53 protein-coding genes (2 of these 53 running past the window's edge) are annotated in these 55,882 nt (G+C 72.1%); 17 read left to right on the forward strand and 36 right to left on the reverse strand.

The genetic code is table 11. The features are described from left to right. From AC6CQV_RS13530 to AC6CQV_RS13550, 5 genes are all read right to left on the reverse strand, one after another. On the reverse strand, positions 1-423 hold the 5' portion of the coding sequence (locus AC6CQV_RS13530; protein ID WP_060960747.1) for an acyl-CoA synthetase. 246 nt of this gene lie to the left of the window's left edge; the window shows 423 of its 669 coding nt (coding positions 1-423); its start codon is at positions 421-423; the stop codon falls past the left edge of the window. Positions 424-522: 99 nt separating this feature from the next. Next, positions 523-960, reverse strand: coding sequence for an iron chaperone (locus AC6CQV_RS13535; RefSeq protein WP_101305316.1), 438 nt, complete (start codon positions 958-960; stop codon positions 523-525). A 28-nt stretch (positions 961-988) separates the two neighbouring features. Next, positions 989-1,408, reverse strand: a complete 420-nt coding sequence (locus AC6CQV_RS13540) for a VOC family protein (RefSeq protein WP_060960749.1) — start codon at positions 1,406-1,408, stop codon at positions 989-991. Positions 1,409-1,413: 5 nt separating this feature from the next. Beyond that, on the reverse strand, positions 1,414-1,797 hold the full coding sequence (locus AC6CQV_RS13545) for a helix-turn-helix transcriptional regulator (protein ID WP_498259730.1): 384 nt from the start codon (positions 1,795-1,797) through the stop codon (positions 1,414-1,416). Positions 1,798-1,847: 50 nt separating this feature from the next. Continuing rightward, entirely contained in the window at positions 1,848-2,825 is a 978-nt protein-coding gene (locus tag AC6CQV_RS13550; protein WP_060960750.1) for a Gfo/Idh/MocA family protein, read from the reverse strand. Between the two features lie 68 nt (positions 2,826-2,893). Here AC6CQV_RS13550 and AC6CQV_RS13555 point away from each other — a divergent pair, with 68 nt between their 5' ends. Continuing rightward, positions 2,894-3,817 (forward strand): NADP-dependent oxidoreductase, encoded by a 924-nt coding sequence (locus tag AC6CQV_RS13555; RefSeq protein ID WP_498259731.1) that lies wholly within the window; start codon positions 2,894-2,896, stop codon positions 3,815-3,817. Positions 3,818-3,843: 26 nt separating this feature from the next. On the opposite strand, the gene AC6CQV_RS13560 is transcribed toward AC6CQV_RS13555, so the two are convergent. Beyond that, entirely contained in the window at positions 3,844-4,212 is a 369-nt protein-coding gene (locus AC6CQV_RS13560) for a sterol carrier family protein (RefSeq protein ID WP_101305313.1), read from the reverse strand. A 151-nt stretch (positions 4,213-4,363) separates the two neighbouring features. Between AC6CQV_RS13560 and purD the strand changes: the two genes are divergently transcribed. After that, positions 4,364-5,638, forward strand: a complete 1,275-nt coding sequence (purD, locus tag AC6CQV_RS13565; RefSeq protein ID WP_498259732.1) for a phosphoribosylamine--glycine ligase — start codon at positions 4,364-4,366, stop codon at positions 5,636-5,638. 37 nt (positions 5,639-5,675) lie between these two features. Here the strand turns inward: purD and AC6CQV_RS13570 are convergent, their stop codons facing one another. After that, on the reverse strand, positions 5,676-7,160 hold the full coding sequence (locus tag AC6CQV_RS13570; protein ID WP_498259733.1) for an MFS transporter: 1,485 nt from the start codon (positions 7,158-7,160) through the stop codon (positions 5,676-5,678). Continuing rightward, positions 7,157-7,780 (reverse strand): PadR family transcriptional regulator, encoded by a 624-nt coding sequence (locus AC6CQV_RS13575; protein ID WP_101305310.1) that lies wholly within the window; start codon positions 7,778-7,780, stop codon positions 7,157-7,159. The genes AC6CQV_RS13570 and AC6CQV_RS13575 overlap by 4 nt, the downstream gene beginning before the upstream one ends. Positions 7,781-7,871: 91 nt before the next feature. On the opposite strand from AC6CQV_RS13575, the gene AC6CQV_RS13580 reads away from it, so the two are divergent. Continuing rightward, a complete protein-coding gene (locus AC6CQV_RS13580; protein WP_492490974.1) occupies positions 7,872-8,198 on the forward strand; it encodes a hypothetical protein in 327 nt (108 codons plus the stop codon). Positions 8,199-8,237: 39 nt separating this feature from the next. Beyond that, positions 8,238-9,194, forward strand: a complete 957-nt coding sequence (locus tag AC6CQV_RS13585; RefSeq protein WP_498259734.1) for a phosphoribosylaminoimidazolesuccinocarboxamide synthase — start codon at positions 8,238-8,240, stop codon at positions 9,192-9,194. 59 nt (positions 9,195-9,253) lie between these two features. Here the strand turns inward: AC6CQV_RS13585 and AC6CQV_RS13590 are convergent, their stop codons facing one another. The 3 genes from AC6CQV_RS13590 to murQ are packed head-to-tail and all read right to left on the reverse strand — an operon-like array spanning position 9,254 to position 12,720. Continuing rightward, the gene (locus AC6CQV_RS13590) at positions 9,254-10,282 is read right to left on the reverse strand and encodes a MupG family TIM beta-alpha barrel fold protein (protein ID WP_498259735.1); all 1,029 of its coding nucleotides are present in this window, start codon (positions 10,280-10,282) and stop codon (positions 9,254-9,256) included. Beyond that, positions 10,282-11,766, reverse strand: a complete 1,485-nt coding sequence (locus AC6CQV_RS13595; RefSeq protein WP_498259736.1) for a PTS transporter subunit EIIC — start codon at positions 11,764-11,766, stop codon at positions 10,282-10,284. Before AC6CQV_RS13595 ends, AC6CQV_RS13590 begins: the two co-directional genes overlap by 1 nt. Before the next feature lie 30 nt (positions 11,767-11,796). Further along, on the reverse strand, positions 11,797-12,720 hold the full coding sequence (murQ, locus tag AC6CQV_RS13600; protein WP_498259737.1) for an N-acetylmuramic acid 6-phosphate etherase: 924 nt from the start codon (positions 12,718-12,720) through the stop codon (positions 11,797-11,799). A gap of 92 nt (positions 12,721-12,812) precedes the next feature. Between murQ and AC6CQV_RS13605 the strand changes: the two genes are divergently transcribed. Continuing rightward, entirely contained in the window at positions 12,813-13,733 is a 921-nt protein-coding gene (locus AC6CQV_RS13605; protein ID WP_498259738.1) for a MurR/RpiR family transcriptional regulator, read from the forward strand. 123 nt (positions 13,734-13,856) lie between these two features. Continuing rightward, positions 13,857-15,212, forward strand: a complete 1,356-nt coding sequence (locus tag AC6CQV_RS13610; RefSeq protein ID WP_498259739.1) for a uracil-xanthine permease family protein — start codon at positions 13,857-13,859, stop codon at positions 15,210-15,212. Positions 15,213-15,234: 22 nt separating this feature from the next. On the opposite strand, the gene AC6CQV_RS13615 is transcribed toward AC6CQV_RS13610, so the two are convergent. The 5 genes from AC6CQV_RS13615 to AC6CQV_RS13635 form a co-directional block, all read right to left on the reverse strand. Next, entirely contained in the window at positions 15,235-16,248 is a 1,014-nt protein-coding gene (locus tag AC6CQV_RS13615; protein WP_060960762.1) for a LacI family DNA-binding transcriptional regulator, read from the reverse strand. A 2-nt stretch (positions 16,249-16,250) separates the two neighbouring features. Beyond that, positions 16,251-17,762 (reverse strand): GH1 family beta-glucosidase, encoded by a 1,512-nt coding sequence (locus AC6CQV_RS13620; RefSeq protein WP_101305304.1) that lies wholly within the window; start codon positions 17,760-17,762, stop codon positions 16,251-16,253. A 29-nt stretch (positions 17,763-17,791) separates the two neighbouring features. After that, positions 17,792-18,709, reverse strand: a complete 918-nt coding sequence (locus AC6CQV_RS13625) for a carbohydrate ABC transporter permease (protein WP_060960764.1) — start codon at positions 18,707-18,709, stop codon at positions 17,792-17,794. Further along, positions 18,706-19,770, reverse strand: a complete 1,065-nt coding sequence (locus AC6CQV_RS13630; RefSeq protein WP_061782418.1) for a carbohydrate ABC transporter permease — start codon at positions 19,768-19,770, stop codon at positions 18,706-18,708. Before AC6CQV_RS13630 ends, AC6CQV_RS13625 begins: the two co-directional genes overlap by 4 nt. Before the next feature lie 126 nt (positions 19,771-19,896). After that, complete coding sequence (locus AC6CQV_RS13635; RefSeq protein WP_060960765.1) at positions 19,897-21,171, reverse strand: ABC transporter substrate-binding protein; 1,275 nt, start codon at positions 21,169-21,171, stop codon at positions 19,897-19,899. A gap of 342 nt (positions 21,172-21,513) precedes the next feature. On the opposite strand from AC6CQV_RS13635, the gene purS reads away from it, so the two are divergent. The 3 genes from purS (at position 21,514) to AC6CQV_RS13650 (ending at position 23,142) form a co-directional block, all read left to right on the forward strand. Beyond that, positions 21,514-21,759: a phosphoribosylformylglycinamidine synthase subunit PurS gene (purS, locus tag AC6CQV_RS13640; protein WP_060960766.1), complete on the forward strand. Its 246-nt coding sequence runs from the start codon at positions 21,514-21,516 to the stop codon at positions 21,757-21,759. Then, positions 21,756-22,463, forward strand: coding sequence for a phosphoribosylformylglycinamidine synthase subunit PurQ (purQ, locus tag AC6CQV_RS13645; protein WP_061782419.1), 708 nt, complete (start codon positions 21,756-21,758; stop codon positions 22,461-22,463). Before purS ends, purQ begins: the two co-directional genes overlap by 4 nt. Positions 22,464-22,545: 82 nt before the next feature. Then, entirely contained in the window at positions 22,546-23,142 is a 597-nt protein-coding gene (locus AC6CQV_RS13650; protein ID WP_240191153.1) for a nucleoside deaminase, read from the forward strand. Positions 23,143-23,153: 11 nt separating this feature from the next. Here AC6CQV_RS13650 and add read toward each other — a convergent pair whose 3' ends face one another. From add to AC6CQV_RS13685, 7 genes are all read right to left on the reverse strand, one after another. Then, positions 23,154-24,185 carry an adenosine deaminase gene (add, locus tag AC6CQV_RS13655; protein WP_498259740.1) on the reverse strand — a complete coding sequence of 344 codons (1,032 nt, stop codon included), beginning with the start codon at positions 24,183-24,185 and terminating at the stop codon, positions 23,154-23,156. 23 nt (positions 24,186-24,208) lie between these two features. Then, positions 24,209-25,009, reverse strand: a complete 801-nt coding sequence (locus AC6CQV_RS13660; protein WP_060960770.1) for an ABC transporter permease — start codon at positions 25,007-25,009, stop codon at positions 24,209-24,211. Then, on the reverse strand, positions 25,006-25,842 hold the full coding sequence (locus tag AC6CQV_RS13665) for an ABC transporter permease (RefSeq protein WP_498259741.1): 837 nt from the start codon (positions 25,840-25,842) through the stop codon (positions 25,006-25,008). Before AC6CQV_RS13665 ends, AC6CQV_RS13660 begins: the two co-directional genes overlap by 4 nt. Then, on the reverse strand, positions 25,832-26,620 hold the full coding sequence (locus AC6CQV_RS13670) for an ABC transporter ATP-binding protein (protein WP_060960779.1): 789 nt from the start codon (positions 26,618-26,620) through the stop codon (positions 25,832-25,834). The genes AC6CQV_RS13665 and AC6CQV_RS13670 overlap by 11 nt, the downstream gene beginning before the upstream one ends. Before the next feature lie 58 nt (positions 26,621-26,678). Continuing rightward, positions 26,679-27,752, reverse strand: coding sequence for an ABC transporter substrate-binding protein (locus tag AC6CQV_RS13675; RefSeq protein WP_101305302.1), 1,074 nt, complete (start codon positions 27,750-27,752; stop codon positions 26,679-26,681). A 125-nt stretch (positions 27,753-27,877) separates the two neighbouring features. Continuing rightward, positions 27,878-28,441: a nucleotidyltransferase family protein gene (locus AC6CQV_RS13680; protein ID WP_498259742.1), complete on the reverse strand. Its 564-nt coding sequence runs from the start codon at positions 28,439-28,441 to the stop codon at positions 27,878-27,880. Beyond that, on the reverse strand, positions 28,438-29,517 hold the full coding sequence (locus AC6CQV_RS13685) for an XdhC family protein (protein ID WP_498259743.1): 1,080 nt from the start codon (positions 29,515-29,517) through the stop codon (positions 28,438-28,440). Before AC6CQV_RS13685 ends, AC6CQV_RS13680 begins: the two co-directional genes overlap by 4 nt. Positions 29,518-29,663: 146 nt before the next feature. On the opposite strand from AC6CQV_RS13685, the gene AC6CQV_RS13690 reads away from it, so the two are divergent. Together AC6CQV_RS13690 and AC6CQV_RS13695 are read left to right on the forward strand one after the other, a co-directional pair. Continuing rightward, complete coding sequence (locus AC6CQV_RS13690; protein ID WP_498259744.1) at positions 29,664-30,467, forward strand: FAD binding domain-containing protein; 804 nt, start codon at positions 29,664-29,666, stop codon at positions 30,465-30,467. After that, the gene (locus AC6CQV_RS13695) at positions 30,464-33,184 is read left to right on the forward strand and encodes a molybdopterin-dependent oxidoreductase (RefSeq protein WP_498259745.1); all 2,721 of its coding nucleotides are present in this window, start codon (positions 30,464-30,466) and stop codon (positions 33,182-33,184) included. Before AC6CQV_RS13690 ends, AC6CQV_RS13695 begins: the two co-directional genes overlap by 4 nt. An 828-nt stretch (positions 33,185-34,012) precedes the next feature. Here the strand turns inward: AC6CQV_RS13695 and AC6CQV_RS13700 are convergent. Continuing rightward, on the reverse strand, positions 34,013-35,389 hold the full coding sequence (locus AC6CQV_RS13700) for an amidohydrolase family protein (protein WP_191009367.1): 1,377 nt from the start codon (positions 35,387-35,389) through the stop codon (positions 34,013-34,015). Between the two features lie 93 nt (positions 35,390-35,482). On the opposite strand from AC6CQV_RS13700, the gene AC6CQV_RS13705 reads away from it, so the two are divergent. Beyond that, positions 35,483-36,100, forward strand: a complete 618-nt coding sequence (locus tag AC6CQV_RS13705; RefSeq protein ID WP_498259746.1) for an LOG family protein — start codon at positions 35,483-35,485, stop codon at positions 36,098-36,100. 118 nt (positions 36,101-36,218) lie between these two features. Here the strand turns inward: AC6CQV_RS13705 and AC6CQV_RS13710 are convergent, their stop codons facing one another. The 5 genes from AC6CQV_RS13710 to allB form a co-directional block, all read right to left on the reverse strand. Beyond that, the gene (locus tag AC6CQV_RS13710; protein ID WP_498259747.1) at positions 36,219-37,511 is read right to left on the reverse strand and encodes an allantoate amidohydrolase; all 1,293 of its coding nucleotides are present in this window, start codon (positions 37,509-37,511) and stop codon (positions 36,219-36,221) included. Beyond that, positions 37,508-38,788: a pyridoxal-phosphate-dependent aminotransferase family protein gene (locus AC6CQV_RS13715; protein WP_498259748.1), complete on the reverse strand. Its 1,281-nt coding sequence runs from the start codon at positions 38,786-38,788 to the stop codon at positions 37,508-37,510. Before AC6CQV_RS13715 ends, AC6CQV_RS13710 begins: the two co-directional genes overlap by 4 nt. After that, positions 38,785-40,368 (reverse strand): AtzH-like domain-containing protein, encoded by a 1,584-nt coding sequence (locus tag AC6CQV_RS13720; protein ID WP_498259749.1) that lies wholly within the window; start codon positions 40,366-40,368, stop codon positions 38,785-38,787. Before AC6CQV_RS13720 ends, AC6CQV_RS13715 begins: the two co-directional genes overlap by 4 nt. 340 nt (positions 40,369-40,708) lie before the next feature. Beyond that, complete coding sequence (locus tag AC6CQV_RS13725) at positions 40,709-41,911, reverse strand: acetamidase/formamidase family protein (RefSeq protein WP_498259750.1); 1,203 nt, start codon at positions 41,909-41,911, stop codon at positions 40,709-40,711. Then, entirely contained in the window at positions 41,908-43,356 is a 1,449-nt protein-coding gene (gene allB, locus AC6CQV_RS13730) for an allantoinase AllB (RefSeq protein ID WP_498259751.1), read from the reverse strand. The genes AC6CQV_RS13725 and allB overlap by 4 nt, the downstream gene beginning before the upstream one ends. Before the next feature lie 224 nt (positions 43,357-43,580). Here allB and AC6CQV_RS13735 point away from each other — a divergent pair, with 224 nt between their 5' ends. From AC6CQV_RS13735 to hpxO, 4 genes are all read left to right on the forward strand, one after another. Continuing rightward, positions 43,581-44,225 (forward strand): helix-turn-helix domain-containing protein, encoded by a 645-nt coding sequence (locus tag AC6CQV_RS13735; protein WP_191009360.1) that lies wholly within the window; start codon positions 43,581-43,583, stop codon positions 44,223-44,225. Position 44,226: 1 nt separating this feature from the next. Then, positions 44,227-44,733 (forward strand): 2-oxo-4-hydroxy-4-carboxy-5-ureidoimidazoline decarboxylase, encoded by a 507-nt coding sequence (uraD, locus tag AC6CQV_RS13740; RefSeq protein WP_498259752.1) that lies wholly within the window; start codon positions 44,227-44,229, stop codon positions 44,731-44,733. Next, positions 44,730-45,050 carry a hydroxyisourate hydrolase gene (gene uraH, locus AC6CQV_RS13745; protein WP_498259753.1) on the forward strand — a complete coding sequence of 107 codons (321 nt, stop codon included), beginning with the start codon at positions 44,730-44,732 and terminating at the stop codon, positions 45,048-45,050. Before uraD ends, uraH begins: the two co-directional genes overlap by 4 nt. Before the next feature lie 97 nt (positions 45,051-45,147). Then, positions 45,148-46,338, forward strand: coding sequence for an FAD-dependent urate hydroxylase HpxO (hpxO, locus tag AC6CQV_RS13750; RefSeq protein WP_498259754.1), 1,191 nt, complete (start codon positions 45,148-45,150; stop codon positions 46,336-46,338). Between the two features lie 902 nt (positions 46,339-47,240). On the opposite strand, the gene AC6CQV_RS13755 is transcribed toward hpxO, so the two are convergent. The 6 genes from AC6CQV_RS13755 to AC6CQV_RS13780 are packed head-to-tail and all read right to left on the reverse strand — an operon-like array spanning position 47,241 to position 54,448. Then, a complete protein-coding gene (locus tag AC6CQV_RS13755) occupies positions 47,241-48,746 on the reverse strand; it encodes a MinD/ParA family ATP-binding protein (protein WP_498259755.1) in 1,506 nt (501 codons plus the stop codon). A 49-nt stretch (positions 48,747-48,795) separates the two neighbouring features. Continuing rightward, positions 48,796-50,277, reverse strand: coding sequence for a sucrose phosphorylase (gene gtfA, locus AC6CQV_RS13760; RefSeq protein ID WP_498259756.1), 1,482 nt, complete (start codon positions 50,275-50,277; stop codon positions 48,796-48,798). Between the two features lie 42 nt (positions 50,278-50,319). Beyond that, positions 50,320-51,294, reverse strand: coding sequence for an alpha/beta hydrolase (locus AC6CQV_RS13765; RefSeq protein ID WP_498259757.1), 975 nt, complete (start codon positions 51,292-51,294; stop codon positions 50,320-50,322). Beyond that, on the reverse strand, positions 51,291-52,115 hold the full coding sequence (locus tag AC6CQV_RS13770) for a carbohydrate ABC transporter permease (RefSeq protein ID WP_101305284.1): 825 nt from the start codon (positions 52,113-52,115) through the stop codon (positions 51,291-51,293). Before AC6CQV_RS13770 ends, AC6CQV_RS13765 begins: the two co-directional genes overlap by 4 nt. Then, positions 52,115-53,077 (reverse strand): carbohydrate ABC transporter permease, encoded by a 963-nt coding sequence (locus tag AC6CQV_RS13775; RefSeq protein ID WP_061782430.1) that lies wholly within the window; start codon positions 53,075-53,077, stop codon positions 52,115-52,117. Before AC6CQV_RS13775 ends, AC6CQV_RS13770 begins: the two co-directional genes overlap by 1 nt. 3 nt (positions 53,078-53,080) lie before the next feature. Then, complete coding sequence (locus tag AC6CQV_RS13780; protein ID WP_232783962.1) at positions 53,081-54,448, reverse strand: ABC transporter substrate-binding protein; 1,368 nt, start codon at positions 54,446-54,448, stop codon at positions 53,081-53,083. Between the two features lie 135 nt (positions 54,449-54,583). Between AC6CQV_RS13780 and AC6CQV_RS13785 the strand changes: the two genes are divergently transcribed. Continuing rightward, positions 54,584-55,651, forward strand: coding sequence for a LacI family DNA-binding transcriptional regulator (locus tag AC6CQV_RS13785; protein WP_498259758.1), 1,068 nt, complete (start codon positions 54,584-54,586; stop codon positions 55,649-55,651). Positions 55,652-55,661: 10 nt separating this feature from the next. On the opposite strand, the gene AC6CQV_RS13790 is transcribed toward AC6CQV_RS13785, so the two are convergent. After that, positions 55,662-55,882, reverse strand: partial view of an adenine phosphoribosyltransferase gene (locus AC6CQV_RS13790; RefSeq protein WP_498259759.1) — the end only. It continues 298 nt past the right edge of the window; the window shows 221 of its 519 coding nt (coding positions 299-519); the start codon falls outside the window, past its right edge; the stop codon is at positions 55,662-55,664.

The following is a 55,882-nucleotide window of genomic DNA, read 5'->3' on the forward strand; positions in this document are numbered from 1 at the left end:
GCGGCCCTCGTCGCGGTACTCGCCCCGCCGGAGGCGGATGCCGCCGACCAGCTCGGCGATCCCGGACGCCGCCGCCCAGACGATGACGACGACGAAGAAGAGCGCGGTCGAGCGCAGCCCCGGGATGCCGGTCGCCATCCCGGCCACGAGCGTCAGGACACCGAGAAGGACGGGCGCAGCGCGGCGCTCCCGCGGGTACACCAGCCAGGCGCCGATCAGCAGCACGAGGGCGGTCGCGATCGCCCAGCCGCTGAAGACCGCGAGGCCCACGGCGGCCGAATGGTCGGGCGAGAACGTGACCATGACCGCGGCGACGGCGGCCAGGAGCGCGCGGCCGAGCTGCACATGGCGCACGTCGAAGGCGCGCGTCGGGCGCTCACCGGCACCGGTGGTGCGGGAGGCAGCGGGGGCGTCGTCGGACACGTCGGACTCATCGGATCGGGGAAGGCGGAACCTCACCAGTCTAGGTCGTCCGCCGCCGGGATCCGCCTCCGACCGCCACGGCACCGCGCCGGCGCGGCCTCAGCCGGCGGCCGCCTCCACGAGGGCGCGGAGCTTCTTTTCCACGGCGGGAGTCACCGCGACCACGGCGAACGAGGTCGCCCACATGTCGCCGTCGTCGAGGAAGGCGTCCTCCTGGAAGCCGACCGTGCCGTAGCGCGTCGCGAACTTGCTCGCCGGCTGATAGAACACGACCACCTTGCCGTCGCGGGCGTACGACGGGAAGCCGTACCAGGTCTTGGGCTCGAGCTGGGGAGCGACCTCGGAGACCACGCGGTGCAGCAGCGTCGCCACCTCCCGGTCGGTGCCCTGCAGCCCCTCGATCGCCTCGACGCACGCCTCCAGCTCCTTCGCGAGCTTCGCGGCGCCCTTGAGGCCCTTCGTCGTGCGCAGTTCCTCGGCGCGCTGGCGCATCGCCGCGCGCTCGTCGTCGCTGAATCCGCCGGTGGTGTCGGCCATGTCGGTCCTCTTCTTTCCTGGTCGGCGCTCAGGCCGCGGGAGGGGTCTGCTGGATGCGGATGAGGTTGCCCGCGGGGTCGCGGATCGCGGCATCCCGCAGACCGTAGTCCTGATCGGTCGGCTCCTGCACCACGTCGGCGCCCGCGGCCGCGATGCGGGCGAATTCGGCGTCGAGGTCGTCCGAGGCGAGGTTCACGCCGAAGTAGCTCCCCTTGGCGACCAGCTCCTGCAGGGCGAGCCGCTCGTCGTCGCTGATGTCGGTGCCGACCGCGACCGGATGCAGGACGATCGCGGTGTCCGGCTGACCCACGGGACCCACGGTGATCCAGCGGAGGTCCTCGTAGCCGACGTCCAGACGCACCTCGAACCCGAGCACGTCGCGGTAGAACTCCAGCGACGCCTCGGCATCGACGTGGGGGAGGAAGGAGGAGTGGATGCTGATACCCATGCGGCTCACGATAGGCCCGGTCGCGGGCCCTCCGCTTCTCGATTCCTGATCGGTCTGGTCAGCCGGCGCGCGATGCACGGCAGCATCCCCGCGCGCACGGGAGCACCGCGCTCCCGGTAGCGCCCGGGCGAGACGCCGACGAGCTCGGTGAAACGCGTCGTGAACGTGCCCAGCGACGCGCACCCGACCGCGAGGCTCACCTCCGTGACGCTCAGCTCGGTGGTGCGCAGCAGCGTCATCGCGCGCTCGATCCGCCGGGTCATGAGGTAGGAGTACGGCGTCTCCCCGTACGCCCGCCGGAACTGGCGTGACAGGTGACCGGCCGAGACGTGCACGGCGCGCGCCAGGGCGGCGAGGTCGAGGGGGTGCGCGTAGTCGCGGTCCATCATGTCGCGGACCCTCCGCATCCGCACCAGCGTGTCGAGGTCGATCCCCGAGGTCACGGCCGTGCGGGCCCCCGGGCACCGTCGCCGGCGCGGATCGCCTCCACCGTCCGGAGCACCTCCAGGCTGCGGCGCTGGTCCGGGGCCGGGTCGGCGTCGCCGCGCACGAGCGCGGCGAAGCGGGCGACCTCGAACCGCATGTTGTTGTCGGGGCCGTCGATCTCGATCTCCTCGCGGATGCCGGAGAAGAGGTCGAGCACGAGACGGCGGGGCGCCGTGATCTCGTCGATCTCGATCGTGCCGAGCTCGCCCTGGATCTCGTTCGGTCGGCGCGAGGCCCCGATCTTCGAGAACGCGATCTGCGCGACGAAACCGTCGTAGTCGAGCACGGCGGCACCGGCGCCGTCCGCACCCGTCGCGATCGCGACCGTCGCCCCGAGCACGCGGGAGGGCGCCCCGAACAGCTCGATCGCGGCGCTGAGCGGATACACCCCGAGATCGAAGAGCGCTCCGCCGGCGAGCGCCGGATCGAAGATGTTGGGCGTCTCGCCGGCGAGCACGAGGTCGTACCGCGCCGAGCGCTGGCTCTGCCCGAACGACACGAGGCGCACCGCGCCCACCCGCGGCAGCAGTTCGCGCAGACGGCTCATCCCCGGGTCGTAGACGTTGCGCATCCCCTCGAACACGACGACCCCGCGATCGCGGGCGTCGTCCACGAGACGCGCGAACTCGTCCGCCGTCGGCGTCGCGGGCTTCTCCAGGAACACGTGGACCCCCGCCGCGATCGCCGCGGCGGCCTGCGCCGCGTGGGCCCCGTTCGGCGAGCCGACGTAGACGGCATCCACCTCGCCCGTCGCCAGCAGCGCGTCGAGATCCGTGCTCACCCGGTCGATCCCGAGCCGGTCGGCGAAGGCCCGCCCGCGGTCGGCGTCGCGCGAGAACACGACGTCGATGCGGATGCCGGGCGTCTGCGCGACGGCATCCGCGAACTTCTCGGTGATGGTGCTGGTGCCGATCGTGGCGAGTCTGATCACGCCCCCAGGATAGGCGCGCGGGCCTCGCCTCCGGAATGGATGCCGCGCGCCGAGGGTTGGGCCTGAGCATGAAGGCACTCGTCTACTCAGATTTCGGCGGAAACGATCGTTTCGAGCTCACCGAGCGGGAGGAGCCCCACGTCGGGCCCGACACGCTGGTCGTGCGGGTCGTCGCCGCGGGCATCAACCCCGTCGACTACAAGATCCGCGAGGGCTACCTGCGCGGCCTCATCGACACCCAGCTGCCGGCCGTGCCCGGTTGGGACGTCGCGGGCATCGTCGAGAAGGCCGGACTGGACACGCCCGAGTTCGCCGTCGGCGACCCGGTGCTCGCCTACGCCCGCGCCGATGTCGTCGGCCACGGGTCGGTCGCCGAGCTGATGCCGGTGCCGGTGCGCGCCGCCACCCGCAAGCCCGACGGGCTCTCCTTCGAAGCGGCCGCCGCGCTCCCGCTTGCGGGGCTGACGGCGCTGCAGACGCTCGAGCGCGCCGCGGTCGGCGCGGGGCAGAACGTGCTCATCCACGGCGCCGCGGGCGGCGTCGGGTCGTTCGGCGTGCAGCTCGCGCGGCTGCGCGGCGCGCGCGTGGTGGGGACCGCCTCGGAGCGCAACCACGCGTACCTGCGAGAGCTCGGCGCCGAACCGGTCGTCTACGGGGACGGGCTGGTGGACGCGGCCCGGGCGCTCGTGCCGTCGGGGTTCGACGTCATCGTGGACTTCGTCGGCGGGTCGACCCTCGACACCACGCGCGAGCTCCTCGTCCCGGGCGGCGTGGTCGCCTCCATCGCCGACAGCCGGGCACGCACCGAGTTCGGCGGGCACTACATCTGGGTGCGACCGGATGCCGCCCAGCTCGGCGAGCTCGCGCAGCTGGCCGCGGCCGGCGACCTGCGCGTGGAGATCGCGTCGACCTACCCGCTCGACGAGGCGGCCGCCGCCTACGCGGAACTCGAGGAGGGCCACACCCGCGGCAAGATCGTCGTCACCGTCTGATCCCGCCGGGCGGGGCCGGCTGAGGCTCAGGGGCGCAGCGGCAGCAGGGCTGCGAGGTCGGCACGCGTGCCCGACGCGTGGATCCGGCCGGCGGCCACCGCATCCGCCCACCGCTCGGCGCCGGTCGCGAGAGCGATCCACGTCGCCGCATCCGTCTCGACGACGTTCGGCGGCGTGCCGCGCGTGTGCCGCGGGCCCTCGACGACCTGCACCGCGCCGAAGGGCGGCACCCGGACCTCGACCGTGTTGCCGGGCGCCTTCTCGGCGAGCAGCTGCAGGAGGTAGCGCACCGCGGTGGCGAGGGCGGTGCGCGCCGGCGGCGTCCCGGCATCCGCGGCCTGGGCCACCGCGGCAAGCGCGTCGCGGCCGTCGCCGGTGGAGATCTTGCGGACCATCCCTCCACGCTAGCCCGTGACGATCGTCGGATCTGCGGGCCCGGCGACGGCGCGACCCGCGCCCTGGCGCGGCGTGCGGCGCCGGGCGGCCGGGAGTTCCGACGATCGTCACGCAGCCGCGGCGCGACGGGCCCGTCGGTAGGCTGGCCGGGTGCGCATTCTCGTCCTCGGTTCCGGTGCCCGCGAGCACGCCATCCTCCTCGCACTGAAGGGAGAGGGCGCCGGGCACGAGCTGTTCGCCGCCCCCGGCAACGCCGGCATCGCCGCCGACGCGACGATCGTCGCCGACCTCGACGCGAACGCGCCCGCCGCGGTCACGGAGTACGCGAACGACCACGACATCGACCTCGTCATCATCGGCCCCGAAGCGCCCTTGGTCGCGGGCGTCGCCGATGCCCTGCGCGAGCACGGCATCCCTGTGTTCGGGCCCGGCAAGGCGGCGGCCCAGCTGGAGGGCTCGAAGGCCTTCGCGAAGCGCATCATGGATGCCGCCGGGGTGCCGACCGGGCGCGCGACGCGGGCGACGACCCGCGCCGAGGTCGAGGCGGCCCTCGCCGCCTACGGCGCACCGCACGTCGTCAAGGCCGACGGTCTGGCCGCCGGCAAGGGCGTCGTCGTGACCGACGACCGCGACGCCGCCCTCGCGCACGCCGACACCTACCTGCCCACTGGACCGGTGCTCGTCGAGGAGTTCCTCTCGGGCCCCGAGGTCTCCCTGTTCTTCGTGAGCGACGGCGACACGGTGCGGGCGCTCAGCCCCGCCCAGGACTTCAAACGCGCCTTCGACGGCGACGCCGGCCCGAACACCGGCGGCATGGGCGCCTACTCTCCCCTGCCGTGGCTGGCCGACGGCTTCGGCGGCGAGGAGGCCTTCGTCGCCGAGGTGACCCGCACGGTGGCCGAGCCGGTCATCCGCACCCTGGATGCCGAGGGCACCCCGTTCATCGGGCTGCTGTACGCGGGGCTCATCCTGACGGCCGACGGCATCAAGGTCATCGAGTTCAACGCGCGCTTCGGCGACCCCGAGACCCAGGTGGTCCTCGCACGTCTGACGAGCCCGCTCTCCCGGCTGCTCATGGCGGCCGCGTCCGGGACGCTCGAGGACGAGCCCGCGCCCACGTTCGCCGACACCGCTGCCATCACGGTCGTGCTCGCGAGCGAGGGCTATCCCGAGGCGCCGCAGACCGGCCGGGTCATCACGGGCACGGATGCGGCGGCATCCGTCGCCGGCGTGCACCTGGCGCACGCCGCCACCGCCGACCGGGACGGCGCACTGGTCGCCACCGGCGGCCGGGTGCTGAACGTCGTCGCGACGGGCGGCACGTTCGCCGAGGCTCGCGAGCGCGCCTACGCCGCTCTCGGCGAGATCGCGCTCGACGGCGCGCACTTCCGACGCGACATCGCCGCCCGGGTCGCCGTCGACTGACGGCCCGGACGGCGATGGCGTGCGCGGCGGCGCGCGATCAGCGCTTGTCGAGGTGCGGCGGGCGCTTCATGAACAGCACCGCCACGACGCCGATCAGCATCACGATCGCCGGCAGCAGGATGGTCTGCGCCATCGCGCTGGAGAACCCGTCGACGACGAACGAGGGCAGCTGCCCCGAACCGAAGTCGCCGCCGGCGTCGGATGCTCCGGGGAGGTTGGCCTCGAGCCGCGACTGCATGAAGGCGGCGATGGCGGCCGAGCCCAGCACCGAGCCGATGGTGCGCGTCGTGTTGTAGATGCCGGCGCCGGCGCCCGCCTGACGCGGCTCCAGGTTGCGGGTGGCCGTCGTCGCCAGCGGTCCCCACATGCCCGAGTTGCCGATGCCCATCATGAGCGACGGGAGCAGGAACATCCAGATCGGGGTGTCGGCGTGCATGAGCGACGCGTACCAGAACAACGATCCCGCGACCAGGAGCAGACCCGGCACCAACAGCACGCGCGCGTCGACGCGGTCGAGCAGACGTCCCGTGAGCGGCGACAGCACACCGGCGGCCACGGCCATCGGCACGAGCAGCAGCGCGGACTCGGTGGGGGTGAGGCCGCGGGCCAGCTGCACGAAGAACATGAGCGGCAACGACATGCTCGTCACGGTGAAGCCGACCGTGGCGATCGTGATGTTGGCGACCGAGAAGTTGCGGTCGCGGAAGAGCCCGAGCGGCACGAGCGGTTCGCTGCGCGTCTTGGCCTGCTGCCAGATGAACACGGCCATCACGAGCACGCCGCCCGCGATCATCGTCCACACCCACGCGGCCCAGTCGAAGTGCTCGCCCTCCTGCAGCCCGAACACGATCAGGAAGAGACCGATCGCGCTGAGCACGACGCCGATCAGGTCGAAACGGTGCTCGTGGGTCGGGAGGTTCGGCACCAGCATCCACGCGAGCGCGAAGCCGATGACGCCGACGGGCAGGTTGACGAAGAAGATCCACTCCCATCCCAGGCCGTCGACGAGCAGGCCGCCGGCCAGCGGGCCGACGAGCATCGCGACGCCCGAGGTGGCACCCCACAGGCCCATGGCGGCGCCGCGGGCGTTCGGCGGGAAGGTGCGGGTGATGACGGCCATCGTCTGCGGCGTCATGAGTGCCGCGCCGAGGCCCTGCACCGCGCGGAACACGATGAGCATCTCGAGGGTCCCCGACAGGCCGCAGCCGAGGGAGGCGAGCGTGAAGATCGCGAGTCCGATGAGGTAGATGCGCTTCGGGCCGAACCGGTCGCCGAGGCGCCCGGTGATCAGCAGCGGCACGGCGTACGCGAGCAGGTAGGCCGAGGTGACCCACACGACGTTGTCGAGGTTGTTGGTGGACGGGTCGAGCGCCGCCTTGATGGCGGGGTTCGCCACCGAGACGATCGTGGTGTCGACCAGGATCATGAAGAACCCGATGACGAGCGCCCAGAGGGCCGGCCACGGGCTGCGTTCGGGGGTGGGCGCGGGCGCGGTCACGTCGCGCGTGCGTTGTTCGGTCATGAGCGTGCGGCTTCTCTCTGTGCCAGGTAGCGATCGGTTTTCTCGTGTGATCCCCACACGAAGTCGGGGTGGGCGAGCCGGCCCAGCAGGGCGGCGAGCCAGTCGTGGTCGGCGGCGAGCAGGGCCCGTTCGCGGTCGATCTCGAGGAGGTACTGCTCGACGACGGGCGCCCCGGCATCCCGCGCGCCGCGGATGCCGTCGGCCAGCTCGTCCCGCGCGGCGGCGAGCGCCGCCAGGCGTGCCGTCAGCAGCGCCACGGTCTCGTCACGGTCGAGGTTGTGGGCCTCAGCGAGGGCCACCCGGAACTCGACGGGCCGGTCGATCAGCGGGAGCTCGCGGCGCACCCACTCCTCGACGGCGCGATGCCCGGTGTCGGTGAGGGCGTAGGTCGTGCGCTCCGGGCGGTTCCCGTCGCGGTCGACGCCGACCTCGGCGACCAGCCCGTGCTTCTCGAGCCGTGCGACGGTGTGGTAGACCGTGCCGTTGGTGATCGCGACGATGCGGTCGTCGCGGCGGTGACGCAGGAGCCGGATCATCTCGTAGGGATGCATGTCGTCCTCCCGCAGCAGCGCGAGAACCATCACCCCCAGCGGTGTGAGCCGGTTCATGGCGGTCTTCACGGCGACTCCTTCGATGATCGTTCGACTACTCCATATCGACTAGTCCACGTGGACTATACCGGGATTTCTCCCGGCGCGCTAGCGTCTGCTCATGGGCCCCGACGCGCGCACCGTCTTCGACGACATCGCCGCGGAGTACATGATGCTCCCGGGCGTCGACATCGGTCCGATGTTCGGCAGCGAGGGCCTGCGCATCCGCGGAAAGGTCTTCGCCTTCCTGGGCTATCGGTCGGGACTGATCGCAAAGCTGCCCGAAGAGCGGGTCACCGCGCTCGAGCGGACCGGCAGAGCCGAACGCATGACCATGCGCGGCCGCGCGATGCGCGAGTGGGTCTTCGCGGGTCCGGACGCCCTCGACCTCTGGCCCGACATCGTCGCGGAGGGGTACGCGTTCGTCGACCGCATCACGCCGCGCTGAGCAGCCCGCCGCACCGCGCCACCCCGCGATAATGGACGCGTGACCGACGCCTCCTCGAACTCCGACGCGCCCTCCCCCGCCACCGACCTGCCCGGCTGGACCCACGTCTACTCCGGCAAGGTGCGCGACCTGTACCGGCCCGAGCCGGCGGCGGGCGCACGGGCCGACCGCATGCTGGTCGTCGCGAGCGACCGCGTGAGCGCGTTCGACCACGTCCTCAGCCCCGGCATCCCCGGCAAGGGCGAGCTGCTCACCACGCTCAGCCTGTGGTGGTTCGACCAGCTCGCGGGCGCGGACGGCGGCCGCCGCATCCCCAACCACCTCGCCGCCACGCATGCGCTCGCGCCCGCGTCGGACGACGCGGTCGACCTCGTCCCCGCCGCCGTCGCCGGACGGGCGATGGTGGTGCGCAGCCTCGACATGCTGCCGATCGAGTGCGTCGTGCGCGGCTACCTGACCGGCTCGGGCTGGAAGGAGTACGTCGCCGAGGGGACGGTCTGCGGCATCCCCCTGCCGGCGGGCCTGCAGGACGGCGACCGCCTCCCCGAGCCGCTGTTCACCCCGGCGTACAAGGCGCCGATGGGCGAGCACGACGAGAACATCTCGTTCGCCCGCACCGAGGAGCTCGTGGGCCCGGAGCGCGCGGCGCAGCTGCGCGACCTCTCGCTCGAGATCTACCGGCGCGCCGCCGCGACCGCCGAGGCGAAGGGCCTGATCCTCGCCGACACGAAGTTCGAGTTCGGCGTGGATGCCGACGGCGTGCTCACCCTGGCGGACGAGGTGCTCACGAGCGACTCGTCGCGGTACTGGGATGCCGCGGCCTGGGCGGCCGGTTCCACCCCCGCGGAGCGGATGGCGAGCTTCGACAAGCAGATCGTCCGCGACTGGCTCGCCGCCGCGTGGGACGGGCAGGCGACGCCGCCCGAGCTGCCCGCGGAGATCGTCGAGCGCACGGCGGACAAGTATCGCGAGCTGCTCGAGAAGCTCACCGGCTGACGGGGAAGCGCGTTTCGACTCGCTGCGCTCGCTCGACGATCGGAGAGGTGCCCGCGCCGTCAGACGAAGCGCACCACGTCACCCGGCCGCAGATCGTCGACCATGCCGCGGTACGGCGCCGCGATCTCCCCGACGTGCGCCTGCAGGCCGGTGAGCGGAAGGTCCTGCCGCATGAGGTGGATCTCGCCCCGGTAGCGGCCGAGCTCGTCGAGATCCATCTGCAGCGACCCCGCCGCCCGCCGGTCGGCGTTGCGCGCACCGGCCGGGGTCTCGACTCCGCGCGTGCCTTCCAGGCGGAAGGACGCGGCGGCGTCCTCGACGCGCAGCCGCCACACGGCATCCGCGAGGAACGTCGCCGCCGGGTCGACGCCCGACAGCGGCAGCGTGATCTCGCCGCTGCGCTCGTACGCGGCGATCCAGCGCAGGTGCTCGGGCCGCAGCACGCCCTCCGCGCAGACGACCTCGACGTCGGGACCGAGGCGGCGAAGGTGCAGGTACGTGCGCCACGCCGTGCGGTGGCGATGCTCCTCGAGCGTCGGCAGCCCGAGGTGCAGCGGCGCGCGGAACGTGCTCTCCCCCGGCAGGAACGCGTACAGCGGCAGCCCGCGCTCGGTGAACAGCGCGTTCTGGGCACGATAGAACGCGGCCGTGATGCCGGTCTCGGGTCGCGGGTAGAAGTTGTGCCAGCCGACGGGTCGCACATCGGCGAGCTCATCGAGGAACGAGGCCGTGACGGTGCTGGCGTTGACCGCGACGGGGCACCCGGACGCGGCGGCGATGCCGCGGATCTCCTCCGGCGTGAACCCGAAGTCGATCCGCAGCATCCGCACACCCCAGCTGCGCAGCACGGCCGCGCCGTCGAGTCCCCCGCCCAGGCGTTCGAGCGTCAGCGGCGAGACATCGGCGCAGAAGGTCACCCCCCGTTCGCGGTGCAGCGCCGTCAGGGTCGCGCCGTACCCGGTGAGATCGGCGCTCTCCGGCAGGTGGAGCGAGGTGAAGAGCATCGGTGCCGCGGCGAGCTCGCGGGCCTGCGCGACCACGGCATCGCGCACCTCTGGCGCATCGGTGGGGTGGACGGAGAACAGCATCAGCTCAGCCGCTCGACCATGTGCTCCTTGAAGCCGAAGAAGTACGTCAGCACGAAGCCCATGATGTACGCGATGACGAGCCCGCCGACGTACCAGAGCCACTGCCCGTTGGTGATCACGGCCGTCATCAGCACCCCCGACAGCCCCAGGGCACCGGCTCCGAATCCGCCCGTCGCCTGGATGCCGTAGGCCACGAAGGCGCCGCCGAAGCCGCCGCCGAGACAGGCGGTGATCAGCGGGTAGAACAGCGGCAGCGAGACGCCGTAGATGAGGGGCTCACCCACGCCGAGCACGCCGATCGGCAGCGCCGCCCGGATGATGCTCTTCAGTCGCGCGCTCTTCGTCTTCACATAGATCGCGATCGCCATGCCGACCTCGCCGGCACCGGCCATCGCCAGCACGGGCAGCAGCTGGGTGAAGCCGTGGTCGGCGATGAGCTGGGCGTGGATCGGGGTGAGCCCCTGATGGATGCCGAGCATCACCAGCGGCAGGAACAGCGACGACAGCAGGTATCCGCCGATCACACCCCCGCGTTCGAGAGCGAAGTCGATGAGCACCCAGTTGATGCCCTGCATGAGCAGGCCGGCGATCGGCATGATGACGAAGATGCAGACGGCCGCGCCGACGAGGAGGGTGACGACCGGCACGACGAACAGGTCGAGCCAGGCCGGAACGCGCTTGCGCACCCACTTCTCGATGACGGTGAACAGCCAAGCGGTCACGATCACGCCGATGATGCCGCCGAGGGCCGGCTTGAGGTCGCCGAACAGCGGGATCGTCAGCGGCTGCGCGGGGATCGCGGTGCCGTCGGCCGCCGTGGAGGCCGGGATGCCGGCGAGGGCGGGCATGTACGAGATGGCGCCGGCGATCAGCCCCAGCACGGGAGTGCCGCCGAACTCCTTCGCGGTGTTGTAGCCGACGAGGAGGTTGAGGGCGCCCACGACGATCGAGCCGAGCGCGGCGAACGCCAGGAACCACGGGTTCTGCGCGACGCCGGGGGCGATGAGCTTCCATACGTTCGCGATGGCCACGATGAGCCCGCAGGCGATAAAGCCCGGGATGATCGGGATGAAGATGTTGCCGATGTGGCGGAACAGCGAGTGCACGCCGGTCTTCTGCCGCGCCTTCACCTTCTGGGTGTTCTTGGTCTGGAGCGCACGCAGGTCGTCGGCGGCGCTCAGCGTCGCGCCCGAACCCAGGGGTCCGTCCCCGTCGGCATCCACCGGCGCGGAGCCCTCGCGCCCGCTCTCGACGGCGAAGGCGTCGCGCAGCCGCTGGGCGTGGCCGGGACCGACGACGACCTGCAGCTGGTCGCCGTCGACGACGCCCATGACGCCGTCGAGCTTCTTGATCGCGTCGACGTCCACGCGGGACGGGTCGACGATCTCGAGCCGCAGGCGGGTCATGCAGTTGGTGAAGGAGGAGATGTTCTCGCCGCCCCCGACGAGGGGGAGGATGTCACGACTGAGTTTCGGGTAATCCACGGTGATTCCTTTCGAGATGTCGGGGTCTGCTCAGAGCGCCGCGGGGGATGCCGGGGCGCCGTCGATCGCGCCGCGGACGAAGCCGTCGGCGGCGGCGAGGCGGGAGCGCGCGGTGTCGGCGTCGACGCCGCAGAGGATCGCCACGATCGCGGTCTTGGCGTGACCGTCGGCGGCGGCGAGCTCCCGCTCGGCGGTGTCGCGGTCGCAGTCGGTGGCCGCCTGCACGATGCGCGCCGCGCGATCGACGAGCTTCTCGTTGGTCGGCCGCACGTCGACCATGAGATTGCCGTACACCTTGCCCAGGCGCACCATCGCGGCCGTGGAGATCATGTTGAGGACGAGCTTCTGGCTCGTGCCCGCTTTGAGGCGGGTCGATCCGGTGAGCACTTCGGGGCCGTTGTCGACCTCGATCGCGACATCCGCATGACGGCTGGTCGGCGCGCCGGGATTGCACGCGAGGGACACGGTCGCGGCGCCGACGCGGCGCGCGTGGTCGAGGCCGCCGATGACGTAGGGGGTGCGTCCGGACGCGGCGATGCCGACGACCACGTCCCGCGCCGTGAGGCCGATGGCCTCCAGGTCGGCGACGGCGAGCTCCGCGGAGTCCTCCGCGTTCTCGACCGCTTCGAACATGGCGTCGCGTCCCCCGGCCAGAAGTCCGCGCACCTGCTCCGGGTCGGTCCCGAAGGTGGGCGGGCACTCCGCGGCATCCAGCACGCCGAGCCGGCCGCTCGTGCCGGCCCCCTGGTACACGAGCCGGCCGCCGGCGGCGAGGGCGGCCACGACGAGTTCGACCGCGCGAGCGATCTGCGGGATCTGCGCGGCGACGGCGACCGGGACACGCCGGTCCTCGTCGTTCATCGTGGTGAGGAACTCGTCGATCGTCATGGCGTCGAGCTCGCGCGTGCGCGGATTCTGCTGTTCCGTCGTGGAGACGGGGCTCGGATCGGGCATGCGGCCTCCTCGTCGATGGCGTCGGATGCCGGAGCATCCCGTGGGCGTGAATGACTATTTCACAACTTGAGCCGAATGTGAAGCATGATTTCATGAACCGTGCGAGACTGACATCGGTTCCGGGAGGCGAAATGGACGGCGACGTCATCGAGGCGATCCGCACCGCCGCTGCTCGACTGCGGCCCGCCGAGTCGACCGTCGCGGCGGTCGTGATGAGCGATCCCGATGCCGTGGTCAGCACCACCGTCGCCGAGCTCGCCGACCGGGCGGGCGTATCGCAGGCCTCCGTCGTGCGCTTCTCCAAGGCGCTCGGCTTCGCGGGCTTCCCCGCGTTCCGCATGCAGCTGGCCCAGGAGCTGTCGCGCAATGCGGCCGACCTCGAGAGGTCGGACATCGCCGAGGGGCAGCTGAACCCGTCGGACTCCCTCGCCGACCTGGTCTCGAAGGTCGCGTTCCACGAGGCCCGCACGATCGAGCAGACCGCGCGACTGCTCGACCTGACCGCCCTCGAGGACGTCGCGCGTCGGATCGCGGCCGGCTCCCGCGTGATCGCTTTCGGTGTCGGGGCGTCGGGACTCGCCGCCGCCGACCTGTCGCAGAAGCTCCAGCGCATCGGGCTCGCGTGCATGACCTCCCCCGACACCCACATGCAGCTGGTGCACGCCGCCCTCGCGGATGCCGAGGCCGTCGTCATCGCGTTCTCGTTCAGCGGCGGCACGCGCGACGTGCTGCACGCCGTGGAGGTCGCCGGGCGCACGGGAGCCCTCACCGTGGCGGTCACCGGCGACCCGGACTCCGCCCTCGCCGCGGAGTGCGACCTGCTGCTGCGCACTCCCGCACGCGAGGCCACACTGCGCGCGGCGGCCCTCGCGAGCCGCATGGCTCAGCTCGCCGTCGTCGACTTCCTGTTCCTGCGCGTCGGGCAGCTCCGCTTCGACGATCTCGGCGCCGCGCTCGACGCGACCCGCGATGCCGTGACCCCGCAGCACCTGCCGCGCGGGCGCCGCGACTGACCCGGCGGGACCTCGACCTTTCACGGCGCGCGTGCGCGGCTCACAGCCGGCTCCCAGGTAGCCTGACCTCGGCATCCCGCCACCCCGACGACCACCGGATCTCGACGACCGAGGAGCACGCGCATGCCCATCTGGACCCCGCACGGAGACGGCCGCACCGTCGAGCCCGGTGCCGTCGTCAAGCCGCACGAGCGGCTCGGATGGCCGGCCACGATCGCCATCGGCGCCCAGCACGTGGTCGCGATGTTCGGCGCCACGTTCCTCGTGCCGCTGCTGACGGGCTTCCCCGTTTCGACGACGCTGCTGTTCTCCGGCCTCGGCACCCTGCTGTTCCTGCTGCTGACGGGCAACCGTCTGCCGAGCTACCTCGGCAGCTCGTTCGCGTTCATCGCGCCGATCCTCGCGCTCGGCCCCGGCGACGGCAAGGCCCTGCAGACCGGTGAGCAGATCAGCCAGGCGCTGCTGGGCGTGTTCGTCGCGGGTGTGCTGCTGGCCGGCATCGGCTTGCTCGTGCAGGCGACCGGCACCGGCTGGATCGAGCGGCTCATGCCGCCCGTGGTCTCGGGCGCGATCGTCGCCCTGATCGGGTTGAACCTGGCGCCGGTGGCGTGGACCAACTTCCAGCAGGACGCACTGCTCGGCGCGATCACGCTGGCCGCCTGCATCCTGTTCGCGGTGTTCTTCCGCGGGTTCCTCGGGCGCATCTCGATCTTCCTCGGCGTCGTCGTCGGCTACGTCGTCGCCGCCCTCCTCGGCCGGGTGGACTGGTCCGGGGTGGCGGATGCCGCCTGGATCGGCCTCCCCCAGTTCCACCTGCCGGCCTTCGGCGACGCGCACGCCTGGGCGATGCTCCCGATGTTCCTGCCGGTGATCCTCGTGCTCATCGCCGAGAACGTCGGCCACGTCCGCGGTGTCGCGACGATGACCGGCGACCCCTCGATCAACAAGCGCACCGGGCGCGCGCTCATCGCCGACGGCCTCGCGACCACGATCGCCGGTCTCGGCGGCGGCTCGGGCACCACGACCTACGGCGAGAACATCGGCGTCATGGCCGCGACCCGCGTGTACTCGACCGCGGCCTACTGGGTCGCCGGCATCGTCGCGATCCTGCTCGCGTTCTCCCCCAAGGTGGGCGCGGTCATCTTCGCCATGCCGGCGGGCGTGCTCGGCGGTGTGACGACCGCCCTCTACGGGCTGATCGGCGTCATCGGGATCAAGATCTGGGTCGACAACCAGGTGGACTTCTCCCGCCCGGTCAACCAGTACACCGTGGCCGTCGCGTTCGTCATCGCGATCGCCGGGTTCACGATGAACCTCGGCACGCTGAGCTTCGGCGCGATCGTGCTCGGCACCGTCGCCGCGCTCGTGATCTACCACCTCGGCAACGCCATCGCGCGGGCGCGCAAGACCGGCGCCGACGACGGCGGCCCGATCGTGCCCATCGGCCCGCTGGGCGGCGATCCCGAGAACGTGGGCTGAGCCCGCGGCATCCGCCGCCGGATCAGGCGGAGGCGCGGACGACGAGCTCGGTGGGCAGGATGGTGACGTGCGGCGGCGTGCCGCCGGCGAGGATCGACAGCAGGACGTCGGCCATCTTCTCGCCCTGCTCGTGCGAGGGCTGGCGCATCGTGGTGAGCAGCGGGTTGACCGTGCGCGCGACGGGCGAGTCGTCGAAGCCGATGATCGCGATGTCCTCGGGCACGCGCACGCCCGCCCGCCCCAGCGCGGCGAGGGCGCCGCGCGCCATGAGGTCGCTCGCGACGAACAGGGCGTCGAACGGCACGCCGGAGTCCAGGATGCGCTGCATCGCGGCCGCCCCGCCGTCGGCGGTGAAGTTGCCGTCCTCGACGGCGGCCGCCTCCAGCCCCGCGTCCGACAGCGCCTCCTGGTAGCCCACGAGACGGTCGATGCCGGCCGGCATGGTGACCGGCCCCGCGATCGTGGCGATCCGGCGGAATCCGCGTCCGATCAGGTACGCGGTGGCCTCGCGGCCGCCCGCGACGTTGTCGACGTCGACGTAGAAGTCGCGCTCGCGCTCGCGCACCGGGCGACCGCCGTACACGACCGGCACGACGTGCGCGATGCGGTCGATGAACGTGTCGCTGGTGTGATGCGACACGACGATCGCGCCGTCGACGGCACCGCTGCGCACATACGCCGAGGTCTTGTCGCCCGGGTCGTCGCTCGCGATGATCAGGTTCAGCACGTACTCCGAGCGGCTGAGCCGGGCGTTGATGCCCGAGACGATCGAGGCGAAGAACGGGTCGCCGAAGAACCGCGTGGTGTCCTCCGGGACGACGAGGGCGATCGCCATCGTCGCGCGGCTGGCGAGCGAGCGCGCGGCCCGGTTGGGCACGTAGTTGAGCTCGGCGATGGCGCGCGTGACCGCCTCCAGCGCCGCCGGGCTCACGGCCGTGGAGCCGTTGACGACGCGGGAGACGGTCGACCGGGACACCCCCGCGGCGGCGGCGACCTCTTCGATGGTCGGTGCGACTCGCGGCGTGTCGATGGTCACGGCTACCTCTGAAGGCTGGAGATCTGAGTGGGGGTGATCTGGACGGCGGGTCGGGGCAGCGGCACCGCCGCGTCCTCGATCGCGCGAGCGTCGATGACCCGACGATACTCCAGCGCGCTGTCCTTCGCGGTGCGCACCTGGGTGGCGTAATCGACGTGCACGATCCCGAAGCGCTTGGCGTATCCCCAGGCCCACTCGAAGTTGTCCAGGAGCGACCAGTAGAAGTAGCCGCGCACGTCCACGCCGGCATCCGCCGCGTCGAGGATCGCCTCCAGATGACCGAGCAGGAAGCGGGTGCGCTCGACGTCGTGCACGCGCGCGACGCCGTCCTCCACGACGAGCTCGTCGTCGTACGACGCGCCGTTCTCGGTGACGTACAGGGCGGTGCCCGCGGGCGCGGCGTACTCGTCCCCCACGCGCTGCAGGAGGCGGGTGAGCCCCTCGGGCTGCACCTCCCAGTGCATGTTGGTGCGCGGCAGGCCGCGGTCGTGCCAGTAGATCCCCTCGTGCGACGGGAAGGGGGATGCCGCCGGGCGGTCGGTGGGCGCGTCGCCGGGAAGCGGCGGCTCGGGGTCGGGGGATCCTCCGACGAACTCGCCGTGGTAGTAGTTCACGCCCAGCGCGTCCAGCGGCTGGGAGATCGTGGCGAGGTCGCCCGGCCGGTTCGCCTGCACGAGGGCCTCGATCGCCTCCGGAGCGACCGCCCGGATGTCCTCGACCACGTCGGCCGGGTACTCCCCCCGGAAGATCGGGTCGAGGAACCAGCGGTTGAACTGGCCGTCGATGCGCCGGGCGGCGTCCGCGTCCGCGGCATCCGCCGGGTCGACCGCGTCGGCCACCGTGAGGTTGAGCGTGATGCCCAGGCTCAGGTCGGCGTCGCGCTCGCGCAGCTCGCGGACGACGGCGCCGTGGCCGAGCAGGAGGTGGTGCGCGGCGAGCACGCCGTCGGTCACGCTGTAGCGTCCCGGCGCGTGGATGCCGGCGGTGTAGCTGAGGAAGGACGAGCACCACGGCTCGTTGAGGGTCGTCCAGTTCTGCACCCGGTCGCCGAGGGCGTCGTGCACGCTCAGGGCGTACTCGACGAACTGCTCGCTGGTGGAGCGCACGGTCCAGCCGCCCTGCTCCTCGATGGCCTGCGGCATGTCCCAGTGGTACAGGGTGAGCCACGGCAGGATGTCCGCCGCCCGCAGCTCGTCCACGAGACGCTCGTAGAAGTCGAGGCCCTTGCGGTTGAGCGGTCCGCCGTCGGGGCGCACCCGCGACCACGAGACCGAGAAGCGGTAGGTGTCGAGTCCGAGGTCCTTCATGAGGGCCACGTCGTCGCGGAAGCGGTGATAGTGGTCGCACGCGACGTCGCCGTTGTCGGCGGCGATGACCGCTCCGGGCACCCGGCTGAACGCGTCCCAGATGGAGGCCGTGCGGCCGTCCTCGAAGGCCGCGCCCTCGATCTGGTAGGCGGCGGTGGCCGCACCGAAGAGGAAGCCCTTCGGGAACGGGCGCGAGAACTCTGTCATGAATCGACCTTTCTGAAGCGGTCCGGGCCTCAGCCCTTGACCGCGCCTTGCATGATGCCGCTGACCAACTGTTTGCCGGCGAAGACGAACAGGATCAGCAGAGGGATGGTCGCCAGGAGCACCCCCGCCAGCACGATCGAGTAGTCGATGAAGTAGTTGGACTGCAGCAACGATAGAGCCACCGGAAGCGTGGGGTTCTGCCGATCGAGCACGATGAACGGCCAGAAGAAGTTGTTCCACGCCGACACGAAGGTGAACAGGGCCAGCATCGCCGCCGCGGGACGCGCGGCGGGAAGGCCCACGGTCAGGAACGTGCGGAACGAGCTCGCCCCGTCGACCCGAGCCGCTTCGATGAGCTCATCGGGCACGGCCTGGCGGAGATACTGCGTCATCCAGAACACGCCGAAGGCGCTCACCAGCGCGGGCACGATGATCGCGCCGAGCTGGCCGGTCCAGCCGAGGTCGCTGAAGAGGATGTACAGCGGCACGACGCCGAGCTGCGTGGGAACGGCCATCGTCGCGATGACGAACACCAGCAGCCAGCTGGAGCCCTTGAACTTCAGCTTCGCGAACGCCCACCCGGCCAGGGTGGAGAAGAACACGACCGAGATCGCGATCAGGCCGGAGCTGATGATCGAATTCCACAGGGCGACCCAGAAGTTGACCGCCGGGTCGTTGACGACCTTCGCCGCGTTGGCGAGGAAGTTCCCGCCCGGGATCCACGACATGTTGGGGTCGCGGATCGTGTACGAGTCGCCCGAGCCGATCAGCAGCGACCAGTAGAACGGGAAGAGGCTGCCGACGAGCACGGCGGCGAGGCAGGCGTAGACGATCCAGCCCGGGCGGGTGCCCTTGACGTGGCGCGGACGGCGCGTCCTCGCACCCTTCTTGGGGGCGGGCAGCGCGTCGTCGACGACGGGGACGGCCTGTTCGTTGAGGACGCTCATCGCGTCACCTCCGCTGATTCGTTCGTGCGACGGGGTTCGGATGCCGCGGCGCGGTCGGCCGCCACCGCCGCGCGGGCGGCCCGCGCCGCGGCGCGCATCTGGGCGCGGGTGAGGCTGTTGCGACTGCCCTCGTCACGCACGAGGTTGCGGGTGATGAAGAGGTTGATGATGCCGATCACGAGGATGATGAGGAAGAGGATCCACGCCAGCGCCGCCGCGCGGCCGAGGTTCCACTGCCCCCACCCGATGTCGTACAGCCAGAGCGAGATCGTCAGCCACTGGTTGTTCGCACCGCCGGTGCCCGTCTGGTCGTACATGCGCGGCTCGTCGAAGATCTGCAGGCCGCCGATCGTGGACGTGATGATGACGAAGATCAGCGTGGGCCGGAGGCTGGGCAGGGTGATCGCGAAGAACTGACGCACCTTGCCGGCGCCGTCGACGGTCGCGGCCTCGTAGTAGTCGCGCGGGATGGCCTGCATCGCCGCGAGGAGGATGAGGGTGTTGTACCCGGTCCACCGGAAGTTCACCATCGTGGCGATGGCGATGTGGCTCGCGAAGGTGTCGGAGTGCCACATGACCGGGGGCAGGCCGATGCTGCTGAGCCAGGTGTTGATGATGCCGTACTGGTCGCCGAACATGTTGGAGAAGACCAGGGCGACGGCGACGGGCGCCATCACGTACGGGACGAGCACGCCCATCCGCCAGAAGGTCTTGGCGCGGATGTTCTGGTCCAGCAGCGCTGCGATGACCACGGCGGCGATGAGCTGCGGCACGGACGAGAGCAGGAAGATGCTGAAGGTGTTGCGCAGCGCCGCCCAGAACTTCGGGTCGGAGATCACCGTGGCGTACTGGTCGAACCCGACGAAGGTTCCCGAGTTGCGCACGAGGTCCCAGTCCATGAAGGAGATCACCGCGGTGTACCCGATCGGGAAGAGCCCGACGACGAGGAACAGGATGAAGAACGGGGAGATGTAGAGGTAGGGCGAGAGCTTGAGATCCCACGAGCTCAGCCGGCTGCCGAAGCCGATGCGCTTCGGGGCGCGGGAGGTGGTGGTGGTCACGGCATGTCCTTCGGGAGTCGATGGGCACCGGTCGTTGAGCGAGCGGGGCGAGTCGGAACGCCCGAGCGGGCGGGCGTTCCGACTCGGATGCCGACGGCATCCTCGCTCAACGACCGGTGAAGGGGATTACTTGATGGCGGCGACTTCCGTCTGCCACTGGGCCCACGAGGCCGCCTTGTCCTGCGTTCCCTCTTCGACGCGGGTCAGAGCCTTCTGCATCGCGTCGTTGATCTGGAAGTAGAACTGTCCCTTGAAGGGCGAGACCGTCACCGCGTTGGCACGGTCGGTGAGGATCTGGCCGACCGGAGCGTTGTTGAAGAACTCGTTCTTCGAGCTCAGCAGGGTGTCGGACTTCATCGCGTCGACCTGGCTCGGGAACGTGCCGGCCGCCTCGAACGCCTTGAGCTGCGTGTCGGGGCTGGTGAGCCAGTCGGCGAGCTGCTGCGCGGCCGCGACGTTCTTGCCGTTGGCGGGAACGGTCAGGTACGAGCCGCCCCAGTTGCCGCCGCCGCCGGGGAAGACGTTGGCGATGTCCCAGCCCTTGACGTCCTTGGCGTTGCCGGAGATGACGCCGAGCATCCAGCCCGGGCAGAGCATCGTGGCGAACGAGCCGTTGGACAGGCCGGCCATCCAGTCGTCGGACCACTGGCTGAGGTGCGCGGACTGCGTCGCGGAGGCGTCGAGCACCTGGTTGTAAATGGTCTCGACCTTCGGGTCGATGTCGATCTTGCCGTCCGAGGGGTTCTCGTACGCGGCCTCGATCTGGTTGACCATGCCCTGGTACGTGCCGCCGGCGGAGTCGAAGAACGCCTTGCCGGTCGCGGCGGTGTACTTCGCGCCGGTGTCGAAGTAGGTCTTCCAGTCGCCGGTCAGCAGCTTCGCGACCTCCTCGCGGTCGGTCGGCAGGCCGGCGGCGGCGAACAGGTCGGAGCGGTAGCAGACGCCCTCCGGCCCGATGTCGGTGCCGTAGCCGATGAGGTTGCCCTGCGCGTCGGTGGCGGCCTTGACCTTCCAGTCGAGCCAGCGGCTCTTCAGGTCGGTGGGGACCGGCGCGAGCAGGTCGGAGTACTTCATGACCTCGGGCAGCCAGTCGACCTCGATGGCCTCGATGTCGGCCAGGCCGGTCTTGCCGAGCTTCTGGAAGTAGTTGGCGCGTGCGTCGTTGCTCGTCGCTGCCTTGTTGTGGACGATCGTGACGTTCGGGTGCTCCTTCGTGTACTCGGCGAACAGGGCGTCCGAGTATCCGAAGTCGTTGAAGGTCGCCACGGTCAGCGTGACCTTCTCGTTGGGATCGGCCGTCGCCGCCGTGCCGCTGCCGCCGGCACAGCCGGCGAGCACGAGGGCGGAGGTGGTCAGGGCGCCGGCCACGAGGCCGATGCGCCGCAGTGCGCGTGTGTTCACGTGTCACTCCTTTGTGGATGTGTTGCAGGTGCGTGTTCGCGTTCCCGCCCTCCCGCGCCATCGCATCGATGTGGGAATGGGAGCGCTCTCACCGGACAGCGACGACGTTATGGGATCGCTCCCAGGAACACAAGGGAGCGCTCCCATGAGTGCATCACGGTTGTGTAACGGCAGCCGTGACAATCCGGCCGCGGCCGCCCTCCCGGTCGGCTCCGCGAAGGCCGCGCGCGCCCGTAGACTGGTGCCGACCCCTCCCTCGATCCGCGGTGCGCCGGCCCACCGGCATCCGCGATCGCGGGGCGACCGGAAGCCGCGGCCGTGCGCGGCCCACAGGAGGACCGAATGCCCACCATCGTCGTCGACGTCATGCCCAAGGCCGAGCTGCTGGACCCGCAGGGCAAGGCCGTGGCCGGCGCCCTGGACCGCCTCGGCGTCGAGGGCTTCTCGTCCGTCCGGATCGGCAAGCGCTTCGAGCTGACCGTCGACGTCGCCGACGAGAAGACCCTGGAGACCGTGCGCACCCTCGCCGCCGACATCCTGTCGAACGCGGTGATCGAGGACGTCGTGGGCATCGAGGTCGTCGAGTGACCGCCCGCATCGGGGTCATCACCTTCCCGGGCTCGCTCGACGACGGCGACGCGCACCGCGCGATCCGCCTCGCCGGCGCCGAGCCCGTCGCCCTGTGGCACGGCTCGCACGACCTCGAGGGCGTCGACGCCCTCGTGCTCCCGGGCGGCTTCAGCTACGGCGACTACCTGCGCGCGGGCGCGATCGCCGCACTCGCGCCGATCATGTCCGAGGTGAAGGATGCCGCGGCGCAGGGCATGCCCGTCCTCGGCATCTGCAACGGCTTCCAGATGCTCGTCGAGGCGCACCTGCTGCCCGGCGGGCTCATCCGCAACGCCCACCAGCAGTTCATCCGTCGCGACCAGCGCCTGCGCGTCGAGAACGCGACGACCGCCTGGACCTCGCAGTTCGAGGCCGGCCAGGAGATCACGATCCCGCTGAAGAACGCCGACGGCGGGTACATCTGCTCCACCGAGACGCTCGAGCGGATCGAGGGCGAGGGGCTCGTCGCCTTCCGCTACCTCGGAGTGAACCCCAACGGCTCGCTCGACGACATCGCCGGTCTCACCAACACGCGCGGCAACGTGGTGGGGCTCATGCCGCACCCCGAGCACGCGGTGGAGCCCGGCTTCGGCCCCGACACCCCCGAGGCCATGCGCTCCGGTGTGGACGGTCTGGCCTTCTTCACGTCGGCGATCGCCGCCGTGGTGGGCGCCGCCGCGTAAATCCGCGACGCGGGCGCCCCTGCGGTCGCGGTCCTCGCCGGGGCGTAGCCTGGCCGAAACATGGCGACGATATCGTCGCGGCATGACGGCACTCGCGACCTCCTACACGGCCTCCCTGCCCGGCTGGCTCATCGCCGACCTGGACGCCCTGCCGACGGCTCTGCCCTCGGCCGAGGAGCAGATGCGCCTGGTGAACGAGCTCGCCGACCGCAACTGGCGCGCGGGCAACGGCGGCCCCTTCGCCGCGATCGTGGTCGACGAGTCGACGGGCGCGCTGGTGTCCGTCGGCGTCAACGTCGTGCTCGAATCCGGCGTCACCTCGGCCCACGCCGAGGTCATGGCGCTCGCGCTCGCCCAGCGCGCCCTCGGACGGTGGGACCTCGGCGCGGGCGGCGCCCGCCTGACGCTCGTGGTCAACTGGCGCCCGTGCGTGCAGTGCTACGGGGCCACGATGTGGAGCGGTGTGCGCTCTCTCGTCGTCGCGGGCGAGGGCGACCTCCTGGAGGAGCTCACCGGCTTCGACGAGGGCCCGATGGTCGACGACTGGGCCGCGCAGTTCGAGCGGCGCGGCATCCGGGTGCGCACCGGCGTCGGCTACGACGACGCCGTCGCCGTCTACCGGGCCTACGGCGCGAGCGACGCGGTGGTCTACAACGCCCGCGGCGCCGTCGAGGTCTGACCCGCGCGCCGTCAGCGCGGCAGGCTCACACCGCGCTCGGCCGCGTACTCCTGGACCGCGGCCACGAACGCGGCGCGGCGCGCCGGGGTCAGCCAGGACGCCTCGAAGGAGTTGATCGCCAGCTGGGTGAGGTCGGCCTCGGTGAGCCCCGCCTGCTGCGCGAGCGCGACGTAGTTCTCCGCGACGTACGCGCCGAAGTAGGCCGGGTCGTCGGAGTTGATCGTCACGCGCACGCCCTCCCGCAGCAGCGTCACGATCTCGTCGGCCTTCATCTGGGCGGTCACGAACGAGTTCGACACGGGACAGCACGTGAAGCCGAGGCCGCGCTCCTTCGCGAGCGCGATGAGCTCCGGGTCCTCGACGATGTTGGTGCCGTGGTCGATGCGGTCGACGCGGATGTCGCGGAGCACCTCGCGGATGTTGTCGATCGAGCCGACCTGGTCGATGTCGCAGTGCATCGTCAGGAAGAAGCCCTCGGCCTTCGCCCGCGCGAAGACGGCGGCGAACTTCGACGGCGGGTTGTCGCGCTCGTCGGAGTCGAGCCCGACGCCCACGATCCACTGCTTGTAGGGGAGCGCCTCCATGAGGGTCGCCATGGCGAACTCGGCGGAGAAGTCGCGCAGGAAGCAGAGGATCAGCTCGGCGGAGATGCCCAGCTCGTCCTGAGCCCGCACGGCGGCGCGGCGGTAGCCGCCGATGACGGCGGAGAAGGGCACGCCGCGGCTGGTGTGCGCCTGCGGGTCGAAGAACATCTCGGCGTGGACGACGCCCTGCTCCTTCGCGCGCAGCAGGTACGCCCAGGCCAGGTCGTGGAAGTCGTCCGCCGTCTGCAGCACCTCCATCGCCGGGTAGTAGACGGCGAGGAAGCTCGTCAGGTCGGTGAAGTCGTAGGTGGCGCGCACCTCGGCGACGCTCGTCTCGGCGAGGCGGATGCCGTTGCGTTCGGCGAGCGCGAACTTCAGCTCGGGCTCGAGCGTGCCTTCGAGGTGGAGGTGGAGCTCTGCTTTGGGCAGGCCGAAGGCGAACTCGGCGAGGTCGGACATCGTGGACCTTTCGGGGCGGGGGATCAGGCGCGGTCGGACATGCCCATGCGGGCGAGGAGGACCGCCTCCAGGATATGGACGAGGTTGTACAGCAGCAGCGCCGCGACGGTGATCACCGCGACCGACGACCACAGGGCGGAGAACTGCGCGGCGGCGATGTAGCCGCCGAACGCGCCGCCGATGCCGCCGCCGACGGCGAGCCACTCGGCCAGCAGCGCCCCGGTGATGGCGCCGGGCACCGAGATGCGCACCGCCGCGAGCAGCGAGGGCAGCGCACTGGGCAGCGCGACCTTGCGCAGCGTCGTCCACGACGATCCGCCGTAGACCTCGACGAGGTCGTTCATGTGCGCCGGCGCGGACTTCAGGCCGAAGGCGATCGTGACGAGAGCGGGAAAGAGCACGACGATGCCGCCGAGCACCGCGATCGTCGCGAAGTCGCGGGCGAAGATCAAGATGATGACGGGGGCCATCGCGATCAGCGGCACCGATCGCAGCAGCATCGCGAGCGGCATCAGGGCGTGCTCGACGCCCGCGCTCAGCTGGAACAGCGCGGCGACCAGGATCGCCACGAGCAGCCCGGCGACGAAGCCGATCGCGGCGTGGCCGAGCGACACCCACAGCTGGCCGAAGACGGTGGCGCGGTTGGCCTCCGCGGCGGGAACGGTGAAGAGGTAGTTCCACACGTCGAGCGGTCCCTTGCCGACGTACGGGCTCACCCGGAACGCCCACAGCGCACCGGCCCACAGCACGAGCACGGTCACGACCGTCAGCACGAGGGTGAGCACGCTCGACCCCAGCGCGCGCAATGCGCCCGTGCCGCTCATCGGCGCGCTCCCTTCGCCCAGGGCGCCACGAGGCGGGCCACGAGGCCGAGCAGCGCGTAGCCGACCAGGGCGACGGCGCCCGAGACGAGGGCGAGCGCCCAGACGCGCGGGGCGTCGAGCGCCTGCTGCGCGGCGATCATCGCCGGCCCCACACCGAGCTCCACCTTGCCGAAGAACTCGCCGAGCACGGCGCCGAGGAAGGCCGCCGGCACGGCGATCTGCAAAGCGTTGAGCACGGACGGCAGCGCCGCGATCAGCCGGATCTTCCGCAGCTGCGTCAGCCGGGATCCGCCGTAGACGGCGACCACGTCGAGGCTGGCCCGGTCGGCGGCCTTGAGGCCGAGCAGCGCGCCGACGACGGTCGTGAAGAAGACCGCGAGGGCGGCGAGGAAGGATGCCGTCCCCGACGGCTCGCCCGGCTTGGGCACCGGGATGATGACCACGAGCAGCATGCCGATCGCGACGATCGGGATGCAGTAGGTGATGATCGCGAGCTGCATCACCACGCCCTCCAGGCGCGGCACCACGAGCACGAGGGCGGAGAGCAGCAGCGCGAGGCCGTTGCCCCACAGATACCCGGTTCCCGCCTCACTGATCGTGACGGAGAAGTTGCGGGCGAAGTACGACCATCCGCTGTCCACGATCTCGGCGACGACCTGCGGTGGGGTGGGGATGGCCTGGACCCCGCCCGGGCCGACGCGCGCGAACACGGTGGCGGCGAGCACCCACCACAGCAGGATGATCCCGACGCCGCCCAGCACGCCCGTGAGCCAGGCCGGGAGGCGGACGGGGCGGCGGGTGAGGCCGCGCGTCATCGCCTGGTCAGTGGTCATCGGCCGCGGCGCCTCCCGCGCCGAACAGCAGCTCGGATGCCCGGTCGACGTAGGCGTGGAACTCCGGCGTGCGCATCATCTCGGGCAGCCGCGGACGCGGCAGGTCGATCTCCATGACCTCCTTGACGCGACCCGGCCGCGGGCTCATCACCGCCACCTGATCGGAGAGGAAGATCGCCTCGGAGATGCCGTGCGTCACCATGAGGGTGGTCGCCGGCTTCTCGGTCCAGATGCGCAGGAGCTCGAGGTTCAGCTTCTGCCGCGTCATGTCGTCGAGGGCCCCGAAGGGCTCGTCGAACAGCAGCACCGACGGCTTCATGATGAGCGAGCGCGCGATCGACACGCGCTGACGCATGCCGCCCGACAGCTGCGCCGGCTTCGCCTTCTCGAAGCCCTTGAGCCCGACCAGCTCGATCATCTCGCGCACGTAGTCGCGGTCGACGGGACGGCCCGCCACCTCGAACGGGAGCTGGATGTTGGACTGCACGCTGCGCCAGGGCAGCAGCGCCGAGTCCTGGAACGCGATGCCCAGCTCCCCCGCCTTGCGCAGCTCCTTCGGGCTCTTGCCGTCGACGCGCGTCGTTCCGCTCGTGGGCTCCTCCAGCCCCGCGAGGATGCGCAGGATCGTGGACTTGCCGCAACCGGACGGCCCGAGCAGCGACAGGAACGATCCCTGATCGGTGTGCAGATCGGCATCCTGCAACGCCACCACCTGCGTGCGACCGACCGTGAAGGTCTTGTTGAGTGCGGTGATCTGCAGACCGGTGCCCGGGCTCATCGCCTGGGCACCGGTCCGGGTGGCCGTGTCGGTCACGAAAGCTCCGTCGTCCCCGGCCTCAGCCCGCGTACGCGACGAGGCTCGGGTCCTCGGCGTAGACCTCGGAGAGGAGGCTGAGGTCGAACAGGTCGGATGCCTTGAGCGTGATGCCGGCGCCGGCGAGGCTCTCGATCGTCATGCTCTGGAGCTTGTCGGAGATGGTGAACAGGCCGTTGGCAACGGTCTCGTCCGAGACGACGAGCTCGTTCTGCGCCTTCGATCCGGCGAGCGTCTTGGCGGGGTCGAGCCCGAGGTCGGCGCCGTACGTCGACATGGCCAGGTCGGCACCCTCCTGCGGGTCGGCGAGCGCATCCTTCCAGCCGCGGATCTCGGCCTTGAGGAACGCCTTGAGCATCTCGCGCTTGTTGGCGATGGTGTCGTCCGTCGCCGCGACGGTCTCCGCGACGAAGGGGAGGCCGTTCTCGGCGAACGGGAGGTTGGTGGTCGCGATGCCCTTCATCTCCAGCGTGATCGCCTCGTTCGTGAGGTACGCGACGAAGCCGTCGACCTCGCCGTTGACCAGCGGTGCCGGGTCGTACTGGACGGGGACGATCGTCAGCTCGGAGGGGTCGATGCCGTTCGCGCTCAGCAGCGCCTTGAACAGCGACGCGTTGGAGTCCTGCACGCCGATCTTCTTGCCCTTCAGGTCGGCGGGGGTCGAGATGTTGCCGCCGCTCTTGAGCGAGAGGATCGTGAAGGGGTTCTTCTGGAACGTCGCGCCGATGATCTTGACCGGCGCCCCCTCGTTCGCGACGGCTGCGCCGACCGACACCGAGTCGCTGAGGGCGACCGTGGCCGTGCCGCTGGCGAGCTCCGCCACACCGGTGGACGGACCGGGGACGAGGTTCACCGAGGAGAACCCGGCCTCCTTGTAGTACCCCTTGCTGTCGGCGATGTACTCGCCGGCGAACTCCTCGTTCTTGATCCAGCTCAGCTGCACCGTCAGGTCGCCGTAGTCGGCCGCGGCCGACGCGGACGGGTCGGACGACGACGCCGACGAGGAGGAGCAGCCGACGAGGGCGGCGACGGCGAGGGCGGTGCCCGCAAGGGCGGCGGCGGCGCGGCGAGCGCGTCGCGAGGAAAGGATGCTCATGTGCTGTGATCTCCGTGTTCTTGACGGTTCTCTTCGGGGCGAGGACCTCGTGCGCCACCGGCGCGACTGCAAGCGACGCTAGGAGATGCACGTTTCGCGGACATCGGGGGTCTGTTTCGGGGCGGTTACGCCTCCGTCGGACGACGGTCGACATCGCGCCCGTGCCAGAGGTCGGCGCACTCCACCGTCTCCGCGCCGTGCGCGCGCAGGTAGCCGCCGGCGCCGCGGTCGGCACGCAGCGACGCCCCCAGCGGGCCCCAGTGGTCACGGCCGATGAGCACGGGATGCCCGGGAGCGCCGGCGTAGCGCGCCCGGCGGAGACTGCTCGGCCCGGCATCCCGCATCACCCGACGGCAGGCGGATGCCGGGAGCTCCGGGACGTCGACCGGCACCAGCAGCGCGGCCGCGGCGGCGGTCCCGGCGGCCGCGTCGAGGCCGGCCCGGACGGAGGCCGACAGCCCCTCGCGCCACCGCGGGGCGCGGACGACGACGGCCTCGGAGGGCACGTGGACGGCGGCGTCGTCGGCCGCGGCGCCCAGCACCACGAGCACCGGGTCGCACCCGGCGGCCCGGAGCGTCCGCACCGCGCGGGCCAGCCACGGCTCGCCCGCGGCGTCGCGCGCGAGCGCCTTCGGCCCGCCGAAGCGGGTGCCCGCACCCGCCGCGAGCACGATGGCGCAGACGGTCACAGACGCGCCATCGGAGCCCGCGGCACCGCGCAGATCACCGTGCGCGGCGCTCCGGGCTGCTCGCGCGTCGGCGGCGCCGGGTCGGTGCCGCCGTGGATCGCACCGGCGAGGGTCGAGAGCGCAGCTCCCGACCCCCCGTGACGGTCGGCGACGATCTCGGCCAGGATCGACAGCGCCGTCTCGTCGGCCGAGACGGCGCCGAGGTCGAGGCCGATCGGAGAGCGCAGGCGCGCGAGATCGCGGTCGCCGACACCGGCCTCGCGCAGCCGCCGCATCCGGTCGTCGTGCGTGCGCCGGCTGCCCATCGCACCGACGTAGTCGGCACCGGAGGCGAGCGCGACGCGCAGCGCGGGAACGTCGAGGCGCGGGTCGTGGCTGAGCACGCAGATCGCGGTCGGGCCTTCGAGACTCTGCGTCGCGAGGTAGCGGTCGGGCCAGTCGACCACGACATCGGCTCCCGGGAAGCGGTCGACGCTCGCGAAGACCTCCCGCGGGTCGACGACCACGACGCGGTGGCCGAGGGCGGCGCCCAGCCGGGCGAGCGCGACGGCGAACTCGACGGCGCCGACCACGATGAGCCGTGGCCGCGCGCCGACCTCGACGACGACCGCGTCGGCATCCGTACCGGCGTCGCCGTCCTCGTCCCCGGCCTCGATGACGAATCCCGCGCCGGTGAGCGGCCCCGACGTGACGAGACGGAACCGGGTCGGGATGCCGCGGGCATCCCGTTCGGCCAGCAGCGCCAGCTGCGCCGCCGCCGCACCGGCCGGCGGAACCGGGCGCACGAGGACGTCCACCGCCCCGCCGCAGGTCAGGCCGATCGCGAGGCCCTCGCCGTCGCTGTAGCCGAAGGTCTCGACCGAGGCGTCACCGGTCGCGATCGCCTCCAGAGCGCGCTCGTAGACGGCGCCCTCGACGCAGCCGCCGGACACGTTGCCGAACACCCCGGCCGCCGAGACGATCATGCTCGAGCCGACCGGACGCGGCGCGCTGCCCGACGTGCCGACGACCGTGGCGATCGCGAACGCTCGCCCCTCGCGCACCCATCGGGCCGCCGGGGACAGGATCTCGCGCATGGCCGCCACGCTAACCACCGCTCGTTGCGGGCCTGTTGCGGGCGCGTGAAACACGGGCGAAACGGCGCTCTGTTTCACTCGATCACCATCGGGCCCGCGCAGGCGAACGCGCCGCGCACCCATCGAACGAGTAACGGAGCAGCACCATGGACATCACCACCGTCCGCGCGTTCCGCCTCGCGCACACCCGCGACGACCTCGTGCTCGCGCCCGGAGAGGTCGTCATCGCGGGCGGCACGTGGCTGATGAGCGAGCCGCAGCCGGGGGTGACCGGCTTCGTCGACCTGACCGGGATGGGCTGGCCCGACATCGAAGTCGCCGCGGACGGCCTGCGCATCGGAGCCACCTGCACGATTGCGCGTCTCGTGGCCTTCGCCGCGGAGGCACCGATCGAGTGGACCGCCGCGTCCCTGATCCCGGATGCCGCGAATGCCCTCCTCGCCTCGTTCAAGATCTGGAACACCGCCACCGTCGGCGGGAACGTCTGCCGGGCGTTCGCCGCCGGCGCGATGGTGTCGCTGTGCGTCGCCCTCGACGGTGTCGCCGAGATCTGGAGCGGGGCGGGCGATCGCGAGCTGCCGGTCGCGGAGCTGGTCACCGGCAACGGGACGACGGCGCTCGCTCCCGGTGAGGTGCTGCGCAGCATCCGCCTGCCGGCCGCCGCGCTGCGCTCGCGCGCCGCGCTGCGCAAGATCGCCCTCGCCGAGCACGGGCGCTCGGGTGCCGTCGTCACGGGCCGCGTCGACCCCGACGGCACGAGCGTCTTCACCGTCACGGCGGCCACGTGGCGCCCGACCGTGCTGCGCTTCCCCGCCGTGCCGGATGCCGCGGTCCTCGCCGCGGCGGTCCACGGCGCCGCGGGCTACTACACCGACCCCCTCGGGTCGGCGGACTGGCGCCGCGGCGTCAGCGCCGTGCTCGCCGAGGAGATCCGGAGGGAGCTGACATGAGGTGGACCGTCGACGGCGCCGAGAGGGATGCCGACCCCCGCCCCGGCCAGTGCCTGCGCACGCTGCTGCGCGAGACGGGGCACACGCAGGTCAAGAAGGGCTGCGACGCCGGCGACTGCGGCGCCTGCACGGTGCTGCTGGACGGCGAGCCGGTGCACTCCTGCCTCATCCCCGCGGTCCGGGTCGAGGGACGCGCCGTGACGACGGCGGCGGGGCTCGCACCCGGCGACGAGCTGCACCCCGTGCAGGAGGCGCTCGCCTCCGGTTTCGGCTTCCAGTGCGGGTTCTGCACGCCGGGCATGAGCGTGACGGCCTCCACCCTGTGCGCGTCGGATCTCGACGACCTCGACCGACGCATGAAGGGCAATCTCTGCCGCTGCACCGGCTACCGTCCGATCCGCGAGGCGATCATGACGGCCGTCCGCGAGACCGGACCGTCGCGCCGCGAGCGGGTCGTCGCTCCGCCGGAGGTGCCGCTCGTGGGGCGCTCGGTACCGCCGGAGGCCGGGCCGCGGCTGACGCAGGGACGCGAGCCCTTCACCTTCGACCTCGAGCCCGGTCATCCGGCGACCGACGCGCTGGTGCTGCGGCTGGTCACGAGCCCGCACGCGCACGCGCGGATCACCGGGATCGACGTCTCCGCGGCTCGCGCCGTTCCGGGCGTCGTGGCCGTCCTGACGCACCGGGACGTGCCCGACGTGCGCTACTCCACGGGTCGGCACGAGCACCGCACCGACGACCCCGACGACACGCGCATGCTCGACGACGTCGTCCGCCACATCGGCCAGCGGGTCGCCGCGGTGGTCGCCGAGACCGCCGAGGCCGCCGACGAGGCGTGCCGGCTCGTCCGCGTCGACTACGCGCCGCTGCCCGCCGTGTTCGATCCCGACGAGGCGCGACGACCCGGCGCCCCGCTGCTGCACCCCGAGCGCACGCCCGACGACCGCGTCGACGAGGCGGGACGCAACGTCATCGCGAGCGTGCACACCGGCCCCGACGTCACCGCGGCCCTCCGCGCGAGCGCCGTGACCGTCAGCGGCACCTGGCAGACCTCGCGCGTGAGCCACGCGCAGCTCGAGACCCACGGGTCGGTCGGCTGGATCGATGACGAGGGTCGCCTCGTCATCCGCTCCTCCACGCAGGTGCCGTTCCTCACGCGCGACGAGCTCGCCCGCATCCTCGGGCTCGACCGCGACCGCGTGCGGGTGCACGCCGCGCGCCTGGGCGGGGGCTTCGGCGGCAAGCAGGAGCTGTTCACCGAAGACCTCGTCGCCCTCGCGGTGCTGCGCACGGGCCGGCCGGTCGCGTTCGAGTTCACGCGCGCGGACGAGTTCCAACGCGCCGCCGTGCGGCATCCGATGCGGGTGAGCGTCACGCTGGGCGCCGACGACGAGGGCCTGCTCACAGCCATGGCGATCGACGTGCTGAGCGACACGGGCGCCTACGGCAACCATTCCCGCGGCGTGATGTTCCACTCGCTCGCCGAGTCCACGACGATCTACCGGGTGCCGCTCAAGCGACTGGACGCCGAGGTCGTCTACACGAACAACGTCCCCTCCGGCGCCTTCCGCGGCTACGGGCTCGGGCAGATCGTGCTCGGCGTGGAGTCGGCCATGGACATGCTGTCCGAGCGGCTCGGCATCGACCCGTTCGAGCTGCGGCGCCGCAATGCCGTGACGCCGGAGGACGATCCGGAGCACGACGACCTCGTCTGGGGCAGCTATGGGTTCGATCAGTGCCTCGACCTCGCCGAGTCGGCGCTGCGGCGCGGCAACGGGGCCGAGGCGCCCGCGGGCTGGCTCGTCGGCGAGGGCGTCGCCGCCGCGATGATCGCCACGATGGCGCCTTTCGGCCACATCGCGCACACGAGCGCGACGCTGCGCGCCGACGGCACCTACCTGGTGCGCGCCGGGACGGCGGAGTTCGGCAACGGCACGACGACCGTGCTGCGCCAGATCGCCGCGACCGACCTCGCCGCCGATCCCGCCCGGATCGCCCTGTGGCACGCCGACACCGACGCGGTCGCGCACGACACCGGCGCGTTCGCCTCCGCCGGCATCACCGTCGCCGGCAAGGCGCTGCACGCCGCGTGCCTCGCCCTGGCGGCGCGACTGCGCGACGACGCGGCGGCGCTGACCGGCACGGATGCCGCCCACGCCCGACTCATGCCCGACGGCGTATACACACCCGCACGAGTGGTGTCTTTCGCCGAGCTGACGGCGGACGGCGAGATCTCGGCCGACGGCAGCGAGGCCGGCGAGCAGCGCTCGCTCGCCTTCAACGTGCACGCCGTGCGCGTCGCGGTCGATCCGCGGACGGGCGTCGTCCGCATCCTCCAGTCGATCCAGTCGGCGGATGCCGGATTCGTGATGAACCCCGCGCAGTGCCGCGGCCAGATCGAGGGCGGCGTCGCGCAGGGGATCGGCAGTGCGCTCTACGAGGAGGTCATGGTCGACGAGGGCAAGGTCGTCACCCCGGTCTTCCGGCTCTACCGCGTGCCCCAGTTCGGCGACGTACCCGAGACCGAGGTCTACTTCGCCGACACCGCCGACGAGCTCGGACCCTTCGGGGCGAAGTCGATGAGCGAGTCGCCGTACAACCCGGTCGCGCCCGCGATCGGCAACGCGATCGCCCGCGCGCTCGGCGCCCGCCCGTACGTCCAGCCGTTCCGCCGCGACCGCGTCTGGCGCCTGGCGTCGCCGCACCGCGACGCCTGACCCGGCCGGGGTGGGGCGGGTCGGGGGTGGGGCTGGTCTGGGTCGGGGCGGGGCTGGGTGGGGCTGGGCGGCGACCCGAACTGCAAGGCCCCGCGACCGACACGCCGACCCCAGGACCACGGATGCGGCGTGTCGCCCAGCACCCCTTGCAGTTGGGTCGAGCTGAGTCGGGCATGGCGGCGGCCGCTAGGCGCACCTGAGCAGCGTCGCCGATCCCCTACTGCCGCGCACCCCCCTCGCAGCCCGAACTGCAAGTCCCCGCGACCGACACGCCGCCCTCAGGCCCGCGGATGCGGCGTGTCGCCCAGCATCCCTTGCAGTTGGGTTGACCTGAGTCGGGCATGGCGGCGGCCGCTAGGCGCACCTGAGCGGCGTCGCTGAATCCCCTACTGCCGCGCGCCCCCCTCGCAGCCCGAACTGCAACTCCCCGCGACCGACACGCCGCCCTCAGGCCCGCGGATGCGGCGTGTCGCCCAGCATCCCCTTGCAGTTGGGGTGGGCTGAGTGTGGCGAGGACCGCGGGCGGGCGAGTAGCGGGCGGGCAAACTCGGGGCCCTGTCCAGGCCCCGGCTCCCGCGGTCCGGCCGGCCCGCGCGCGCCTGTGCAATCCGAACTGCCCTGTGCAACCCGAACTGCAAGGCCCCGCGACCGACACGCCCGCCCCAGACTCATGGATGCGGCGTGTCGCCCAGCATCCCTTGCAATTGGGTCGAGCTGGGTCGAGCTGGGGCGAGCTGGGGCGGACTGGGTCGAGCTGGGGCGGGCAGCGGCAGCGGGCAGCGAGCAAGGGCCACGCCCGACGGGGCAGGGCGACCGCGCCCGGCGGGGTCAGTGCGGGTGGCCGCGCAGCGGGAGGACGGCCGCGGGCAGCTCGTGCACCTTCGCCGACGCCTCCTCGGCGAGCGGATTGGTCGAGACCCCGTCCGCGTTGACGAGACGCCCGCCGACGTAGACGGCCTTGAGGTTTCGCGGACTCATCGCCAGCACGTACGAGCGCACGGGATGCCAGAGCGGTCCGACGTCGGGGCGGCGCGGGTCGACCACCACGAAGTCGGCGAACTTGCCGACCTCGAGCGAACCGACCCGATCGGCGACGCCCATGATCTCCGCGGAGCCCAGGGTGTGCAGGCGCAGCATCCGCTCGGGCATCATCGACAGCGGGTCCTTCGTGCGCGCCCGTTGCGCGTAGATGCCGATGCGCATGTTCTGCCAGGGGTCGCTCACGTCGGTGCACGCCTGGTCGTCGAGGCCGACGCCGACCTTCATCCCCATCTCGAGCATTTCGGGTACGAGCGCGGTCCCCGACGCGAGGCGCCCGTTGGATGCCGGTTGCCACGACATCGCCGCACCTCCGGCGACCGACTCCGCGATGATCTCGGGGGTCGTCTGGATGAAGTGGCCGAACACGAGCCCGAGCTCGAGGGCGCCGGCATCCCGGTAGAGCGCGAACTTGGACTGCTGGTGCTCGACGGCCTCCGGCGACTCCAGGAAGTGGGCCTGGTTGGTGACCCCGAACCGGCGCATCGCCTCGACCTCGAACGCGGCCGCATCCGGATGCGGCGACCACTGCACCTGACCCATGATCGACGAGCCGAGGGCGAAGTCGGCATCGAACGTGCGGGTGTGGGCGACCTCCGCGGCGAAGCGGTCGAAGACCTCCTCGGGGGTGCCGGCGGTGACGTCCATGCCGGCGGCATCCACGAAACGGATGCCGGCGTCGCGGGTGCCGTCGGCCTGACGCCAGTGGTACTCGAGGCCCCGCAGGCCCGCGGTGCCGGTGCGCTTGCCGTCGACCATCGGCTCCCAGGCCTGCAGCGGGTCGGTGAAGTTGTACGCCGTCGTGACCCCGTTCGACAGGAAGTCGAGCGAGCCGTGCAGCGTCGCCCAGTAGAGCTGGTCGGCGGTCATGTGCGCGGTGGTGCCGAGCATCGCGTCGCACCAGCCGTAGAGGGTGTCGGCGACGCCGAGCCCGCGCAGGCCGCTCGTGAACAGATGCGAGTGGCTCGACACGAACCCCGGCGCGACGAAGGCTCCCGCGACGTCGAGCGTCTCGTCCGCGATCGTCCCGAGGGGCGGCGTGCCCGCACCGAGCGCGGCGATGCGGCCGTCGTCGCCCACCAGCATCCAGCCGTCCTCGATGTAGCCCGGGTCATCCGTGCCGGCGGGGACGGTGATCAGACGGGCGTGCGTGACGAGGAGCGACATGCTCTGCACGCTAATCAGGCCATGTTTCCGACCTGTCACGGCACGGAAACACCCGTGCACGGCCCGGAAACACGGGCGGATTAGCGTCTGTGCATGTCGCGATTCACGGTCACGGTCTTCTGCGGATCCTCCCCGGGCTTCGACCCGGTCTACGTCGAGGCGGCCCGCGCCGTCGGCACGGCGATCGGACGCTCCGGCATGGCGCTCGTCTACGGCGGCGGCCACGTCGGACTGATGGGCACGGTCGCGGATGCCGCCCTCGCGGCCGGCGCGGAGGTCACCGGGGTGATCCCGCGGTCGCTGCAGGCGCGCGAAGCCGTCAACGAGGACCTGACCGAGCTGATCCTCGTCGACACGATGCACGAGCGGAAGATGCTCATGGCCGACCGCGCCGATGCCTTCCTGGCGCTTCCCGGCGGACCGGGGACCCTCGAAGAGCTCACCGAGCAGTGGACGTGGGCGCAGCTCGGCATCCACGACAAGCCGGTGGGGCTGCTCAACGTCGACGGGTACTTCGACCCGCTGCTCGCGTTCGTCGCCAACATGCGCGACCGCGGCTTCACCCACCCCCGCTACACCGACATGCTCGTCGTCGCGACCGAGGCCACCGAGGCGCTCGCGCGCCTGCGCGACTACGTACCCCCGGCGCGCACCGCGGCCTCGCCTGGCGCCGAGATGACCGGTGCCCTGTCGCTGCCCGTGCGTCCCTAGCGCTTCCGGCGGCATCCGGCTCGGAGCGAGAAACCACTCTCGCGCCGAGACATCCCCGCAGCGCGGGTTTCTCGGGGCGGAAGGGGTTTCTCGGGGCGTCGGGCCGGCCCGCGGCGGGTCAGACGCGCTCGGTGCCGCGCAGCAGGACGGCTTCGGCGAGGGCGCGGATGCCGTGGGCCACATCGCCGGCGGAGACGGACTCGTCGGGGTGATGGCTGACCCCGTCGGGGTTGCGCAGGAACAGCATGCCGACGTCGGTCACGGCCCCCAGCGACATGCCGTCGTGCCCGGCACGGCTGAAGATCACGGGCGGGGCGTCCGACCGCGGCGGGAGGGTCGCGCGGATGCCGCCGGCCACCACGTCCTGCAGCAGGGGCGCGCAGAACACCGCCGGCGCGCTGTGCACCTCGCGTGAGCGCCAGCGCAGTCCGCGGCGACCCATGATGTCGTCCAGCTCGCGGGCCAGCGCGTCCCACACGCGGTCGCGTTCGCCGTCGAACTCGCCGCGCAGATCGAGCGAGAACTGCACCTCGCCCGGGATCACGTTGACCGCCCCCGGGAACGCCTCGAAGCGGCCCACGGTGCCGACGATGTGGTGCTCAGCGGAGCAGATCCGCTCCACGGCCAGGGCGGCCTCGCTTGCACCCAGCAGCGCGTCGCGACGCATGTCGTACGGCGTCCCGCCGGCGTGGCGGGCCTCGCCCTCCACCACCAGCTGGAACCGCCGCGCCGACGCGATCGACGAGACGACGGCGAGAGGCTCCCCGGCCCGGTCGAGCTCGGGCCCCTGCTCGATGTGCGCCTCGAGGTACCCCACCAGCTCGTCCGGTCGCCGCGCGGCCTCCCCGACACGGGCGGGGTCGAGCCCGAACTCGAGGAATGCCCGGCGCAGGCTCACGCCGTCGGCATCCGCCAGCTCCCACCACGCGTCGTTCCACGTGCCGGCCACGGCGGACGATCCGAGCAGCGCCTTGCCGAACCGGGTGCCCTCCTCGTCGGAGAAGGCGACCACCTCGATCGCGAACGGCAGCGGCACGGTCCAGCCCTCGCCCGCCGGCACGCGCAGCAGCCGCACGACCTCGAGCGCCATCAGCACCCCCGCGATGCCGTCGTAGCGTCCGGCATCGAGCACCGTGTCCAGGTGCGAGCCCAGCATCAGCGCGGGCGCCGCCGGGTCGCCGATCCGGCCGACCTGGTTGCCCGCGGCATCCTGCCACGTGCGCATGCCCAGCTCGCGCATCCATTCCGCCGCCAGGCGATTGACGCGGGCGTGCTCGGGCGAGAGGTAGACGCGCTCGATGGATGCCGCGTCCGCGCTCACCCGCGCGAGCTCCTCGCACCGGGCCATCACGCGTCGCGCGGCGGCGGCGATGTCATCGGGCGCGGCGCGCAGGAGGGATGCCGCGGTCACGGCGCCCCCGTGGGAGCGGGCGCGCCAGGGGCGTGCAGGGCGGCCGGGGCGGCGGCGAACACGTCGGCCGCGGCCTCGACGCCCCCACCCGCCGGCACCGCGGCGCCGAAGCGCCGCAGCACGCTCTCGAGGGCGGCGAGGGTGGAGAGCACGGCATCCTTGCGCGCGTTGTAGCCCATCGTGCCGATGCGCCAGACCTTGCCGTGGAGCGGCCCGAACGAGGTGCCGATCTCGATGCCGAAGTCCTCGAGCAGGGCCGACCGGGCGGCATCACCGGGAACGCCCTCCGGGATCTCGACCGCCACGACGTTGCTCATCTTGTGGCCGACGTCGCCGAACACGACGAGGCGGAGCGCCTCGACGCCGGCGAGCATCGCGCGTCCGGCGAGCTCATGGCGGGCGATCACGGCCTCGCGACCCTCGACCAGCAGCAGCCGGGCGCACTCGCGGGCGCCGTAGAGCATGCTCGTCGCCTCGGTGTGGTGGTTCAGGCGACGGGGGCCCCAGTAGTCGAGGATCTGGCCCAGGTCGAAGTAGTTCGAGCGGACGAAGTCGGCCGACGACTCGTCGCCGGGCTCGCGGATGCCCGCCTCGACCTTCTTGCGCGCCCGGATCACCTCCACCGCCCGCGGGCTCAGGGTGATCGGCGACGATCCGCTCGGACCCCCCAGGCACTTCTGCAGCCCGGCGGTCGCGGCATCCAGTCCCCAGGCGTCGGCCTCGAAGGCGTTCCCGCCCAGCGAGGCGGTGGCGTCGGAGTAGAACAGCACGCCATGGCGGCGGCAGAGCTCGCCGACATCCTCCAGCGGCTGGAGCATCGTGGTCGAGGTGTCGCCCTGCACGAGGGCGAGCAGCGCCGGCTTCACGCGCACGATCGCCTCCTCGATCACGGATGCCGGGAACACCTGACCCCAGTCGGTCTCGATCGTGTGCACCTCGGCGAGCGCCCGCTCGGCGATCTCGGCCAGCAGGTGCCCGAAGCGGCCGAACACCGGGACGAGCACCCGGTCGCCGGGCTTCACGAGCGAGACGATCGCGGCCTCGATGCCGGCACGGCTCGTGCCGTCGACGAGCAGGGTCGCGTCGTTGTGCGTGCTCCAGACGCCGCGGTACAGCTCCTGCGTCTCGGTCATCGTCGCCGTCATGAACGGGTCGTACTGGCCGACCAGCGGCGCCGACATCGCGGTGAGGACGCTCGGGTACGCCGAGATCGGCCCCGGGCCCATGAGCAGACGGGCGGGCGGGGCGATCGGGCCGGGAAGGGCGGTGGTGCTCATACGGATTCCGTTTCGGTGATGCGGGCGTGGAGGGCGCAGCCGAGGCGCACGAGGGCGATGTCGGTGCCGGCGCGCGAGACGAGGCTGACGCCGACCGGAGCGTCGCCGCGGTCGGTGGCGACCGTGAGCACCGGCACCGACAGCGCGGGGAGGCCGCCGACGGCGGCCGGCGTGGTCAGCCGCAGGGTGTTCTGGCGGACGGCATCCACCTGCGCGCCGGTGGCCGCGCGCGACGGCGCCGGTCCGGGCACCGTCGGCAGCAGCAGCACGGCGTCGCGGACGTGCGCGTGCAGTGCCTCGCGCAGCGGGGCGAGGGCGGCGCGGGCCGCGGCCTCGTCGGCGGCGGTCACGGCGGCGGCCGTCCGGAAGCGCTCGGCCACGGCGGGCCCGGTCGAGCCGGGGTGGGCGCGCAGCCAGTCGCCGTTGTTGCGCCAGGCTTCCGCACCCTGCACCGTCCGGAACGGCACGAGGTAATCGTCGAGGTCGCCCAGCGCGATCTCCTCGACCGGCAGACCGGAAGCCGCGAGCATCCCCTCGAACGCCGCGCGCGTGGCCGGGTCGGCCGCGGCTAGCGCTTCGACCGGCACGCGGAACCGCCACGGCAGGTCGTCGCCGGAGGCACCGAACACCGATGCGGTCGAGTCGGAGCCGTCGTAGCTCAGGCACCAGTCCGCGACGGCCTGCAGCGTCGCACCGTCGCGGGTGAGCCACCCGACGGTGTCGAACGACTGCGCGAGCGGGAGCAGGCCCTGGCGCGGCACGAGGTCGTGCGTCGTCCGCAGGCCCCAGAGTCCCTGGTACGACGCCGGCACCCGCACCGAGCCGGCGGTGTCGGTGGCGAGGGCGACGTCGGCGTGGCCGAGGGCGACGGCGGCGGCCGGACCGCTCGACGAGCCGCCCGGGAGCGCACCGGGCACCGCGGCGTTGGGCGGGGTGCCGTAGTGCGCGTTGTCGCCGGCGATCGAGTAGGCGAACTCGTCGGTGCGGGCGATGCCCCGCAGCGATGCCCCGCCGCGCAGCAGATCGCCCACCGCGGGCGCGCTCGTGGTCTCGGCGCGAGCCGAGGCGAGGTAGGCCGGGTTGCCGGCGCCGATGCGATAGCCCTTGATCGCGAAGAGGTCCTTGACGGCCACGGTGAGACCGGCGAGCGGCCCGTCCCACGCGCCCTGGTACAGCGGGTCGCCGACGGTACGCCAGATCGAGCGGTCGAACGCGACCGAGCGCGGCGTGACGTGTGCGGCGGTGATGAGCCACCGGCCGTCGATCAGCTCCCACACCTGCGTCTGCAGCCCGGCTCCGCCCGCGGCGAACCGCGACACCGCGACGATGAGCGCGACCCCGTCGGCGAGCGGCCGGTACTCGACGCGCTCGATGGTGCGGGCCGGCACACCGCCGCGAGAGCCGCGGAACGCGCTGATCGCGTCGTGCCCGACCAGCAGTCCGGCGCCGTCGCCGCGGAGCGTGCGGTCGCCGGGCGCGAACGCGGCATCCAGGGCGTCGAGGTCGTTCGCCAGGATCGCCCGCTCGTACGCCTCGAACGCCGCGCGCAGGTCGTCGGGCAGCGGCTGGTCGGCGGTCATCGGTGGCCTCCCCGCCGGTGTTGCTGTGGCGTGGGTGGCGGCGGCGGCGTCCCGAACTCCTCCACCGCAGGCCGCGCAGGCCGCGGGAGGTGCTCAGGGCCGGGCACTCCGGTCGAGATGGAGGAGTTCGGGGCGCACGCGGCACGCGAACCCGCCGCCGCGACCGCCGCGGAGTCGCTCGGGCAGCCGATGAACCGCCCGCGGGCTTCGCGCGCCGCGCGCGTGCCGGACTCCTCCACGCGCAGGGGCGCGGGCCGCGTCCGGGCGCCCCCACCCCGCAACCGCAGCGAGTTGGAGGAGTTCGGGACCCCGACCGCGGCGCCCGTCCCCGACACCCCGGTCACGCCGGGGCCCCCGACGGCGCCGACGCACCCGGCACCGACCCGGCGGCCGACCCGGCGGCCGACCCGGCAGCAGGGCCGACGGCGGGCCGGACGGCCGACCCGGCGGCGGGACCGGCGGCGGGGCGGACGGCGGCGAAGTCCGCCTCGCGGATGCGCGCGTGCACGCCGCAGACGATGTCGACGACCTGCGAGATGTCGAAGTCGGTCGCCGCCGACAGGTAGGCGTAGGCCAGGTGCTCGGCCATGCCGTACCGCGCCTGCAGCAGATCGAGGGCGGCGCGCACCGCCTTGCGCATCGCCTCGTCGAGATCGACGTCGAGTCCGGTCGGCACGAGGTACTCGTCGGTGCGGACGAGCGGTCCGGTCACCTCGCCGAACGCGGCGAGGGCCCCGGCCCGCGGCACCACGTCGAAGCGCAGCGTCGCGCGCAGCGACGCCTCCAGGGCGGTCAGCGCCACCTCCCCGTCGCCCTGCGCGAAGTGCGGGTCGCCGACGTAGGCGAGCGCGCCGGGCACCTGCACCGGCAGGTACAGCACCGCACCTTCGACGAGCAGGTTGATGTCGATGTTGCCGCCGTGCGCGCCGGGCGGCACCGAGTGCGGCCGCTCCTCGCCGGCGACGGCGACGCCCATCGTCCCGAGGAACGGCGCGAGCGGGAACCGCACGACGCGCTCGCCCCCGTCGACCAGGGGCAGGATGCCGCTGCCGTCCGACACCGGCGTGAACACGCTGACGTTCTCGGGCCCCCGCGGGAGCACACCGACCAGCGCGCCCTTGCCGTGCCGGTTGGAGATGACCCCGTAGGGCACCCGCGGGGCGAGGTCGACGACCGTGATCTTCAGCAGATCGCCCACCTCGGCGCCCGCGACGAAGACGGGTCCCGTCACCACGTGCGGGCCGTCGGCGAGCGCATCGCGCGGGACGGTGGCGGCGATCTCGATCGCGTCGGTGAGCACGTGCGCGGCCGGCACTCCGTGCCCCGTGAAGTAGCCGAGCGGATCCTGCCCCTGATCGGGGAGGATACCCTCGTGGCTCACGGTGTCGATGGTCACCGTCTCCCCCGCCGCGATCGTCAGCACCGGTGCGTCCGCGGCGCAGGGCAGTCGCCCCCACAGCACCGTCGCCGGGGATGCCGCGACGTAGTGGTCGCCGACGATCGCCCCTTCGCGGGGCTGCAGGATCTCGAGGGTCTCGGTCATGATGTCGCTCCTTCGCGCACGTCGTCACCGGCGAACGCACCGGCACCGGCCAGCAGTTCCACGCCGGGCCGGGCCCGCGCCTCGTCATCGCCGGCGCGGTACACGACGGTACCGCCGACGAGCGTCGCGACGACCCCGCCGCGCAGCTCGCGGCCGTCCCACGGCGACAGCTTGTGCCGGTACAGCAGCCGCTGTGCGTCGACCGTCCACGACCGCTCCGGGGCGAACACGGTGAGGTTCGCCCGCGCGCCCGGCGCGATGACGCCGAGTCCCGGCATCCCGGCGATGCGCGCCGGTCCGGTCGTGAACAGCGGCAGCAGGCGCTCCAGCGGGATGCCGCGGCGCGCCGCCGCGGTCCAGACGCTCGCGAAGCCCGTCTGCACGCCGGCGATGCCGCCCCAGGCGAGGCCGAAGTCGCCGCCGCCCGCGGTCTTGAGGGCGAGCGTCGCGGGCGAGTGGTCGCTGACGATCGCGTCGATCGTGCCGTCGACGACGCCTTCCCACAGCAAGTCCTGGTTGACGCGGTCGCGGATCGGCGGGCAGCACTTGAACGCGCTCGCCCCGTCGGGCACCTCTTCGGCCGACAGCGTGAGGTAGTGCGGGCACGTCTCGATCGTGAGGCGGATGCCCTCCGCCTTCGCGGCCCGGATGAGGTCGAGCGCGTGCCCGTCGGCGACGTGGACGATGTGCGCACGGCCGCCGGTGGCCCGGGCCGCGTCGATCACCGCCGCGATCGCGGCCTCCTCGCTGACGGGCGGACGGCTGCGCAGGAACGCGTCGTAGTGACGACCGAGCTCTCCGTCGGGTCCCGCCCCGACCTCGACGGCGGCCTCGTGCAGGTGGGCCTCGTCCTCCGCGTGGGCGATCAGCAGGCCGTCGAAGGCGGCGAGCTCGGTCAGCGCGGCGCGCAGGCCCGCGCCGTCGAGGTGTCCGAACTCGTCGATGCCGCTCGGCACGAGGAAGCACTTGAAGCCGACGACGCCGGCATCGGCCAGCTCACGCAGGCTGCCGAGGTTCTCGGGGACCGCGCCGCCCCAGTAGCCCACGTCCACGGCGAGCTTTCCGGCCGCGGCGGCACGCTTCGCGGCGAGCGCCGCGGGCGTGGTGGTCACCGGCACCGAGTTCAGCGGCATGTCGAACAGGGTCGTGATGCCGCCGGCGGCCGCGGCGGCGGTGCCCGTCGCGAAGCCCTCCCAGTCGGTGCGGCCCGGCTCGTCCAGGTGCACGTGCGAGTCGACGAGGCCCGGCAGCAGCACCTCGTCGGGAGCGAGCACCACGACCTCGGCGGATGCCGCGGCATCCGCGTCGTCGAGCCCGTCGAGACCGCCGAGCGCGTCGAGACCGGCCACCTCTGCGATCACCCCGTCGACGATGCGCACCTGCGCGGGGCGGAACCGTCCGTCGATCCACGCGCGCTCGGCCCGGATCACCCTCACCTCTGCCACGGCGCCGCCTCTCTCGGGAATGGGTCCGACGCTAGCGAGGCGTCGTTTCGCGGGTGTTTCCGCCCGGACGCGCCGGGCTCGAGTGTGAAGCTATAGCTTCATCTTCGCGACGGGATGTCTCCCGTGTAACGAGCATGTGAAGTCGCCCCTTCACAGATGACGAATCCGGGTCGAATCCCCGGCACCGGGCCGACGGGATGCCACCGCCCGCTACGCTCTCGACCATGAGCCGCCTGTCCGCCGTCGACGCGTCGCACACCGCCGCGCCCGCGGACGCCGCCGATCGCGCGGCCGCCGGAGACGGCGACGGCGTGGGCGAGCGCCTGCGCGCGCTGCGGATCGCCCGCGGCATGTCGGCGCGCGACCTCGCGAGACGGCTCGGCATCTCGCCCAGCGCCGTCTCGCAGATCGAGCGGGGCGTCATGCGGCCGAGCGTGTCGCGCCTGATCGCCATCACCGACGAGCTCGACGTGCCGCTGACGTCGGTGTTCGACCCCTCCGGCGCACCGGCCCAGACGGGCGCGACGAGCTTCGGGCTGCGCCGCGCCGCCCACGACACGGCGATCCTCCTCGACGACGGCGTCGCCTTCCGCCGCATCTCCCCGGTCGCGACGCCCGGGGTGGACTACTTCGAGTCGACCTATCCGCCGGGGGCGACGGCGCACGGCGAGGGCGGACTGTTCCGCCACGAGGGCTACGAGATCGGCACGGTCGTCTCGGGCGAGCTGACCGTCGACTTCGACGACGAGCGCGTGGTCCTGCGCGCCGGGGACGCGATCAGCTATCCGTGCTCGCGTCCGCATCGACTGCACAACACGTCCTCCGAGCCGGCCGTCGCCCGCTGGCTCATCGTCCACGGAGCCCACTGACATGACCGACCTCCTCGCCCTCCCCGACTTCGACGCCCTCGACCCGGATGCCGCGGCCTCCCTCGTGCGCGTCTGGGCCGCCGTGCCCGCGTGGATCGACGCGGTCGTCGCGGGACGCCCCTACGGCACGCGGGCGGCGCTGGCCGCGCGCGCGGACGAGCTCGCGCGCGCCTGGACGCGCGCCGACTTGGACGGCGCGCTCGCCCACCACCCGCGCATCGGCGACAGACCGCAGGGCGCGAGCGCCGAGGCGCACGCCTCGCGTCACGAGCAGGCCTCGATGTCGACCGCGGAGGCCGCGACGGCCGCCGCGATCGCGGCCGGCAACGCCGCGTACGAGGAGCGCTTCGGCCGGGTGTTCCTCATCCGCGCCGCGGGTCGCAGCCCCGAAGAGATGCGCGCGGAGCTCGAGCGACGGCTGCACAACGACGACGAGACCGAGACCGCGGAGGCGCTCGACCAGCTGCGCCAGATCGCGCTGCGACGACTGGAGGCGACGATCGCATGAGCCACGTGACCACGCATGTGCTGGACGGGGCCGCCGGGGCCGCGGCATCCGGCGTCGAGGTGACCCTCGTCGACGCGGACGGCGTCGCCCTCGCCGCCGGGAGCACGGATGTCGACGGCCGCCTCGCCCTCGGCCCGGAGGAGCTTCCCGCCGGCACCTACGCGCTCGTGTTCCATACCGGGGCGTACTTCGCGGCGCGCGACACCGCGACCTTCTACCCCTCGGTCACCGTGACCTTCGCGGTCGCCGACGGCCGGCACCACCACGTGCCGTTGCTGCTGAGCCCCTTCGCCTACTCCACGTACCGCGGCACCTGATCCGCTCCGGCTCCGGCGGGACCGCCCCGGGCGCGGGATGCCGCGCGGTTACCCGGGGGAAACGTCGCGGTGACACGGCATCCGTAGCGTGACGGACATGAAGGTGATCGTCGTCGGAGCCGGTGTCGGGGGAACGAGCGCGGGGATCGCGCTGCAGAGACTCGGGCACGAGGTCGTCATCTACGACCAGATGCGCGAGAACCGGCCCGTGGGCGCGGCGCTGTCGCTGTGGCCCAACGGCGTGAAGGTGCTCAACTGGCTCGGACTCGGCGAGGAGGTCGCAGCTCTCGGCGGCGACATGGCCGACATGGTCTACCTCGACGGGCACACCGGCGAGACGATGTGCGACTTCTCGCTCGCGCCCGTCACGGCCCAGACCGGGCAGAAGCCCTACCCCGTCGCGCGCGCCGACCTGCAGGCGCTGCTGATGGAGCGGTTCGGCCTCGACGGCATCCACCTCGGCAAGCGGCTGACCGACGTCTCCGACGACGGCACGACCGTGACCGCGACGTTCGCCGACGGCACCACCGACACGGCCGACATGCTCATCGGGGCCGACGGCGCGCGCTCGATCGTGCGCGACTACGTGCAGCCCGCCGGGGCGCCGCCGATCGAGCGGGAGTACTCGGGATACACGAACCTCAACGGGCTCGTGCCGGTGTCGGAGACCATCGGGCGCGCCACCGCCTGGACGACCTACGTCGCCGAGGGCAAGCGCGCCGCCGTCATGCCGATCGCGGGCGACCGCTTCTACTTCTGGTTCGACATCCCGCAGCCGTCGGGACTCCCCTACGAGCGGGGCGACCTCACCCCTCTGCTCGAGGCCTTCGGCGATTGGGCGCCCGGCGTGCAGGAGCTGCTCTCCGCGATCGACCCCGCGACCTCGCTCAACCGCGTGGAGATCTGGGACATCACCCCGTTCGACACCTGGACGAAGGGGCGGGTCGCCATCCTCGGGGATGCCGCGCACAACACCGCCCCCGACATCGGCCAGGGAGCGTGCTCGGCGCTCGAGGACGCCTTCGCCCTCGGCATCGCGTTCGCCACCAACACGCTCGACGTCGCCGACACCCTCCGCCGCTACGCCGCGATGCGGGTCGAGCGGGCGGGCGAGCTCGTGCTGCGGGCACGCAAGCGCGGGTGGGAGACGCACGCCTTCGACCCCGCCGTGACCGACGCCTGGTACGAGAGCCTGCGCGGCACCGACGGCGCCGGCATCATCCGCGGCATCGTCGGCAACATCGAGGACAGCCCCGTCAACCTCGGCGGCGGGTTGCTGCCCGGCTGAGCGGGTCGCTGGGGGCGGGTGGGCCGGCGCCCTCCCAACCGAACTGCAAGGGATGCCGCGCGACACGCCGCCGCGCAGGGGCACCCGCACGGGGTGGCGCCGCTGGGGCCTTGCAGTTGCGCATGCAGCGGGCGGCGGGGCGGGGCGGACCCAGTCTGAGTGGTTCGCAGGCGCCGAGGACGCGAACGAGTCACCGACCGGTCGTGCCGCGGCATCCGGGCTCACCCGCGGCATCCGCCTCGACCGAACTGCAAGGGATGCCGAGCGACACGCCGCTACACAGGGGCACCGGCGCGGGGTGTCGCCGCGGCGACCTTGCAGTTGCGCATGTTGGCGGGCGACGGAAGGGCGACGGCCGGCATCGAGGCCCGGTGACGAGCCCGGTCAGGGCAGGGGCGCGGGCGGCGGCATCCGCTCGATGCGGCGGCATCAGCCGTCGCCCCTCCCGACCGAACTGCAAGGGATGCCGCGCGACACGCGGCTGCACAGGGGCACCGGCGCGGGGTGTCGCGGCTGCGACCTTGCAGTTGCGCATGTTGGCGGGCGGCGGGGCAGGGCAGGGCGGACCCAGTCTGAGTGGTTCGCAGGCGCCGAGCACGCGCACGAGTTACCGACCGGTCGTGCGGCGGCATCCGGGGTGACCCACGGCATCCGCCTCGACCGAACTGCAAGGGATGCCGCGCGACACGCCGCTTCCCAGGGCCACCCGCGCGGGGTGTCGCCGTTGCGACCTTGCAGTTGCGCATGTTGGCGGGCGGCGGCATCCGCCATCACCCTCTCCCGACCGAACTGCAAGGGATGCCGCGCGACACGCCGCTGCACAGAGGCACCCGCGCGGGGTGTCGCGGCTGCGGCCTTGCAGTTGCGCGCGCAGCGGGCGGCGCAGCTAGTGCGCGGAGGGGTCAGAGGCGGCGGGCGATGGAGGCCGCGACGGTGAGCCACGCGTCGCGGCTCTCGGGCGAGAGCGCGTCGAAGTCGATCGGACCGCCGTCGACCAGCGCGGCGTCGAACGGCACGTGCACGACCTCGGCGGTCACCTGCGCGAAGTGGCGCTCGAGGCGGTCGGCGAGCTTGCGGTCGGGCTTCGCCGACGGGGCGGCGAGGATCGTCACCGCCTCGTCGATCTTGTGATCGAAGCCCTTCTCGCGCAGGCCGTCGAGGAGCCACGCGGCGCTGGCCGCCGTGTCCTCGCGCACGGTCGAGACGATGACGAGCTGATCGGCGGCGGCGACGGCCGCGACCCAGTTCGACGCGCGCATGTTGTTGCCGGTGTCGACGATCAGCAGGCGGTAGTAGCGCGACAGCACGTCGTGCAGACGATCGAATCCGGCGGCGTCGATGGTCGAGGATGCCGCGGCATCCTCGTCGGACGCCAGCACGTCGAACCGCGCGTCGACCTGCGTGCGCACGTAGGTGTCGAGGGCGGCGAGGCTGGCACGGTCGGGCGTCGTGAAGCGGTCGAGGTCGTCGAGCAGGTCGACGGCCGTGCGGTGGTGGGGGGCGTGCTGCGCGCGCCAGCCGAGCGTGCCCCGGGTCTCGTTGTTGTCCCACGCGAGGGTCGCACCGCCGCGCTGGGTGCCGAAGGTGGCGGCGAGCAGCAGCGTCGACGTCGTCTTGTGCGCACCGCCCTTGGGGTTGAGGACCACGATCGTGCGCGGCGCGTCGAGCCGGCGCTGCACGAGGCGCTCGCGATCCAGCCGCGATTGCTCCGCCTTTCCGGGCCGCGGGGAGATCGCACCGCCGGTCAGACGCCGGATCGCGCCGCGCCAGCCTTCGGTCGCACGCGGCCGCGCCCGGTCGGCTCGAGAGTTGAGCAGGTCGTCGACCGTCGGCGTCGCGCGCTGCGCGGGGCTGCGCTGAGCGCCCTCCCGCCGCGTCGCACCGCTGCGCAGCGGTCCGTCGACCGTCGCCGTCGCAACGGCGGTCGTCGCCGACGTCGCCGGGGCGGCGGCCACGGGCTCCGCGGCGGTCTCCGCCGGAACCGGCTCCGCGACCGCGGCAGCGGCGGCCGGCGACAGCGGCACCGCCGAGATGGGGGCGGCGACCGAGGATGCCGCGACGGAGGAGACGTCCTCGGCCCCGGGGGTCGCGGCCGGAGCGGAAACCGAAGCCGCCGGAGCGGAAACCGCGGCCGGAGCGGAAGCCACAGCCGGAGCGGAAGCCGCCGCCGGGGCCGTGGCCTCCGTGAAGCTGCCGTCGGGGCTGACGACGAGCGCCCACCGGGTGGCGCCGTCGACGACCGTGGCGGTCACCGGCTCGCCGGCCGACGCGGCCATCAGGCGGATGGACTCCACGATGCGACTGCGCAGCCCTTCCTGCGTCGAGGCGAAGACCTCGTCGACCTCACCGGCGAGATGGATCTCGGCGGCGGTCTGCGAGGTGACGAGGACGGTCGGTTCGTAGGTCACGCCTACGAGTATCCCATCGACGCCCGCACAACACCCGGGAAGGGGGCTCTCACGCCCCGGCGAGCAGCTCGTCGACGGTGCGTCGCCAGTCGGCATCCCCGTCGGTCGCCGTCAGCGTGAAGCTGCGCTGTGCGACGTCGAGCTCCACGGTCACACGATGCGCGCCCTGCTCCCACCGGAGCAGGCCACGGGTGTCGGCGAGGTCGGCAGTGAACGCGCCGTCGAAGGCGGGATGGGCCGCGCGCAGACGCAGCAGCTCCCCCAGCGCCCGCACGACGGGGCGTTCGAGCTCGAGGTCGATCTCGTCGGCGGTGTAGTGGTGGCGGTTCACGTCGCGGCCGACCCCCGTCGCACGCAGCAGCTCGACGTCGTTGCGGCCCGCGAACAGTCCCACGTAGTACACCTGCGGGATGCCGGGCACCATGAGCTGGACGAGTCGGGCGAGCAGGTAGGCGCGGTCGTCGGCGCCCACGGCGTCGTAGTAGGTGCAGTTCACCTGGTACAGGTCGAGGTTGGATGCCGCGGCTCCCGTCGCGAGGCGACTCGTGCCGCCGCTCGCGTCGTGGATCGCCTCGACGAGCGCGTCGATCTGCGCCGGCGCGAGCAGCCCCGGGACCCCCGGCTTCAGGTCGCTCTCGCCCACGTCGACGATGCCGATGCCGTCGTGCGTGTCGAGCACCGTGATCGTATTGGCGGGGCGCACGTCGAGCCACTGCGCGAGGGGACGCAGGTCGTGCGCGTGCAGAGCGTGCAGCAGCAGCGGCGGCAGCGCGAAGTCGTAGACGTAGTCCACGCTGCGGGCGATGTCGATCTGCTGCGTGAAGTGCCCGTGCACCTCGAGCAGCACCCGCATGCCCCGGTCGTGGGCGAGCTCGAGGATGCGTCGCGTGTACCGATCGGTGGATGCCGTCATGAAGCAGTCGGTGCCCGCTTCCTTGCCCGTGTAGCCCACGGCATCCAGGCGCAGCATCGTGACACCGGCGGCGCCGAGCGCGTCGAGCACCGAGGTGAGGTAGTCCCAGGCGACCTCGGTGCGCAGGTCGATGTCGACCTGGTCGGCGGTGAAGGTCGTCCAGACGAGACGCTTGCGCCCGCCCAGCTCCATCACGGTGAACGGCAGGCCGGGCCGCGGGCGGTAGATGCGGGCCAGGTCGTCCTCGCGGGCGCCGTCCGGGAAGACGGCGTCGAGCGTGAGGAACATCGGCGCCCAGGGCGAGGCGTCGCCGCGACGGCGCACGTCCAGGAAGGCGTCGGAGTCGGCCGAGACGTGGTTGACGATCACGTCGCTCATCACGACGGCGTCGCCGCTGAGCGCGCGGACGTCGTCCCACGTGCCCAGCCGCGGATCGATGCGGGTGTGGTCGCGGGGGTCGAAGCCCGCGTCGACGCCGTCGAACGGGGTGAAGTAGGGCAGGAGGTGGATGCCGCCGAACATCCCCGACAGTCGTGTGTCGAGCATCTCCTGCACGCCGGCGACGGTTCCGGCGAGGCGGTCGACGTAGGTGATCAGCTGCGGGGGCGTGCCGTTCATGACGGGGTTCTCTCTCTGGGTTCTCGGGTGGGATGCGGAGCGCTACGCGCGCCGGAGGAGACGTCGTAGCCACGCGCGCCGTACGCGGCGGGCTTCGCGCGACAGCGGTAGCCACGGCGCCATGAGGTCGAACGCGTGCGTGCCGCCCGGCCACACGTGCAGCTCCGCGTCGCCCCCCGCGCGCCAGATGGCATCGGCGAACGCGACGCACTCGTCGCGGAAGGTCTCGGCGGAGCCGACGTCGATGAAGGTCGGCGGCAGACCCGCGAGGTCGTCGGCGAGCGCGGGCGAGGCGTAGGCCGACACGCGCCCGGCTCCGTCGGCGCCGCCGAGGTACGCGGCCCAGGCGACCTCGTTGGCCGCGCGGTCCCACGACCCGTGGCCCGCCATCTGGATCGCCGAGGCCGACGCCGACCGGTGGTCGAGCATCGGCGCCTGCAGCAGCAGGCCGGCCGGCCGGGGACCGCCGTGGTCGCGGGCGTACAGTGCGAGCGCCGCCGCGAGGCCCGCCCCGGCGCTCACCCCGGTGAGGACGATGCGGTCGGAGTCGATCTGCGCGGGCGCGTCGGGACCGGCCAGCCACCGCAGGGCGGCCATGGCGTCGTCGAGCGCGGCGGGGAAGGGATGCTCGGGAGCGAGCCGGTAGTCGACCGACACCACGGCGCAGCCGACGCGGTCGGCCAGCGCGGTCACGGCGGGCATCTCCGAATCGGGGGTGCCCGACACGAGGCCGCCGCCGTGCAGGTGCAGCAGCACGGGTACCGGGCGGGGGCACTCCACCGGCAGCGAGACCACGACGGCCACCTCGCCCGCCGCGCCCGGGATCGTGCGCGCAGTGCGCGTGAACGCTCCGTGCTGCGTGAGGTCCGTCATCGGCGCCACTGTCGCGCTCTCGCGCACCCGCACGATGTCGTCGGGGGTGATCGAGACGACGATGTCGTCGAGCTCGTCGAAGGCGCGGGCGACACCCGGGTCGAGCGGCGGCCGCGGGCGGGCTGACGGCGGCGGCGGCGTCATCCCTTCACCGCACCCTGGAGCAGCGCCGCGACGAACTGCCGCTGGAACACCAGGAACACGATCAGGGTCGGCAGCAGGATCAGGATCGACCCGGCGCACAGCAGCGGGATGTCGGTGCCCCACTGACCCTGGAACGCGCCGAGGGCACCGGCCATCGTCCGCTTGGTCGGGTCGTCGACGAGCACGATCGCGAGGAGGAACTGGTTCCACGTCCACAGGAACAGCAGGATCGCGAGCGAGGAGATCGCCGGACCCGACAGCGGCACGTGGATGCGCCAGAACAGCTGCCAGGTGCTGGCGCCGTCGGTGCGGGCGGCCTCGGTCAGCTCGTGGGGCATGTTGACGAAGTGCGCCCGCATCCACATGACGGCGAACGGCATGAACAGGCCGATCAGCGGCAGGACGATCGCCCACTGGGTGTTGAGGAGCCCGTAGCTGCGGATCTGGTAGTAGATCGGCACGATGATGCCCTCGATCGGGAGGGTCAGTCCCAGCACGAACACGACGAAGAGGGTGCGCGACAGCGGCACCTTGAGGTGCCCGAGCGCGAATCCGGCGAGCGTCGCGGCGAACAGGCTCACGGGCACGACGCCGAGCTCGATGAGGATGCTGGAGCCCAGCATCTTCAGCATGTCGGCCGACTGGAACGCGAGGAGGAAGTTGTCCCAGTGCGGCTCGTCGGGCCAGGACAGCCCCGCCGGGTAGGTCCCGGGGGCGTGCAGCGCGGTCACGAACAGTGAGATGAACGGGATGATCGTCAGCGCCATGACGACGATGAGCAGGAGGCGGCCGGTCCACACCTCGACGGCGGAGGTCTTCATCAGCTCTCGTCCTTTCCGCGGGTGAGCTTGTTCAGCGGCAGCACGACGGCGAGCACGAGCAGGGTGAGCACGACCGCGAGGGCGGAGGCCTGGCCGACCTGCCGCTCGAAGAACGCGAGGTAGTAGATCTCCAGACCCGGCACCATCGTGCTGCGGCCGGGGCCGCCCTGGGTGGAGATGTAGATGATGTCGAAGCTGCGCAGGGCCCCGATGACGGTGATGAGCACGGCGACGCCGAGCTCCTGCCGGATGGCGGGCAGGGTCACCGTGAAGAACTCGCGGATGGGCCCCGCGCCGTCGATGCGCGCGGCCTCGTAGAGGGCGGGATCGATCTTGGTCATGCCGGCGAGCAGCAGCAGCATGCACAGGCCGAGCGAGACCCACGCGCCGATCACGCCGACGGCGGGCAGAGCGGTGTCGAAGTCGCCGAGCCACGCGCGGGTGATCCCGCCGAGCCCGATCGCGCTGAGGAACTGGTTGACCGCACCGTCGGCGGCCAGCAGCCACGTCCACATGATGCCGGCGGCGACCAGCGGGATGACCTGCGGGAGGAACAGGACGGTGCGTGACACGGAGGCCAGACGACTGCCCCCGAGCTTGCGGATCAGCGCAGCGGCGACGAGCCCGACGGTCACCGGGATGATCGAGAAGTACAGGATGAGCGTCAGCGCGTTGACGATGGGTCCGAGCAGCTGCGCGTCGGTGAAGATGCGCACGTAGTTGTCGAGCCCCGCCCACGTGGCGGTCGTGACCCCGTTCCAGTCGTAGAACGAATACTGCACCGTCGAGGCGAGCGGCACGAGCACGAAGAGCGCGTAGAAGACGAAGGCGGGTGCGATCAGCGCGAGACCGACAACCGCCTCCCGCGACCACCGCGCGCGTCGAGCGCGGTGGTCGCGGGCCGGGGCGGCCGCACGGTCCCGCGCAGCCCGGGCCTGCCCGGGCTGCGTGGACGTGCTCATGGGTCAGCCCTTCTTGCTGCTCAGATAATCGGTCTGCACCTGGGTCAGAAGGCCCGCCGGGGTCTGCTTGCCCGCGAACAGCTCCTGCAGGTTCGGCGTGAGGCTCTTCGCGTAGATCGAGCCGGTGGCGTTGGCGATGAAGTCCATCGAACCGTTGTTCTGCGAGAGCTGCGCGCCCGCGGCCAGGGTCTCGGCCGTCACGGTGCCCTCCTTGACGGCGGGCATGAAGGCGTCGGCGGGACCCATGGGGTGCGATCCGCCCTTCTCCACCGCGATGGTGCGCGCCGTCTCGTTCGTCGCGACCCAGTTGAAGAAGAACGCGGCGCAGTCGGGGTGCGCGGCCTTCGCCGACACGCCGTAGGTGAGCGGAGCCGACATGGCGCCGTTCTGGCCGCCCGCCTCGAGCGGGGGCGACAGGAAGAAGCCCACGTCGCCGGGCATCTGGGTGTCGAAGTTGCCCGACTCCCAGTCGCCGTCGAAGATGAACAGGCTCTGGCCGCTCGTGAAGCGGCTGATCATCTGGGAGTAGTCCATCGAGTTGGCGTCGTCGGCGAAGTAGCCCGCCGTGATCCACGAGTCGAGGTGCTCCGCGGCCTTGACGTTCTCCGGAGTGTCGATCGTGGCGTCGTCCTTGAGGAAGATCCAGTCGTTGATCGCGCTCGGCTTGCCATAGCTGGCCATCAGCGCCTGGAGCGGGAAGGCGAGCCCGCCGGTCGCCCCGCCGTTGAACTGCGCGATCGGCGTGATCCCGGCATCCTTCGCCTTCTTCAGGTAGGAGTCGAACTCGTCGAGCGTCGTCGGGGCGGAGGTCATGCCGATCTGCGCGGCGAGCTTCTTGTTGTAGAAGACGCCGGTGACCGAGTAGTTGACGCCCATCGCGTAGAGGGAGCCGTCGCCGCGCTGACCCTTGTCGTTGACCCGCAGCTGCTCGAGCTGCGACGACGGCCACTGGTCCCACCCGTAGCCCTTGGCGTAGCCGTCGAGGTTGTAGAGCAGGTTGTCGTTCACGAGGTCGACGATCGTGGGCAGGCGCATGATGTCCGGCGGCGAGTCGACGAGCACACGCGGGGCGTTCTGCGTGATGACCGCGAACTGGTCTTCACGCGTGTCGAACGTGACGTTCGGGAACTGCTTGGTGAACTCCGCCGTGAGGTCGTTGAACAGCGGGAATCCGGTCTCGACGTACGCGCTGAGGGTGACCGGATCGGTTCCACAGCTCAGGACCACGTCGCTGGACGCGGCCGGGGTGCTGGAGGTGTCGGCCCCGGGAGGAGCGCAGGCGGTGAGGGCCACTCCTGCGATCACGGTCGTGGCGACGACAGCGGAGGCGCGCATGCGCTTCGTGTTCGACATCATTGTCTGCCTTTCCATGCAGTTTCTCGGTGCGAGGATGGAGTTTGCTGCTATACCGATTCAGCTCGCGTGCTAAAACGTACTAGCGGAGATCGACGCGCGCAACCCCCTCATCGAACCGGGGACGCCGACGACGGAATCAGGGAGGACCGCGTGGTCAGGAAACGGGTGACCCTGTCGCAGGTCGCACAGGAGGCGGGGGTCGCGGCATCCACGGCCTCGCTCGTGCTGGCGGGCCGCGCCGACGAGCTGCGCATCTCCGCCACGGCGCAGGAGCGCGTGCGCGAGGCGGCCCGCCGGCTCGGGTACCGGCCGAACGCGCTGTCGGCCGGCCTGCGCACCGGCTCCACGCGCACGCTCGGCTTCGTCTCGGACTCGGTCGCGTCGTCGCAGCTGGCGGGCGAGATGATCCGCGGCGCCATCGAGGCCGCCCGCGCCCGGGGCTACATGGTCTTCGTCGGCGAGACGGGCGGCGACGGCCAGCTCGAACGCGACCTGCTCGACGCGATGTTCGACCGCCAGGTCGACGGCATCGTGCTCGCCACCATGCTCACCCACGCCCGCACGATCCCCACCGCCGCGACGCGGATGCCGACGGTGCTGCTCAACATCGAACCCGACGGCGAGACCGATCTCGTGCAGGTGCTGCCCGACGAGTACCGCGCCGGCCGCGAGGCGGCGCGGCTGCTGGTCGACACGGGCCACCGCCGCATCCACCTCATCGGCGTCGGGGACGACCCGGCGCACGCGCACCCGTTCGCCCTCGCCGCGGCGCAGCGCCTGCGCGGCGTGCTGGACGTGCTGGCCGAGCAGGGGCTGCGCGTGGCGTCCGCTCAGCCGGCCGGCCAGTGGCTGCCGCCCGAGGGCTTCCGCCTGACCACGGCGCTCGTCGAACGGGGCGAGCCCGCCGACGCCCTGCTGTGCTTCAACGACCGGCTCGCGATGGGCGCGTACCAGGCGCTGCAGGAGGCCGGGGTACGGGTGCCCGACGACGTGTCGGTGCTGTCGTTCGACGACACCCCGTTCGCGCGCTGGCTGCGACCCGGGCTCACGACGTTCGCGTTCCCGCAGCGGGCGCTCGGCCGGCGGGCGACCGACGAGCTCATCGACCTGATCGAGCGCGCCCGCGACGACGGGGACGAGGCCGCGGGCCCCGGCGCGGCCGTGCACCTGATCCCGCTGCCGCTGCGCACGCGCGAGTCGGTCGCCGAGCGCGGCTGACCGGGGGACCTCAGACCCGGAACACCGAGTGGACCGGGCCGCACACCTCGCGGCCGCCGAGCTCGACCAGCTCCATGAGCACGGCGGTTCCCGCCAGCTGCAGCCCCAGCTCGTCCAGGAGCTGCTGCCCCGCGCGGAGGGTGCCGCCGGTCGCGAGGATGTCATCGACGAGCAGCACGCGCGTTCCCGGGGCGAGGTCGGCGCTCATCTCGATCTCGGCCGTGCCGTACT

Source organism: Microbacterium sp. EG9, assembly GCF_059759475.1.

What these genes read in the sequence shown, in the direction of transcription:
- AC6CQV_RS13650 (WP_240191153.1), top strand. Translation starts at nt 22,546, where the DNA reads ATGACGGCACTCGCGACCTCCTACACGGCCTCCCTGCCCGGCTGGCTC.
- AC6CQV_RS13580 (WP_492490974.1), top strand. Translation starts at nt 7,872, where the DNA reads ATGGGCCCCGACGCGCGCACCGTCTTCGACGACATCGCCGCGGAGTAC.
- AC6CQV_RS13535 (WP_101305316.1), bottom strand. Translation starts at nt 960, where the DNA reads ATGGCCGACACCACCGGCGGATTCAGCGACGACGAGCGCGCGGCGATG.
- AC6CQV_RS13605 (WP_498259738.1), top strand. Translation starts at nt 12,813, where the DNA reads ATGAACCGTGCGAGACTGACATCGGTTCCGGGAGGCGAAATGGACGGC.
- AC6CQV_RS13780 (WP_232783962.1), bottom strand. Translation starts at nt 54,448, where the DNA reads ATGGAAAGGCAGACAATGATGTCGAACACGAAGCGCATGCGCGCCTCC.
- AC6CQV_RS13735 (WP_191009360.1), top strand. Translation starts at nt 43,581, where the DNA reads ATGAGCCGCCTGTCCGCCGTCGACGCGTCGCACACCGCCGCGCCCGCG.
- AC6CQV_RS13670 (WP_060960779.1), bottom strand. Translation starts at nt 26,620, where the DNA reads ATGAGCCCGGGCACCGGTCTGCAGATCACCGCACTCAACAAGACCTTC.
- AC6CQV_RS13540 (WP_060960749.1), bottom strand. Translation starts at nt 1,408, where the DNA reads ATGGGTATCAGCATCCACTCCTCCTTCCTCCCCCACGTCGATGCCGAG.
- AC6CQV_RS13695 (WP_498259745.1), top strand. Translation starts at nt 30,464, where the DNA reads ATGAGGTGGACCGTCGACGGCGCCGAGAGGGATGCCGACCCCCGCCCC.
- AC6CQV_RS13625 (WP_060960764.1), bottom strand. Translation starts at nt 18,709, where the DNA reads ATGAGCGTCCTCAACGAACAGGCCGTCCCCGTCGTCGACGACGCGCTG.
- murQ (WP_498259737.1), bottom strand. Translation starts at nt 12,720, where the DNA reads ATGCCCGATCCGAGCCCCGTCTCCACGACGGAACAGCAGAATCCGCGC.
- AC6CQV_RS13675 (WP_101305302.1), bottom strand. Translation starts at nt 27,752, where the DNA reads ATGAGCATCCTTTCCTCGCGACGCGCTCGCCGCGCCGCCGCCGCCCTT.
- AC6CQV_RS13545 (WP_498259730.1), bottom strand. Translation starts at nt 1,797, where the DNA reads ATGATGGACCGCGACTACGCGCACCCCCTCGACCTCGCCGCCCTGGCG.
- AC6CQV_RS13685 (WP_498259743.1), bottom strand. Translation starts at nt 29,517, where the DNA reads ATGCGCGAGATCCTGTCCCCGGCGGCCCGATGGGTGCGCGAGGGGCGA.
- AC6CQV_RS13715 (WP_498259748.1), bottom strand. Translation starts at nt 38,788, where the DNA reads ATGAGCACCACCGCCCTTCCCGGCCCGATCGCCCCGCCCGCCCGTCTG.
- AC6CQV_RS13570 (WP_498259733.1), bottom strand. Translation starts at nt 7,160, where the DNA reads ATGACCGAACAACGCACGCGCGACGTGACCGCGCCCGCGCCCACCCCC.
- uraH (WP_498259753.1), top strand. Translation starts at nt 44,730, where the DNA reads ATGAGCCACGTGACCACGCATGTGCTGGACGGGGCCGCCGGGGCCGCG.
- AC6CQV_RS13660 (WP_060960770.1), bottom strand. Translation starts at nt 25,009, where the DNA reads ATGAGCGGCACGGGCGCATTGCGCGCGCTGGGGTCGAGCGTGCTCACC.
- AC6CQV_RS13720 (WP_498259749.1), bottom strand. Translation starts at nt 40,368, where the DNA reads ATGACCGCCGACCAGCCGCTGCCCGACGACCTGCGCGCGGCGTTCGAG.
- AC6CQV_RS13775 (WP_061782430.1), bottom strand. Translation starts at nt 53,077, where the DNA reads ATGAGCACGTCCACGCAGCCCGGGCAGGCCCGGGCTGCGCGGGACCGT.
- purS (WP_060960766.1), top strand. Translation starts at nt 21,514, where the DNA reads ATGCCCACCATCGTCGTCGACGTCATGCCCAAGGCCGAGCTGCTGGAC.
- AC6CQV_RS13665 (WP_498259741.1), bottom strand. Translation starts at nt 25,842, where the DNA reads ATGACCACTGACCAGGCGATGACGCGCGGCCTCACCCGCCGCCCCGTC.
- AC6CQV_RS13700 (WP_191009367.1), bottom strand. Translation starts at nt 35,389, where the DNA reads ATGTCGCTCCTCGTCACGCACGCCCGTCTGATCACCGTCCCCGCCGGC.
- AC6CQV_RS13560 (WP_101305313.1), bottom strand. Translation starts at nt 4,212, where the DNA reads ATGGTCCGCAAGATCTCCACCGGCGACGGCCGCGACGCGCTTGCCGCG.
- AC6CQV_RS13765 (WP_498259757.1), bottom strand. Translation starts at nt 51,294, where the DNA reads ATGACGCCGCCGCCGCCGTCAGCCCGCCCGCGGCCGCCGCTCGACCCG.
- AC6CQV_RS13620 (WP_101305304.1), bottom strand. Translation starts at nt 17,762, where the DNA reads ATGACAGAGTTCTCGCGCCCGTTCCCGAAGGGCTTCCTCTTCGGTGCG.
- AC6CQV_RS13770 (WP_101305284.1), bottom strand. Translation starts at nt 52,115, where the DNA reads ATGAAGACCTCCGCCGTCGAGGTGTGGACCGGCCGCCTCCTGCTCATC.
- uraD (WP_498259752.1), top strand. Translation starts at nt 44,227, where the DNA reads ATGACCGACCTCCTCGCCCTCCCCGACTTCGACGCCCTCGACCCGGAT.
- AC6CQV_RS13705 (WP_498259746.1), top strand. Translation starts at nt 35,483, where the DNA reads ATGTCGCGATTCACGGTCACGGTCTTCTGCGGATCCTCCCCGGGCTTC.
- gtfA (WP_498259756.1), bottom strand. Translation starts at nt 50,277, where the DNA reads ATGAACGGCACGCCCCCGCAGCTGATCACCTACGTCGACCGCCTCGCC.
- hpxO (WP_498259754.1), top strand. Translation starts at nt 45,148, where the DNA reads ATGAAGGTGATCGTCGTCGGAGCCGGTGTCGGGGGAACGAGCGCGGGG.
- AC6CQV_RS13590 (WP_498259735.1), bottom strand. Translation starts at nt 10,282, where the DNA reads ATGCTGTTCTCCGTCCACCCCACCGATGCGCCAGAGGTGCGCGATGCC.
- AC6CQV_RS13690 (WP_498259744.1), top strand. Translation starts at nt 29,664, where the DNA reads ATGGACATCACCACCGTCCGCGCGTTCCGCCTCGCGCACACCCGCGAC.
- AC6CQV_RS13555 (WP_498259731.1), top strand. Translation starts at nt 2,894, where the DNA reads ATGAAGGCACTCGTCTACTCAGATTTCGGCGGAAACGATCGTTTCGAG.
- add (WP_498259740.1), bottom strand. Translation starts at nt 24,185, where the DNA reads ATGTCCGACCTCGCCGAGTTCGCCTTCGGCCTGCCCAAAGCAGAGCTC.
- AC6CQV_RS13610 (WP_498259739.1), top strand. Translation starts at nt 13,857, where the DNA reads ATGCCCATCTGGACCCCGCACGGAGACGGCCGCACCGTCGAGCCCGGT.
- AC6CQV_RS13725 (WP_498259750.1), bottom strand. Translation starts at nt 41,911, where the DNA reads ATGACCGAGACCCTCGAGATCCTGCAGCCCCGCGAAGGGGCGATCGTC.